Raw genomic sequence first — 57,671 nt, 5'->3', positions numbered from 1 at the left:
CGTACTTCGTGGCCTGCCGCGCACCCCTGCGATACCCGAGACGATGCCGCGCAGGGTGTTCCCGGGCGGCCCGGGTCCGGGGGCGGGCCGCCCGACCCGCCGCTGGACTACTCGCGTGCCGTCACCGGCAGCCTGTTCGTCGTCCCGTCCGCGGACTTCCCGGACGCCCCGCCCGGCGGCTGACCCTCCGCCACCGGGAACCCCGCGCTGCGCAGCACCCGCCGACCGGCGTCCACGGCGAACACCTCGCAGTGCTCCCGGGCCGCCGCCCACGCGACGCCCTCCACGCCGAGCGCGAACGCCGCCGTCGCGACCGTGTCCGCCTCCGTCAGGGTCGGGGCCACCACGGTCACGCCGAGCAGCCCCGTCGCCGGGCGGCCGGTCCGGCCGTCGAGGATGTGGTCGCCGCGCTCGTAACGGGCCGAGGTCGCGACGGCCCGGTCCGTGAGGTTCAGGACCGCGCAGAGCCGGTCGGCCCGCTCGGGGTGGCGTACGCCGACGCGCCAGGGCCCGCCGGAGGCGATCACGTCGCCTCCCGCGTTGAGGCAGAACCGCCTCGCCCCGGCCGCCGTCAGCAACTCCGCCGCCTTCTGCACCGACCAGCCCTTCACCACGGCGCAGGGGTCGAGGCCGCGACCGGGCAGGCGCGCGTCGAAGGCGCCCCCGGTCGCGATCCGGTACTCCTCGCACAGGTCCAGGACCTCGCGCAGCCCCGGGCTCGGCTCGCGCACCTCGCCCCGGTCCAGCCGGGACACCTCGCTGTCCGGGCGGAACGGGCTGAAGCGGGCGTCGACCTCGCGCAGCCAGGCGAACAGGGCGTCCACCGGTGCCCCGGGGAAGTCCTCGTCGTCGATCCGGACCGACACCGGGAACCCCATGACGTGCTCGACGCGCCGCATCCCCGTCAGCCCTTCGCGTCGAGCGCGGCCTGGAGGGACTCCCGGTAGCCGTCACTGGTGACCGTGGCGCCGGACACCGTGTCGATGTCGGCGCTCTGCGCCCGGAGCGTCTCCTCGATCAGCTTCGGCACGGCGGCCGTGGTCTGCGGGTGGTCCGGCTGCCGGAGCATCCGCACCGAGGCGATCTCGTCGCCGTCGAAGGTGACCTCGACGCGCACCGGGCCCTTCTCGGTGTCGACGAGGGACCCCGACACGACGGTGGTCGTCGTGCCGCCCGACGAGGAGGCCGAGGGCGTGGACGCCGGTGCCGCCGCCTGCGCGGGGGCCGGCGACGACCCGGTGTCGTGCGAGGGCGCGTAGCGCCAGACCGGGATCAGACCGGCGACGCTCAGGACGAGGACGGGTATGGCTCGCTTCACGGGTCTCTCCTCGTCATCCGGCCAGGCTGAAGCGTTCGAAGTGGGTCTGCGGCTTCGGCACGCCCAGCTCCCGCAGGCTGCCCAGCACCGCGTTCATCATGGGCGGCGGACCGCACAGGTAGACGTCCCGCCCGGCGATGTCCGGCACCAGCCGGGCCAGCTCCCGGGGCGCCAGCCGGTCCGGCACCGGCGGGCCGGTGACCAGGTGCAGTTCGGCGCCCCGGGCGAGCGCGAGATCGCGCAGCTCGTCGTAGAGCACCGCGTCCTGGTCGGTGGCCACCCGGTAGATCACGACCGCGTGGCCGTGCAGCTCCTCCAGCAGGGCCCGGATCGGCGTGACACCGACGCCGCCGGCGATGAGCACGGCGTCGGGGCGGGTGCGGTGCAAGGTGGTGAAGGCGCCGTAGGGGCCCTCGGCGAAGACGCGCGTGCCGACCTTCAAGTGCCGCAGGGCGGCGCTGCCGTCGCCGGCCCGCTTGACGGTCAGACGCAGGGTGCGGCCGTCGGGAGCGGCGGACAGGGAGAACGGGTTCGCCTGCCACCAGCGGTCCTTCGTCAGGAACCGCCACAGGAAGAACTGTCCGGCCCGGGCGGGCAGCCGGTCCAGGTCACGGCCCGTGATGTAGACCGAGACGACCTCGTCGTTCTCCGGGACGACGGCCGTCACCCGGAGCCGGTGGCGCAGGTTGCGCCACAGGGGCAGCACCAGCCGGCCGGTGAACACCGAGGCCAGGGCCACGCCCCACAGGGCGTACCAGTACGCCGTCGCCATCGGGGACGAGGCGAACGTCGTCCCCGCCGCGACCTGGTGCGTGAACGCCAGGACCACCGCCACGTAGGTGTACAGGTGGATGAAGTGCCAGGTCTCGTACGCCAGCCGGCGCCGGGCCCAGCGGGCCGAGACCGCCCCGACCAGGAGGATGATCGCCAGCGCGACGATCGCCCGCAGCACCCCCTCGACCGTCTCGGCGAGGTCCACCAGCTGGTTCACCGGGTCCAGGGAGGACGACTCGGCGTATCCGAGGACGATGAACACCGCGTGCGACAGCAGCAGCCACAGCACCGAGAAGCCCGTCCAGCGGTGCCAGGACGTCAGCCGGTCCATGCCGATCCGCCGGTCGAACCAGGGCAGCCGCGCCACCAGCAGCAGCTGGAAGGCCATCAGCAGCGCCGCGTACAGCCCGGTCAGCCGGCCCAGCACGATCAGCGCGTTCGAGGCGAAACCGGCCTGCGCGAAGAACACGGCCACCACGACCGCGTTCGCCAGCAGCACCGCGTACAGGCCGGCGCGGCCCACCACTCTGGGGCGCACACCGGGGCGGGTCGCCGCCACGGGGGGTTGTCGGAGGGTCGTCACGGTCGGCAGCTCCTTGATCGGCTCCTGGGACACCGAGCTTGGCGCGGGGGAGCTGTCGGGAAGCTGTCGCTCGACTTTCAGGTTTTTATCGATCCCGCGGCAGGAGGGCACGCGGCTATGGCGGCGCCCGGCCCGTGCAGCACTATGAGCCCGTGGAGAAAGTACGACTTCTCGTCGTCGACGACGACCCGCCCATCGCCGATCTCGTCGCGACCGTCGCCCGCTACGAGGGCTGGGACGCGGTCACGGCGTACACCGGCGAGGACGCACTGCGGCGGGCCGCCGAGTTCCACCCGGACATCGTGGTGCTCGACCTGATGCTGCCCGGCGTGGACGGCTTCGGCGTCCTGGACCGGCTGCGCGCCTCCGGCACGATGGTGCCGGTGGTGTTCCTCACCGCCCGCGACGGCGTCGCCGACCGGGTCGCGGGCCTGACCCGGGGCGGCGACGACTACCTGGTCAAGCCGTTCGCCGTGGAGGAGCTGATGGCCCGGCTGCGGACCGTGCTGCGGCGCAGCGCCGGACCCGCCTTCCAGCGGTCCGTGCTCCAGGTCGGCGACCTCACCATGGACGAGGACACCCGGGAGGTCCGGCGCGGCGAGCGGCTGCTGTCGCTGACCCCCACCGAGTACGAGGTGCTGCGCTACCTCATGCGCAAGTCGCCCACCGTGCTGACCAAGGCGCAGATCCTCGACCACGTGTGGGAGTACGGCTTCGGCGGGCGCTCCAACGTCGTCGAGCTGGTCGTCAGCCGGCTGCGCCGCAAGCTCGACGAGACCGACGAGGGCGGCTCGCCGCTCATCCACACCGTGCGCGGGTTCGGGTACGTGCTGCGACAGGCCGCCGAGTGATCGCCCGGCTGCGCCGGGCCTACCGGGGAATGCGCCTGGGCACCCGGATGGCCCTCGGCCTCGGCGCCCTGTCCCTGGTCGTCTTCGCCGTCGTCGGCACGGCCCTGACCACGTACATGCGCGACTACCTGTCGGCCCAGCTCGACACCCAGCTCGCCCAGGCCCAGATCGCCCAGTCCAAGAGCATCGCGGACTACGGCACCCTCTCGGGCAAGAAGTACTACAGCTGGTTCTACGCCGTGTACGACGTGTCGGACGGCAAGACCGAGCTCCGCAGACCCGAGGACCCGGCCGACCTGCCCAAGGACGTCGACGACTTCACCTCCCTGGCCCGGGCGCAGACCGCCGCGCACACCGAACTCCTGCGCACCGAGCACCTCAGGGGCGCGGGCTCCTACCGGCTGCGCGCCTGTCAGGTCGAGCCCGGGGTGGTCCTGGTCAGCGCCGCTCCCCTGGAGGACATCGAGGACACCGTCGGGCAGCTGATCACGATCCAGGTCGTCACCTTCGCCCTCGCGCTCCTCGCGCTGGTCGTCTTCGGCCGCCGGATGCTGCGCCGCGGACTGAAGCCGCTCAGCGACATGGCGTCCACCGCGCACGGCATCGCCTCGCACGACCTGACCGAGTCGGCGGCCCGGCTGCCGCTGCGCGCCGACGGCCGCGACGGCGGGCCCGAGGTGGACGAACTGCGCACCGCTTTCAACACGATGCTGGAGCACATCGACGACTCCCTCGCCGTGCGCGCGGAGGCCGAGCAGCGGCTGCGCCGCTTCGTCGCCGACGCCTCGCACGAACTGCGCACCCCGCTGATGTCGGTGCGCGGCTACGCCGACCTCTTCCAGTACGCCGCCGCCAACGCACCCGCCGAACGCGACCGGCACCTGGCCCGGCTGCGCGCCGAGGCCGCCCGCATGGGCATCCTCCTGGACGACCTGCTGCTGCTCGCCCGGCTGGACGCGGCGGAGGTGGAGGCGCCGCTGCGGATGGAGGACGCCGATCTGGTGGAGCTGGTGGGCCAGGCCGCGGACGCCTTCCGTGCGGGCCGCCCGGACCATCCGCTGACCGTCCTCGCGGGCCCGGGGGCGTTGAAGCTGCCGATGGACCCGCTGCGCATCCGGCAGGTCGTCGACAACCTCCTGACCAACGCGGCGGTGCACACCCCGGCCGGGACGAAGGTGTCGGTGGAGGTCGCCCTGCTGCCCGGCGCCGCCGAGGTGCGGGTCGCCGACACCGGGCCGGGCATCCCGCCCGACGACCGAGCCCGGGTCTTCGACCGCTTCTACCGCGTCGACAAGGCCCGCAGCCGCGACCGCGGCGGCAGCGGCCTGGGCCTCGCGGTCGCCCAGTCCCTGGTCCGCGCCCACGGCGGCCGCATCGAGCTGAACAGCGCACCGGGAGCGACGGTGTTCACCGTGCGCCTGCCCGTGCCCGCAGTACACCCCGCGGAACGGTGAGAGGCGCCCTCTAGACTCGTCCGGAAACAGCCCGTACGACCATGGCCAACGCTTCCGCCAACCCGAAGGGCTCCGGCGCCTTGATACGGATCGAATCAGTCACCAAGCGCTATCCGGACGGCACGGTGGCTGTCGACCGGCTCTCCCTGGAGATACCCGACCGCTCGATCACCGTCCTCGTGGGACCCTCGGGCTGCGGCAAGACCACCACCCTGCGGATGATCAACCGGATGGTCGAACCGAGCGAGGGAACCATCCTCCTCGACGGCGAGGACATCCAGCGCCGGCCCGTCACCACCCTGCGCCGCTCGATGGGTTACGTCATCCAGAACGCCGGCCTCTTCCAGCACCGCACGATCCTCGACAACATCGCCACGGTGCCGCGCCTGCTCGGCTGGGGCAAGCAGAAGGCCCGGGCCCGGGCGGCCGAGCTGATGGAACGCGTGGGCCTCGACGCCGCGCTCGCCAAGCGGTACCCGTACCAGCTGTCCGGCGGCCAGCAGCAGCGCGTCGGCGTGGCCCGGGCGCTCGCCGCCGACCCGCCCGTGCTGCTCATGGACGAACCGTTCTCCGCGGTCGACCCGGTCGTACGCAAGGGGCTTCAGGACGAACTGCTGCGCATCCAGGGCGAGTTGGGCAAGACCATCGTCTTCGTCACCCATGACATCGACGAGGCGATCAAACTCGGCACGATGGTCGCCGTGATGCGCGAGGGCGGTCACCTCGCCCAGTACGCACCCCCGGCTGAGCTGCTGTCCGACCCGGCCGACGCCTTCGTCGAGGACTTCCTCGGCGCCGACCGCGGCATCCGGCGGCTGTCGTTCTTCCCCTCCGCCGAACTCCCCCTGACCACCGGCCCGGTGATCCCTGCCGACGCCACCGCCGAGCAGCTGGCCGCCGCCGGCGAGCCCTGGCTGCTGGTCACCGACACCGACGGCCGGCCCCTCGGCTGGGGCGAGCGGAGCGACCTGACGGCCGGTGACATCAGGACCGACCGGCTCGTCCCGCACGGACGGCCCTTCGTCCCCGGCACCGACTCCCTGCGGGCCGCCCTCGACAGCGCCGTGCTCTCCCCGGCCGGCCACGCCGTCGCCGTGGACGACACCGGCCGGGTGACCGGCGTGGTCTCCCAGGCGACCATCGGCGAGGCGATCCGCAGCGCCCACGCCGGCGGCCACGCCGACGAGGCCAAGGTCGCGTCGTGAACGGCTTCTTCGACATCCCGAGCGACCTCCAGCACAGCTACCAGGGCCTGATCGGACTGCACCTGCGCGAGGCCCTGCTGCCCGTGCTGGCCGGCCTGCTGCTCGCGCTGCCGCTCGCCCAGCTCTGTGTCCGCTTCCGCTGGCTCTACCCGCCGGTGCTCGGTGCCACCACCATCCTCTACGCCGTCCCGTCGCTGGCCTTCTTCGTGGTCCTCATCGACTACACCGGCCAGACCGAGCTGACCGTGATGATCCCGCTGGCCGTGTACAGCCTCGTCGTGCTCGTGCCGGCCATCGTCGACGGCGTGCGGTCCGTGCCGCAGGAGACCCTCGCCGCGGCCACCGCCATGGGCTTCGGTCCCGTACGCCGCTACCTCCAGGTGCAGTTGCCGATCGCCGTGCCCGCCATCATCGCCGGGCTGAGGGTCGCCACCGTCTCCAGCATCTCCCTGGTCAGCGTCGGCACCCTCATCGGCAACCAGGGCGCCCTCGGCAACCTGCTCGCCGACGCCCAGAAGTACGACCGGCCCGAACTGGCCGTGAACTCCGTCATCACGACGGCCGTCCTGGCCATCCTGTGCGACGCCCTGCTGGTGCTGCTCCGCGTCGTGCTGACCCCGTGGATGCCGAACGGCACCCGCAGGCGCCCGAAGACCGGCGTGCGGCAGCGACGCCCCGCCCCCCAGGACGTGACCCGGTGAACGTACTGAACTTCGTCAACGCCTTCTTCAGCGACAGCGCCCACTGGCACGGCTACGACGGCATCCCGCAGCGCCTGCTCGAACACCTCCAGTACTCCGCCCTGGCACTGGCCCTCGCCGCCGCGATCGGACTGCCCGTCGGCCTTGTCACCGGACACACCGGGCGAGGCGGCAACGCCCTCGCGTTCATCGCCACCGCGGCCCGCGCGCTGCCCAGTTTCGGCCTGCTCGTACTGATCGTCATCGTGATGGGCTTCGGGCTGCTGCCCGTGATGATCCCGCTGGTCATCCTCGCCGTGCCGCCGATCCTGGTGACCACCTACGAGGCCGTCCGCACCGTCGACCCGTCCCCGGTGGACGCCGCCCGCGGCATGGGCATGCACGAGTCGCGGATCCTCTTCCATGTCGAACTGCCGGTCGCGCTGCCACTGATCCTGAGCGGACTGCGCTCGGCGGCCATCCAGATCGTCTCGACGGCCACCATCGCCGCCTACGTCAGCCTGGGCGGCCTCGGCCGGTACATCGTCGACGGGCTCTACCAGCGCAACTACGAGAAGGTGGTGGGGGGCGCCACCCTCGTGGCCGTCCTGGCACTCCTCACGCTGGCGCTGTTCTGGGCGGTGGGCCGCCTGGCCGTGTCACCGGGGGTGCGCCGGCGCTGACGACCTGACGAGGTCTGTAAGAAACCGTGACCAGGCGTCTCTTGACTGATCGTAAAGCGGCTGGATTGGATCGGTGAATGACTTCTACCGCGAAGAGCAGCTGGTCCAGGACGAGGCACACCGGCGCGGCGGCCGCCGCGCTCACCGCCGCTGCGGCACTGCTCGCGGGCTGTTCGTCCGGCGACACCTCCGACGACCCCCTGGCGGGCGAGAAGGCGAAGGCCGGCACCGTCGTCGTCGGTTCCAACAACTTCGCCGAGAGCACCCTCCTCGCCGACATCTACGGCGAGGCGCTCAAGGCCAAGGGCATCAAGGTCACCTACAAGCACAACATCGGCAGCCGTGAGACGACGTACGGCCTGATGAAGAACGGCTCCGTCACCGTGCTGCCGGAGTACAACGGCTCGCTGCTCGCCTACCTCGACCCCAAGGCCGAGCAGAAGTCCGCCGAGGCGGTGAACGAGGCCGTCAAGGCCAAGCTCGACAAGAAGCTGACGCTGCTGAAGTCATCGCCCGCCGAGGACAAGGACTCGGTGACCGTCAACGCCGAGACCGCCAAGAAGTACAAGCTCACCTCCTCGTCCACCCTCGCGGACCTCAAGGAGGCAGCCCCGGACCTGGTGATCGGCGGTTCGCCCGAGTTCCAGACCCGGCACCAGGGCCTGGAGGGCCTGAAGTCCGTGTACGGCCTGGAGTTCAAGTCCTTCAAGGCGCTCGACGCGGGCGGCCCGCTGACCCAGGCGGCGCTCACCCGGAACACCGTCCAGGCCGCCGACATCTTCACCACGGACCCCACCATCGTGAAGGAGAAGTTCGTCGTCCTGAAGGACCCGGAGAACCTCTTCGGGTTCGCCAACGTCACCCCGCTGGTCCACAAGGACGGCCTCTCCCAGAAGGGCGTCGAGGCACTCGACGCGGTCTCCGCGAAGCTGGACACCAAGACCCTCCTGGAGCTGGACGCCCAGGTGCAGCTGGAGAAGAAGGACCCGCTGGACGTGGCGACGGCCTGGCTGAAGTCGGCGGGCCTGAGCTGACGCACTGACCTCTCACCGGCCCGGGCACGCGACCGCCCGGGCCGGCGCTACGCCTGCACCGCCGACGAGATCAGCTGATCGATCAGGGCGATCAGCACGTCCCGGCACGACTCCCGGTCCCGGGCGTCGCACAACAGCACCCGCACGTGCTCCGGCACCGCGAGCGCCTCCCTGATGTCCTCGGGCGGGTACGGGTGTTCGCCGTGGAAGCCGTTGACGCCGACGACGAACGGAATGCCCCGGCGCTCGAAGAAGTCGATCGCGGCGAAGCTGCACTCGGGTCTGCGCACGTCGACCAGGACCACCGCCCCGAGCGCGCCGAGCGCCAGGTCGTTCCACATGAACCAGAACCGCTGCTGCCCCGGCGTGCCGAACAGGTACAGCACCAGGTCCCGGCTGATGGTGATCCGGCCGAAGTCCAGGGCCACGGTGGTGGCCCGCTTCTCCTCGATGCCGTCCAGGTCGTCGACGCCCAGACCGGCCATGGTCAGGGGTTCCTCGGTGCGCAGCGGGACGATCTCGCTGACCGACCCGACCATGGTGGTCTTGCCGACGCCGAAGCCCCCGGCGATGAGGATCTTGACCGTGTCGGGTGCCGAAGACGCGTCAGGGGCAAGGTCAGAGCCGGCCAAGGCCGTCCCTCACTTTCTGCAGCAGGTCCAGGTCCGGAGTGGTACGGGAGACGGGGCGCGGCGGCCGGACGGTGATCCGGCCCGCCTCCAGCAGGTCGCACAGCAGGATGACGACGACGCTCACCGGCAGGTCGAGCCGGGCGGCCAGCTCCGCCACGGCGACCGGCTCGGCGCACAGCCGGAGGATCCGGGTGTGCTCGGGCTGGCACCGGACCGCCGTGGCGGGCGGCGGATCGACCGCCGTGACCGTCGAGATGAGCGTGAAGTCGGCGCGGCTGGGGCGGGTCCGGCCGCCGGTCAGAGCGAACAGCCGGACGAGCCGGCCCGCCGGATCACCTACGGTCACCTCACACGCCGGGGTCGACGACGGGCCCGGCCGTGCCCCGCGGTGCCGCGCTGAGGTGCTCGCCGATCTTCTTCACCAGCATGTTCATCTGGTACGCCACCACCCCGACGTCCGCGCCCGGCCCGGTCAGCACGACCAGATGGGCGCCGGGGCCGGCGGAGGTGAGGATCAGGTAGCTGTTGGCCATCTCGATGAGGGCCTGGCGCACCGGACCCCCCCGGAAGTCCATGCTGACGCCCTTGCTGAGACTCATCAGCCCGGAGGCGGTCGCAGCGAGCCGCTCGGCGTCGTCGCGCAGGAACCCGGTGGACTTGCTGACCACCAGGCCGTCCTCGGAGAGCACCACGGCCTGGTTCACGTCGGCGACCCGCTCCACGAGTCCGGTCAGCAGCTGGTCGAGCTGGGTGTGCGTGGCGGGGATGGGGCGTGTCATTGCGGTGTCCTTCGTCAGCGGTCGGCGGGCGGAGTCGAGGGGACGGGACCGGCGGCGGCCTGCCGGGGTACTGCGGCCACCTCCTCGTCGTGGGGCGGCTCGGCGTCGTCGTCACGGGCCCGGAGCGTGCCGCGCTGGAAACCGGCCAGGGAAGAGGCGGCGGCCTCGGCGGTGAAGTCGTCGAGGGAGCCGTCGTCGGCGGCGGGCGCGGACTCCTCGCGCAACTCCTCCACCAGGCTGGTCTGGGGCACCCTGCGGGGGAGCGGCGCCAGACCGTCCCGCCGGGGGACGACCTCGCGAGGCGCGGAGGGGGTGGCGGACGAAACTGCGGAGGCGGTGCGGGCCGAGACGAGGGGCCGGGGCTCCGCGGCGGACCCGGCGGTGCGTTCCGTCCCCCCGGGGGCCTCTCGCCGCTCGGTGTCCGTCGAACCCGGTCCGTCCACCGCCGCCTTCTCGTCCTTCGGGGCGTCGGTGTCCCGCACACCGCCGCCGGGAGTCTCCCGCACCACGATCTCGTGCGGCACCAGCACGATCGCCGTGGTCCCGCCGTACGGCGACGAGCGCAGGGTCACGGCGATGCCGTGCCGGTGGGCCAACTGCGCGATCACGAACATGCCGAGGCGCAGGTCGTCGGCGAGCGCCACCACGTCGAACTGGGGCGGCACAGCGAGCTGTTCGTTGAAGGACGTGTAGTCCTCCTCCGACATGCCGAGTCCCCGGTCCTCGACCTCGACGGCCAGGCCCTTGGCCACCATCCCGGCGCGCACCGTGACAGGGCTCGGGGCGGGGGAGTACGCGGTCGCGTTGTCGATGAGCTCGGCCAGCAGATGGATGACGTCGGCCACCGCGGGCGGGGCGACGTACACCTCCTCCTCGGTGAGCACCTCCACCCGCTGGTACTCCGCGACCTCCCCGACCGCGCTGCGCAGGATGTCCATCAGCGCGACCGGCTCGGCCCAGCTGCGGCCGGGCCGTTCACCGCTGACGATGACGAGGTTCTCCTCGTAGCGGCGCAACTGGCTGGCCGTGGAGTCCAGTTCGTACAGGCCCTTGAGGATGTCCGGGTCGGTGTGCTCGCGCTCCAGCGTGTCGAGCTTGCTCAGCTGGAGGTTGACCAGGTTCTGGCTCTGCCGCGCGATGCCCAGGATGATCTTCTGGAAGCCGCGCCGGGTGTCGGCGAGTTCGACCGCGGTGTGCACGGCCGTGCGCTGAGCGGTGTTGAACGCCCGGGCCACCTGGCCGAGTTCGTCGTGGCCGTAGTCCAGCTCCGTCGTCGCCGACTCCGGGTCGACCGTCTCGCCCCGCTCCAGCCGGGCCACCACGTCGGGCAGCCGCTCCTGTGCGAGGCTGACGGCGGCCCGGCGCAGGCCGCGCAGCCGCCGGGACAGCGAGCGGGTGATCCGCCACGACATGCCGACGCACAGCAGCAGCGCGAGCAGCCCGCCGGCGCTCAGCAGCGCCGCCTTGAGCAGCAGGGCGTCCGCCTTGTCGGCGCTGCGCTGGAGCAGCCCCGCCGTCTGCTCCTGGATGAGGCCCGCGTACTGCTCGGACAGCGTGTCCATGGCGCCCGACCACCGCTTCTGTGCGTCCGGCAGGGCGATCCGGTCGGAGGCGGCACCGGCGTTGCGCGACGCCAGCACCTGGTCCTCGACGGACTGAAGCGTCTGCCAGTCCCGGCTCGCCAGGATCCGCTCGGTCTGGGCCTTGGCGCTGCCCGTCAGCTGCGGCACGACCTGGTCCTTGACCAGCCAGCGCCGGGTGTTCACCAGCTCCGTGAACTGCGTCCAGGTCTTGTCGTCCAGATGCCCGGTGGGCCATGCCAGGGTCAGCTGCGCGTCCTCCCGGGAGACCAGCTCCGCCGCGTGCTCCAGTCCGACCAGCGGGCCGGCCTGCGAGGTGAGGTCGCCGTCGTCGACCTGGGACAGCTCCTGGAAGGCGTGGATCTGGTCGTCGATGATCGAGGAGTACTGGTCCAGCGCCTGCTGTGCGGTGATGTCGGTCGGCTCGTCCACCTGGTCCCGGTAGTACTCCAGGCTACCCACCGAGCCCAGCACCGAGTACAGCCGGTCGGATATGCGGGAGGGTGCCTTCTCGATCGCGTCCGCCTGCCCGACCAGCTTGGCGACCGCCTTGTCGGTCTCCGCGCGCTGGGCGTCGAGGGCGGCCCGGGAGCCCTTCGGCGAGGCCAGCCAGGCGGCCGACAGGCTGCGTTCCCGCTGGAGCGCGAGCGTCGCGTCGGTGCCCATGGCGCCGGTCGACCGGCTGAGCTCCGTCTGGTCGCGCAGCCGGAGGCCCTCCGAGAACATCTGGATCGTCGTCACGCCCCACATGGCGGCGAGGGTGACGCTGGGCACGAGGGCCAGGAGCACCAGGGAGAGGCGTATGGAACCGAGGCGGCGCCGGGCACCTGTCCGTCGAGACATCGTCGTCCTAGGGCGATCAGCGGGGGGTGAGGAAGGGGGAGGCGGAGCGGTCGGGGGGTGTGGGGGACGGGCGCGGGGGTGGTGCCGTCCCGGGCACGGCACATGGGATGCGCAGGATGTTATCCGTACAAGTGGGTGTGCGCGCCGGGCCTGACCGAATCTTTGGCGACACCATCACAGGATGTGTCCGGTCACCGGGTCCCGGCGGCCGCGAACCGCGCCACGGCGGACACGTTCGACCTGGTCACGAACGCGGGGCCGGTGAGCACCGGGGCCGTCCCGCCGCCACTGACGTTGCCGTTGGTCCGGTACAGCCACAGGGCGTCCACCGCGAGGTAGCCCTGGAGGTACGGCTGCTGGTCCACGGCGAACTGCACCTCGCCGTCCCGGACCGCCTCGACGAGGTCCTTGTCGAGGTCGAAGGTGGCGACCTTCGCCCGGCTGCCGGACTGCCGCACCGCCTTGACGGCACTCAGCCCGTACTGGGCGCCCAGGGTGACGACCTCGTCGATGCTCGAGTCCTGCCGCAACCGGGACGCGATCGTGGCGGTCACCGCGTTCATGTCGCTGCCGTCCACGTACAGGTTGTCGGTGTCGCCCTGGAAGGTCTTGCGCACACCGGCGCAGCGGGCCTCCAGCGCGACGTTGCCCCGCTCGTGCACCACGCACAGGGCGTGCCGGGCCTTGAAGGCGTCGAGCTTGTCGCCGACGGCCCGGCCCGCGACCGACTCGTCCTGGCCGAAGTACTCCAGGAGCCCGGTCGGCCGCCAGTCGTCGATGCCGGAGTTGAGCCCGACGACGGGTATGCCGGCTGCCTTGGCCTGGGCGACCGGGCCGCGCATCGCCGCCGGCTTGGCGAGGGTCACCGCGATGCCGTCGGCCTTGGCGCGTACGGCGTCCCGCACGAGGTCGGCCTGCGCGGCCGGGTCGGCGTCGCTGACGTACGTCAGGTCGATGCGGTCCTTGGCGGCCGCCGCCTCGGCGCCCCTGCGGACCAGGTCCCAGAAGGCGTCGCCCTTGCCGCCGTGCGTCACCAGGGTGACCTTCATCCGGCCGCCGGCTCCGTCCGCCGCGTCCGTCCCGTCGCCGGCCGTGCCGAGGACGGAGCAGCCGGACACCAGCAGACACAGGACGGACGCCAGGGCGGCGACCCGAGTGCGTCTCACGGAAGTGTGCGGCGGGGGAGGAGTGTTCATGAGGGGCGGACCTCGCTGTGCGGCCGAGCAAGAGCAGGGTGAGAGTGCGTGCGGGGCCGCTGGATGTGCACCGGCCTGATGACTCTCGCTGGCCCGGAGCCAACCGTGTGTGACCACCGGTCGTCAAGTGAGCGGCCACATGCCGTGAGGTGATGCTGCCGCATCGTGATGATCTGTCCGACCGGTCGAACAGCGGGATTCCGGTTACGGCTTGCGCGCCACCGCCCCGTACATCGCGATGTCCTCGTCGCGGATGCCCTCACCTGAGCTTTCCGTACCGTCCGTGCGGTTCGGACGCCACTTGTGGACCTGGACGACGCCGGGTTCCACCAGGTCGAGCCCCTCGAAGAACTCCGCCGCCTCAGCGTGGGTGCGCAGCCGCATCGGCATGCCCCGGGCCGCGTACTCCCGGGCGACCCGGCCGACTTCGTCCGGGGCGAAGTCGGCGGTGCCGACCGACATCGCCAGACAGCTGCCGGAGGGCAGCGGTTCGAGGAGCCGGCGGACGATGCCGACGGCGTCGTGCTCGTCGAGCATGAAGTGCACGATCGCGATCACCGTCAGCGCGACCGGCTCCGACAGGTCGAGCGTCTCCCGGAACCCGGGGGCTCCGAGGATGGCCGCCGGATCCCGCATGTCCGCCTCCACGTACGCCGTCCTGCCCTCCGGAGTGCCGGACAGCAGCCCCCGCGACAGGGCCAGGACGAGCGGGTCGTTGTCCACGTAGACGACCCGCGCCCCGGGCGCCGCGTCCTGGGCGATCTCGTGCAGGTTGGGGGAGGTCGGGATGCCGGTTCCGATGTCGAGGAACTGGCGTATCCCCGCCTCCCGGGCCAGGTGGCGCACCACCCGGTGCATGAAGTCGCGGTTGGCCCGCATGTGGACGGGCAGCGCGGGCCACTCGCGGCACATGGCGTCGCCCGCCTCCCGGTCGGCCGGGTAGTGGTCGTCGCCGCCGAGGATGTAGTCGTAGATCCGCGCGGAGTGCGCGCTCCCGGTGTCGACGCGGTGCTCCGTCATCCGGCCTCCCGATGCTCAACTGATCAATAAGAGGCGGCAGTTGGCCGCCGCACGCGATTCCACCACTCCTGGCCCCGCGAGGGAAGGAACCGCTTGCTCCGGTGGCCCCGGAGGCCCGCCTAGACTGGGGCGGCGCGCAGGGCGACGGAGGCGACGGAAGGGGCGGTGACGGTGGCGGCAGCCGGCGGTGGCTTCGAGGACCCCTCCGCGGACGTGCTCGCCCGGGCGGCCGCGGCCTTCGGTCTGCTCGCCTCGCCCGCCCGGCTGCACATCGTCTGGGCGCTGGCCCGTGGCGAGAGCGACGTGACCGGCCTCGCCGAGCGGGTCGGCGGCGCGCTCCCCGCGGTCAGCCAGCACCTCACCAAACTGAAGCTGGCCGGGCTCGTGCGCTCCCGCCGCGAGGGCCGCCGGCAGGTCTACTACGTCGACGACCCCGACATCGTCGAGGTCGTCGACGTCCTGGTGGACCGGCTCTCGGACCGCGCCGCACCGGCACGCCGCCGCCTCCATGGCCTCTGACACCGCCGCAGGCACCACCCTGGAGGTGCTGCGGCGGCTGGAGTCGGGCCCCCGGGGGCTGACGGAGACCCAGGCCGCGTCGCGGCTGGCCGCCTTCGGCGAGAACATCCTGCCGGACCGCCGTACCCCGTCCTGGCCCCGCCGCTGCGTACGCGCCGTGCGCGACCCCTTCACCGCCGTACTGCTCTGCCTCGGCCTGGTGTCCGCCGCCGTCGCCTCGTGGGGCACCGCCGTGGTGATCCTCGCCCTGGTGGCGGTCAGCTGCGCCCTGCGGGCCGGCGGGGAGCACCGGGCCGACCGGTCGCTGACGGCCCTGCGCGAACTGGTCGCCGGGACCGCCACGGTGCTGCGACGCCCCGGCCCCGACGAGCCGCCGCAGCCCCGGGAGGTGCCCGTCGGCGAGCTGGTCCCCGGCGACGTGCTCCGGCTCGGCCCCGGTGATCTGGTCCCGGCGGACGTACGCCTGCTCCGGGCCCGCGGGCTCACGGTGCACCAGGGGGCGCTGACCGGGGAGTCGGCGCCGGTGGCGAAGCGCGCGGCCGACGAGGCCGACCCCGACGAACCCCAGCTGTGCTTCCAGGGCAGCACGGTCGCCGCCGGCGGCGCCACCGCCGTCGTGGTCGCGACCGGGGCCGGGACACGGTTCGCCGCCGCCCACCGGACCCCGGCCGCGCCGCGGGAGGGCGGTGCCTTCGACCGGTCCGTCAACGGCATCTCCTGGGTGCTGATCCGGTTCATGCTGCTGACGCCGCCGCTCGTGCTGATGGCGAACGCCACCCTGCGCGACCGCGGCCTGGAGACCCTGCCGTTCGCCGTCGCGGTCGCCGTCGGGCTGACACCCGAGATGCTGCCGGTGATCGTCACGACCTGCCTGGCCCGCGGCGCCGCCCTTCTCGCCCGCACGCACGCCGTCATCGTCAAACGGCTGCCGGCCCTGCACGACCTGGGCGCGGTCGACGTGCTGTGCGTGGACAAGACCGGCACCCTCACCCAGGACCGCCCCGTCGTCGAACGGGCCCTGGACGCGGCCGGCCGGGACGACCCCGAGGTACTGCGCTGGGCCGCCGTCGGCGCCTGGTGGACCCTCCAGCTCGCCGAACTGCCCGCCCCCGACGCCCTCGACGAGGCCCTGCTGGAGGCGGCCGGGGCGGTGGGCGAGGAGTACGACGGGCTGGACGCGGTGCCGTTCGACCCCGAGCGGCGGTGGGCGGCGGCAGTGGTCCGAGGCGATGCCGGGCGGCACACCGTCGTCGTCACCGGCGCGGCGGAAGCCGTCCTGGAGCGCTGCGCCACGGCGCCCGGCGAGCGCGACCGGCTGCTCGCCCTCGCCGCCCGGGAGGCGGACGCCGGCCTCAGGGTCCTGGCCGTCGCCACGGCCGACCGCCCCGCCGGCGCCCGCCGGGCCCCTGCCCGTACGGCCGATCCCCGGGGCCTGGCCTTCCAGGGCCTGGTGACCTTCCGGGACGCCCTCGCCCCCACCGCCGCCGAGGCCCTGCGCGAACTGGCCGCCCGCGGCGTCACCGTGAAGGTCCTGACCGGCGATCACCCCGCCACGGCGGCCCGGGCCTGCCGGGACCTGGGCCTGGACCCCGGCGACGTACGGACCGCCGCGCAGCTGTCCGACGGCCCCGGCGGAGCGACAGTCGTGGCCCGCTGCACCCCGCAGGACAAGGCCCGCCTCGTCACCTCCCTGCGGGCCGCCGGGCACACCGTCGGCTTCCTCGGCGACGGTGTGAACGACGTGGCCGCGCTGCGCGCGGCCGACGTCGGCATCGCGCCCCGCTCCGCCGTCGGCGTGGCACGGGAGAGCGCCGACGTCGTGCTCGCCGACAAGGACCTCACGGCGATCGGCCACGCGATCACCGCCGGCCGGTACGCGAGCGGCAACATCGCCTCGTACCTGCGCGTCACGCTCTCCTCGAACCTCGGCAACGTCGTCGCCATGCTCGCCGCCGGGCTGCTCCTGCCCTTCCTGCCGATGCTCCCGGCCCAGGTGCTCACGCAGAACCTGTGCTTCGACGCGGCTCAGCTGGCCTTCGCCCACGACCGTCCCGGCGCGGCCGCCCTGCGCGGTCCGGCGGTGCTGAGACCGCGCTCGTTCCTCCGCTTCGCGGCCGGTTTCGGGATGCTCAACGCGCTGGCCGACCTCGCCACCTTCGCCGTCCTCGCCCTGGCGCTGCACGGCCCGGACGCCGCCGTGGACGACGAGGCGGTGTTCCACTCCGCCTGGTTCACCGAGAACCTGCTCACCCAGGCCGTGGTCATGGTGCTCCTGCGCACCGGCCGGCGCGGCGGACCGGGCCGTGCGCCCGGTCCGGTCGGCCTGGCGGCGGCCGGCCTCGCCGCCGTCGGCGTGCTGCTCCCGCCGAGCCCCCTCGGATCGGCCCTCGGCATGACGGCCCTGCCCGCCGCGTACTACCTGCTGCCGGGCCTTGTCCTCGGGCTGTACGCGCTGGCCCTGGCCGCGATCCGTGCCCGGCGCCGTCAGCCGTAGGTGAGGTTCGAGCAGGGATTGTCGTCCGCGGACCGGGCTCCGTCGGCCACCTCGGACGGCACGGCGGACGGGGCTGGGGCGGCGGACGCGCCCGCCGCCGGGCTGTCCGCGTACGTCTGCCCGAGGACGACACTGATCCCGCTGCCGGTCACGGACCGCAGCCCGGCCCCGGGGAAGGCCCGCGCGACGGTCCTGGCCCGGTCCTCCTGGCCCGGCCCGTACTCGACCAGCGTGGTGCTGTGGTCCTGGCCGGCCGCCGTCGCCGTGCCCGTGACGGTGAAGCCGTCGCCGGTGAGTTCGGCGGCGGCGCGGGCGGCCAGGCCCGGAACGGTGGTGCCGTTGTAGACGGCGACGTCGATGCCCGCACCGGAGACCGGCGTGGGGGAGGCGGCCGCACCGGAACCGGCTGGTCCGGTCTTCTTGCCGCCGGCGTTCTTGCCGTCGATCGTGCGGTCGGACCTGAGCGCGGCCCACAGCGCGTCCGCGTCCGGCTGGACGATCGCCACCCGGGACCCCTCGTAACGCCAGGGCAGGGTGACGAACTTGGTGTTGTGCAGGTCGATGTCCTTCAGGGTCATCGCGAAGGAGATCAGCTTGTCGGCGGAGCCGAGGCCGGGGTCGACGGTGAGCGATTTCGTTGCGGCGTCGGCCAGCGGCAACAGCCTCGTGGGGGTGAGGCCCTTGCTCTTGACCTCCTTCAGCAGGCTCGCCACGAAAGCCTGCTGGCGCTTGATCCGGCCGATGTCGGAGCCGTCCCCGATGCCGTGCCGGATCCGGACGTAGTCCAGTGCCTTCTGCCCCGATACGGTCTGCTCGCCCTGGTGGAAGAGCAGCTTGCCCGGGGCGGTGAGATGCGGATCGAGGTCGTTCTCGTAGACGTCCTGCGGCAGGCACACCCGGACCCCGCCCACCACGTCCGTCAGGTCCGCGAAGCCCTTGAAGTCGACGACGACGGTGTGGTCGACGCGCAGCCCGGTGAGCTGCTCGACGGTGTTCTGGGTGCAGGCCGGGTTGCCCTTCGGCGTCTGGCCGACCGAGTAGGCCGCGTTGAACATCGTGTCCGGCTGGGCCTTGGTCCACGTGCCGTCGGGCAGTTTGCAGGGCGGGATGGTGACCAGCGTGTCGCGGGGGATGGAGACGGCGATCGCGTGCCGGTGGTCGGCGTAGACGTGCAGCAGGAAGGCGGTGTCCGAGCGGCCGACGTCGTCCTTGTCGCCGCCGCCCAGCGCGCTGTTGCCGCCGGTGCGGGTGTCGGACCCGATGACCAGGACGTTCTCGCCCTTCGACGAGCCGGCGTCGGGGCGGTTGTCGGACAGGCCGCCGGAGTCGAACGTGCTGATGTCGCCGTCCAGCTTGAGGTACAGCCAGCCGGCGCCGCCCGCGGCGAGCACGAGGAGGGCCAGGGTGACCAGGAGGGCGGTGCGTATGCCCCGGCCGCGGCGGCCGCGCCGGCGCCTGCGATCGCGCGGGGCGCCCCGGTTGCCGTGGGCGGCGCCCCCGCTCCGGTGCCGCGGCGGGTCCGTCCTCCGATTGCTGGTGACCGTCATCGGCGTCTGCTTGCCTTTCGCCCGGGGGTTGTACAGTTGCGCAATGTAGCAACTGTTGACGAGAGGGAGGGCATGACGTGCTGCGCAACGGACTGGAGCCCTGGCATCTGCTGATCGTGGCGATCGTCGTGATCGTCCTGTTCGGCTCGAAGAAGCTGCCGGACACGGCGCGATCACTGGGCCGCTCGATGCGGATCCTCAAGAGCGAGGCCAAGGCGCTGAAGGAGGAGGGCGGTTCGGGCGCGGCATCCGGCGAGCAGAACCGGCCCTCCGCGCCCGTCGACGCCGGCTAGGACCGGCTTCTTCCGGATCGGCCGAGGGGGCTCCTCAGGGCTGCCGCGCCGGCGTCGGGGCCGGGGACTCGGCCGCCCGGGCCTCCTTCCGGCGCTGTCTGCGGCTGACGCGGGGTTCCTGGTCCGGGAGCCAGCCGAAGGCGAGGCAGCTGCCGGTCACGCCCAGGAGCAGGCCGACGAAGAAGCCGCCCAGGTTGGAGGTCATCCAGGTGCCCAGGGAGACCAGGACGCCGATGACGGAGTAGAACAGGCGCTGGGTGGGGTTGAAGAGGATCAGCACGCCGCACAGCAGCATCACCACCGGGAGCAGATAGCCGGCCAGGCCCTGCATGCCGACGTGCAGGATGACGTCCAGCGACGCCTTCAGGGTGAGCAGGACCTCCGCGCCGCCCAGGGCGAGCAGCAGCCCGCCCCAGAACGGACGGCCGGCCCGCCACTGCCTGAAGGCGGGCCGGAACCCCTGGAGCGGGCCGCGCGGCATCAGCAACCCGATCCGCTGAAGCCCAGCTTCAGGCCCGGCAGCTTGAACACACCTGCCGTCGTCGCGTAGTTGGTCTGCCGCAGGTTGGCGATGTGCACCGTGTCGGACTGCTGGCTGAACACGCCGATCGGCCCGCGGCCCTTCGGGCCCGCCTTGTTCAGGGTGCTGGCGTCGTTGCCGATCTCGATGTTGGTGAAGGCCGCGTCGCCGGACAGCTCGGTGGAGTCGGTCGTCAGATCGCTGGCGCGCACCTTCTGCGAGCCCTCGCCCGCCCTGATGACCAGGTTCGTGCCGCCCAGGTCGACGCTCTGGCAGAGCTTGGTGAGCGTCGCGTTCTTGATCACGGACGTGACGACCAGCACCTGGCCGCCGGTCTCGCCCGCGTTGGGGCTGCCCTCGGCCATCTCGTCCAGGCCGCCGAACTGTGCGAAGCCGGTGCCGTCCAGTTCGGTGGCGGTGACCGTGAAGGGCATGCCGGAGATGGCGAACTGCACACCCAGGGCCCCCTCGGCGGTGAGGACGGCGAGGCCCGCGGCGGCCAGGGTGGCGGGCACCGCCATCACCGCGGCCCGGCGGGCCCGGACCCGCCCGCGTCGCGCGGGGGCGTCACTGACGTCCGGGGCGGCGGCGCCGTCCGGTCTTTCGGGGGTGTGCTCGGCGGAGGAGGTCATGTCTGCTCCAGGTGCATGTCGGTGCGGATCGGACTTCGGTGGCACGTTGTCCTGGCGCGGACACCGACCGCGTACGTACGTCTCCCGCAACTCCCGGCGGTTGCAAGGGCTTTCCGTTACGCCGCAGTAGCCGTCGAGGAAGTTACCGGGGGTTACATGAAGGGTCAAGGGAAGTGTGAACAAAGAGTGGTGATTGTGCGGCACAGGTGAGTCGCCGGTCTTCCGAAAGACTCACTGCGCGCACAACTCCCCTGCAAAGCCTTGACGTTGACTCAGCGGCAGGTCTACAACTCTCCTCGTCCCACCGGATCCGTGGCGCCGGATCCGCCACGCGGCCCGTCCGTGTGTCCTGGACCCGCTCGCCCCGTCAGGGCATCTCGTCGCCCGGTGCGTCCGAACGGGCTTTCCCTCGCCCGAGCCCCTCCGCCACGGCACGGCCGCTTCCTCCGGAGCCGCGCCACCAGCCACCCCCCGCCCGGCCCGGCCGGAGGTCCCTTCCCGTGTGATCCTCCGGCCGGTGACCGGCCTGCCGTTGCCGGCCCGTCACGTACGGAGAAGGCGTGACGGGCAGGCAACGGCGGACGCCCGGCACACCCCCCACCGCTCACCCCCCGCTATCGAAAGAGGTACACCCCCATGCGTACGCGCACCCTCCTCACCCTCACCGCCGCCGTCGCCGCCCTGGGTCTCGCCGCCCCCGCCTCCGCGGCCGACACCCCTGTCCTGACCACCGCCGACGGAGCCGCGGTCGCGGTCGGCGACGTCCTCGACGCGTCCCTGGCGAGCGGCACCGCCGCCACCTTCTACTCCAGCGCGACCGGCACCAGCGGCATCTCCTGCACCAAGTCGGCGTTCTCCGCCGCCGTCACCGACAACCCCGCCGCCCCCGGCACCGCGACGGAGTCCCTGACCTCGCACAGCTTCGACACCAGCGGCTGCACCACCAACGTCGTCGGGGTGCTCGGCGTCAGCGGCATCACCGTCGACAACCTGCCCTACACCACCAGCGTGTCCTCCGGCGGCACCGTCTCCGTGACTCCGGCCGCGGGCTCCGCCGTTCAGTCCACGGTCAAGCTGCGCACCCTGCTCGGCACCATCACCTGCGTCTACCAGGCCCCCGGCCTGACCGGCACGGCGAGCAACGCCGACAACAGCATCTCCTTCACCAACCAGCAGTTCACCAAGGTGTCCGGCTCGTCGCTGTGCTTCGCCAACGCCTTCTTCACCGCCAAGTACGCCCCGGTGACCAAGGGCGGCGTCGCCGTCGTCGTCAACTAGTGCCGGTCGAACGCTGCCTGTTGGGGCACTAGTTCAGCGTCGCCGTAGCCGTACGGCGAGGGCGGCGCCGCCGGTGAGCAGCAGCACCGCAGCGGCGCCGCCCGCCAGCACGGGCGCGGACGGGCCGGAGGCCGGGCCGGACGTCGTGGCCAGCGGCGTGTGATCGCCCTGGGGCCGCGGGCCGGGGGAGTCCCCGGCGGGGCTCGCCACCGGCTCCTCCTTCGCCGGCTCCTTCTTCTGCCCGGCCTTCTCCTTCTCCTTCTCCGGCTCCCTCTCCTCCTGCTCCGCCTTCCGTTCCGCGCTCGCCTCCTCCTGCCGAGGCTCCTTCTCCTCCCGCTTCTCCGGGAACAGCACGTCCGAGCACGAGTAGTAGGTGTCCGGCGTGCTGCTGTTCTGCCAGACCGTGTACAGCACATGCCGCCCGGTCCGGTCGGAGGGCAGAGTGGCCTCCATGCGGTAGGCGCCGTCCCTCAGGGGCGGGTCCGTCACCTCGGCGAACGGCTTGAGGGGCAGGTCGGACCAGGACAGCGGCCCGGCCGGGTCGTAGCCGGGCTTCGTCAGATACATCCGGAACGTGCCGGTGTGCGGGATCGTCGAGACGTACCGCATCGTCAGCGTCGCGCCGGGCGCCATCCGGGTCGACGGCCAGTCGGCGCGGGCGAGGTCGAGCCCCCGGTAGGCGGGCAGGCCCCCGCTGCACAGCTTCCCGTCCGGGATCACCGCGCGGTCCCGGCCGTTCACGTTCGCCACCCGCAGGTTGTCCCACGCCGTGAAGGGCGCGCCGTTCGCTGCGACGGCCGCACGGCACGCCGCCGTGCCCGCCCGGTCACCGCCCTCCGGGGAACAGGCCACCACCCGGCTCACCGGGTCCGTCGGCGCCCCGTGCGCACGGGCGGGCCCCGCCGTCCCGAGCAGCAGCAGCGGGGTCACCAGAACCGCGGCGAGTGCGGTGCGGTGTGCGGTCGTACGAGGCATCCGTCTGCTTCTCCTCGGCCCGGGCGGCGACGTTCGGTAGTGCAGTACGGGAAATCGGCCCGACGCGTTCATCGCGCCACGACCTGCTGCAAAAGGGGCCATTGAGCACTCAACTGCCCGCCGTTCGCCCGCCATAGAGGGTGGCCGGGCAAGTGGATCGAGGGTTTCCCCCGTATCCCGCTGACCTTTCCTTTGCCTATCGTTCGACCACAGCTGACCCACAGGTAACCCCGAACGGTCCGCTCCCCACACGCCTGGCCGGCCATCGCGTCGCTCTTCGCTTTTCGAACCACCCCCCTCCGCTTCGAGGACGAAGCGACTCAACCGCCGCTCCGCCCAGCCCGGAGTCCGGCCACGAAAGGCAACGACCGTGCGTATCTCCCCAGAGCTCAGACGGAAGCTGATATCCGTCGCCGTCGTCTCCACCGCCCTGCTGACCGCTGCCCCCGCCTCGGTCGCCGTCGCCCAGGAGCCGGCTCCCCGCCCGGCCGCCGTTCCCGCCGCGCAGACCGAGGCCGCCCCGGGCGTCCGGGCCGAGCGCCTCATCGTCGGCTACAAGTCCGGCGCGAGCGAGGCCAAGTCCAACAAGGCGGCGGCCGCCGACGCCGCCTCCAAGGCCGACAAGACCGGCGAGGACGTGGACTTCCAGCGCCGCCTCGGCACCGGTGCCGCCCTCGTCGAGCTGGGCTCCGACCCCACCCGGGCGTCCGTCTCCGATGTCGTCGCCGCGTACCAGGCCGACCCGCAGGTCGCCTACGTCGTCCCGGACCGTCTGAACAAGCCGACGGCCGTCACCCCGAACGACACCGAGTACAGCAAGCAGTGGGACCTGTTCGAGTCCACCGCGGGCATGAACGTCCCCGCCGCCTGGGACACCACCACCGGCAGCGGCGTGACCGTCGCCGTCATCGACACCGGTTACGTCGCCCACTCGGACCTGGCCGCGAACATCGTCGGCGGCTACGACTTCATCTCCGACACCGCCGTCTCCGTCGACGGCAACGGCCGTGACAGCAACCCGGCCGACCCGGGCGACTGGTACAACGCGAACGAGTGCGGCCAGGGCATCCCGGCCTCCACCTCGTCCTGGCACGGCACCCACGTGGCCGGCACCATCGCCGCCGCCACCAACAACGGCAAGGGTGTCGCCGGTATCGCCTACGGCGCGAAGATCTCCCCGGTCCGCGTGCTGGGCAAGTGCGGCGGCTACGATTCCGACATCATCGACGCCATCACCTGGGCGTCCGGCGGCAGCGTCTCGGGCGTGCCCGCCAACACCAACGTCGCCAAGGTCATCAACATGAGCCTCGGCGGGGGCGGCGCCTGCTCCAGCGCGACCCAGAGCGCCATCAACGGCGCCGTGAACCGCGGCACCTCGGTCGTCGTCGCAGCGGGCAACGAGAACACCAACGCCTCGTCCTCGTCCCCGGCGAACTGCAACAACGTCATCACCGTCGCCGCGACCAACCGCGCCGGCAGCCGTGCCTCGTACTCCAACTACGGCTCGGTCGTGGACATCTCCGCCCCCGGCGGTGAGACCCGCACCTCCACCGCCAACGGCATCCTCTCCACGCTGAACTCCGGCACCAAGACGCCGTCGAGCGAGAACTACGACTTCTACCAGGGCACCAGCATGGCCACCCCGCACGTCGCGGGCCTCGCCGCGCTGATGAAGTCGGCCAACTCCGCCCTCACCCCGGCGCAGATCGAGTCGGCCATCAAGGCCAACGCCCGTGCCCTGCCGGGCACCTGCTCCGGCGGCTGCGGCGCGGGCCTCGCGGACGCCGCCAAGACGGTCCAGGCCGTCAAGGGCGGTACGTCCACCGGCACGACGTTCTCCAGCACCACCGCCGTCGCCATCCCGGACAACGGCGCCGCGATCGAGTCCCCGATCAGCGTCACCGGCCGCAGCGGCAACGCTCCCTCGGCCCTCCAGGTCGGCGTCGACATCACCCACACCTACCGCGGTGACCTCGTCATCGACCTGGTCGCGCCGGACGGTTCGGCGTACCGCCTGAAGGCCGCCGCGTCGGACTCCGCGGACAACGTGAACACCACCTACACGGTGAACGCCTCCGGCGAGGTGGCCAACGGCACCTGGAAGCTGCGCGTCCAGGACACCGCCGCCCAGGACACGGGCACCCTCAACAGCTGGAAGCTGACCTTCTGATCCTCCCTCGGCAACGCTGAACGAGGCAGGCCACGAACGGGCGGGCCGGCCGGTGCGGATGGGGCACCGGCCGGCCCGCCTTCACGTCCGGCCCCGGGTTCCCCACGATTAGATACCGAACGCGCTGTTTTCTTTCACCAGTTGCGCTTGTTTTGCCGGATGTGCACCCGCACTCCGGCACACTGGTGTGATGGGCGCCGTCTCAGGGTGAGTTATCGTGTACGGGGGGTAAAAACAAACGGCATGACCCGTTCATTTCCGTCCCGGGAGAGTTCAGCCGATGGCGAGGCAGTTGCGAGCCGAGCAGACCCGCTCGACGATCATCACGGCAGCCGCTGACCTGTTCGACCGTCGCGGCTACGAATCGACCAGTCTCAGCGACATCGTGGAGCACGCCCACGTCACCAAGGGTGCCCTGTACTTCCACTTCGCGGCGAAGGAGGATCTCGCCCACGCGATCCTCGAACTCCAGTCGCACACCGCCCGCCGGCTGGCGACGGAGACGGACAATCGCGGCCACACCTCCCTGGAGGCGCTGATGCGCCTCACGTTCGGCATCACCCGCATGTCCGTCGAGGACCCGGTGCTGCGGGCCGGACTGCGGCTCGCCACGGGAGGGCTCCGGCCGAAGCCGCCCCTGAGCCACCCCTTCACCGAGTGGCTGGACATCGTCACCGCCCGGCTCGTCGGCGCGGTCAAGGAGTCCGACGTCCACCCGGACGTCGATGTCGACGTCGTGGCCCACTCGTTGGTCTGCTTCTTCGTCGGCACCCGCGTCGTGGGCCGCTCCCGCGAGCCGGTCGCGCGCCAGCCCCGCCGGACGGCGGAGATGTGGAACATACTCATCCGCGGCCTGGTCCCGGTGACCCGCCGGGCCCGCTATCTGAGCCTGGCGGCCCGTCTGGAGCGGGAGATCGCACCGGTGTGACCGGGGCGCCCCGGCGGCCCGCCCCGTCCGGCGGGCACACGCATCACCGCGGCATGGGCCGCGCGTTACCGTGAGGCCCATGGCCGACACCCCCTCCGCACCCCTGCTCCTCGGCAATGAGCCAGGCTCCTTCCCCCACAGCGTGCTGGCCGAGCGGCACCCCGCCATCATCCGGCAGGTCCGCGAGGCCTTCCCGTACGAACCCGGGCAGCACCGCGCCCTCGACGAACTGCTCGTCAACTGCACCGAGGGCGAGATCGAGCCCCTCCCCGCCGACGCGCACGACCGGGACCACTGGGAGACCTGGGGGCTCGGCGAGTACACCGGCCGCTCCTGGTTCGACGTGCCGTGGCTCTGGTCCGAGAGCTGGTTCTACCGCCGACTGCTCCAGGCCGTCGGCTGGTTCGGTCCCGGCCCGTGGCAGGGCGTCGACCCCTTCCGCCCCTTCAAACTCGCCGAACTCGACTCCGCCGAGACCGACGAGGAACTCGCCGCACTCGACGACCTCGCCGGCCGTCCCGCCGCCGAACAGGCCCAGGCCCTGCTGCACGGCTCCCTGTGGGGCAACCGCGCCGACCTCGGTTTCCGCCTCTCCGCCGAGGGCGCGCGGGCCGCGGACGCCGCGCCCGGGCTGGTCGCCGACGACAGCGACCGGCTCTGGTCGCTGCTGGACAAGGCCGACCGGGGCACGCTGTACCTGGTGGCCGACAACGCGGGCCGTGAACTCGTTCCCGACCTCCTCCTCATCGCCCACCTCCTGGACAGCGGCCGCATCGGACAGGCGGTCCTGCACGTCAAGCCGTACCCCTACTACGTCTCCGACGCCACCACCGCCGACGTCGTCGACGCCCTGCGCCGGCTGACCGGGGCCGGGGGAGCGGCCGCCGGGTACGGGCGGAGCCTGTGGTCCGCCCTGGGCGACGGGCGTCTCACCCTGCGCGCCCACCCCTTCTCCAGCGCCCCGCTGCCGTACGCGGAGATGCCCGGCGACCTGCGCGCCGACTTCGCCGCGGCCACCCTCACGATCGTCAAGGGCGACCTCAACTACCGCCGTCTGGTGGGCGACCGGCTCTGGGACCCGACCACGCCGTTCACCGACGTGGCCACCTGCTTCCCCGGCCCGGTCGCCGCCCTGCGCACCCTGAAGTCCGACGTGATCACCGGCCTCGACGCGGACACCGAGGCCGCCCTGGTCGCGGCGGAGGACCAGCGCTGGCGCACCAGTGGCACGCACGCGCTGATCCAGGTGCGGGACGTTCCCTGATTCACACGATGGTGTGATCATGTGCGACGCGGTGGATGCCGTCGCGGGGCGCCGGGTAGGGCCCGGCCATGACGCAGCCGTTCGAACTCCCGCACTTCTATCTGCCGCATCCCGCGCGGCTGAACCCGCACGTCGACGAGGCCAGGGCGCATTCGACGCAGTGGGCACGCGAGATGGGCATGCTGGAGGGATCCGGCGTCTGGGAGCAGGACGACCTCGACGCGCACGACTACGGCCTGCTCTGCGCCTACACCCACCCCGACTGCGACGGCCCCGCCCTCTCCCTCATCACCGACTGGTACGTGTGGGTCTTCTTCTTCGACGACCACTTCCTGGAGATGTACAAACGCAGCCAGGACCGCACCGCCGGCAAGGCCCACCTGGACCGGCTGCCGCTGTTCATGCCGCTGGACCTGTTCGCTCCCGTGCCGGAACCGCGCAACCCCGTCGAGGCGGGCCTCGCCGACCTGTGGGCCCGCACGGTGCCGGCGATGTCCGAGGACTGGCGCCGCCGCTTCGCCGTGGCCACCGAGCACCTCCTCAACGAGTCGATGTGGGAGCTGTCCAACATCAACGAGGGGCGGATCGCCAACCCCGTCGAGTACATCGAGATGCGCCGCAAGGTCGGCGGTGCCCCCTGGTCTGCGGGGCTCGTGGAGTACGCGACCGCCGAAGTACCCGCCGCCGTGGCCGGGTCCAGGCCGCTGAGGGTGCTGATGGAGACGTTCTCCGACGCCGTGCACCTGCGCAACGACCTGTTCTCCTACCAGCGCGAGGTCGAGGACGAGGGCGAGAACAGCAACGGCGTGCTCGTCCTGGAGACCTTCTTCGGCTGCACCACCCAGGAGGCCGCCGACACCGTCAACGACGTCCTCACCTCCCGCCTCCACCAGTTCGAGCACACGGCGTTCACCGAAGTGCCCGCCCTGGCCCTGGAGAAGGGCCTGCGGCCGGACGAACTCGCGGCAGTGGCCGCTTACACGAAAGGGTTGCAGGACTGGCAGTCCGGTGGCCACGAGTGGCATCTGCGCTCCAGCCGCTACATGAACGAGAACGCGGTGCGCGGCGGCGGCCCGTGGCCGGGAGGCTCCGGCATCGGCACCTCCGCAGCCGACGTCCGCGCCCTGCTCGCCACGGCCGGTGCCGAGCGTCTGCGCTCGTACACGCACGTGCCGTACCAGAAGGTCGGGCCGGCGCGGATCCCCGACATCCGCATGCCGTTCCCGCTGGAGCTCAGCCCGCACCTGGACCACGCCCGCCGCAGCCTCGGCCACTGGGTGGAGCGCATGGGCATCCTCGCCGAGGGCGTCTGGGACGAGGACAAGCTCCGCGCCTACGACCTCGCGCTCTGCTCGGCCGGTCTCGACCCGGACGCCACGCGCGAGGCCCTCGACCTCAGCGCGCAGTGGCTCGCCTGGGGCACCTACGGCGACGACTACTACCCGCTGGTATACGGCCACCGCCGCGACCTCGCCGCCGCCCGCCTGACCACGACCCGCCTCTCCGCCTGCATGCCGCTCGACGGCGCGCAGCCGCCGCCCCCGGCCAACGCCATGGAGCGCGGCCTGGCCGACCTGTGGGCGCGCACCACCGCGGACATGACGCCCGAGGCGCGGCGCGCGTTCAAGGCCGCGGTCGACGTCATGACCGAGAGCTGGGTGTGGGAGCTGTCCAACCATCTCCAGAACCGCGTGCCCGACCCGGTCGACTACCTGGAGATGCGCCGGGCGACCTTCGGCTCCGAGCTGACCCTGAGCCTGTGCCGGATGGGACACGGCCCGGCCGTCCCGCCGGAGGTCTACCGCAGCGGACCGGTCCGCTCCCTGGAGAACGCCGCGATGGACTTCGCGTGCCTCCTCAACGACGTCTTCTCGTACCAGAAGGAGATCGAGTACGAGGGCGAGATCCACAACGCGATCCTCGTCGTGCAGTCGTTCTTCGGCTGCGACTACCCGACCGGGCTCGGCATCGTGCACGACCTGATGGACCAGCGCATGCGCCAGTTCGAGCACGTCGTCGAGCACGAACTGCCCGTCCTGTACGACGACTTCCGGCTCACGGGCGAAGCGCGCGCGGCGATGGGCAGGTACGTGGCGGACCTGCGGAACTGGCTGTCCGGCATCCTCCACTGGCATCGCGAGGTGGACCGCTACAAGGACGCTTGGCTGTCCCGCCGTGCCCACCGCTTCCTCCCCGACCGGCCGCCGGCCGTGCCCGTCCCCGCGCTGCGCTGACCGGCCCGCCTGCTCCACGGCGCGTACCGCACCCGGCGACCGGTGCGGTACGCGCCGTGCCCGCGTCCGGGCCGCCTCAGGACCGCCCCGGCCCCGGTCAGTCTCACTCGTTCGTGGCTCGTCGGCCGCCGATGTGCCGGGTAGAGCACCTGCCGTGATCGCTCCGGGATCCGCCGGAGGCGATCGGCACCATCCGGAGGCGAGCCATGGAACAGACCGCGCTGCGACCCAAGCCGATGCCGGGGCAGGAGCCCGACGGGGCCGCACCGGCGACGGGACCCGGCCCGTCGCGGCCCCGCCCGCACGCCGTCCGGCGCCGGGGGAGGCGGCTCCTCAACGTGCTGCTCGCCGGATGCACCGGCGTGGTCCTGGTGCTGTCCGGGATCGGGCTCGGGGCGATGGGCGCCGCGGTGCTCGGCAAGGGCGGGCGCTTCGACCCGCGGGGGTGGCACTCGGCCTCGCTTCCGGGCCCCTCACCCTCCGCCGCCCCCTCCGCGCCCGCCGCCGCGACCCTCGGGGTGCAGGTCATGGACGACCGGAAGCCGGGGGCCGTGGTCGTGGGGCTGCACGTCCCCGGGCCGGCCCAGGCCGCCGGGCTGGTGCGCGGCGATGTCCTCCTCGCCTTCGGCACGACCCGGATCGACACGGCCGCCGACCTGGTCCGGGCCGTGGCCCGCGCCCGTCCGGGCTCCGAGGTCAGACTGACCGTGCGCCACCGCGGCGGCGGCTACGAGCAGCTGGTCCTCGTGCCGGCCGTCGCGGCGTGAAGCCCGCCCGCACGGCACGACCCGGGGCCGTGGACGCCCCGCGGCCGGGCCCTGACCGAAAAACCGGCACCAGGCATCAGCGCTGGTGCCCGAGCAGCCTCCGTCGCGGGGCAGGTTGCCCGGGTGAATGCCCGCAGACGGCTCGCGCCGCCCCCTCCGGCCGGGCAGGATGCTGCCCGTAGCCCCTTCGTCCGTCCTGGGAGGCCCGGATGACCGGAAGTACGGCCGCCACCTTCACCGCCGACGACTACCGGGCCCGCATGGAGCGGGCCGCGCGGGCGGCCGCCGAGGCCGGTCTCGCCGGTCTGCTGGTGGCCCCGGGGCCCGACCTGGTGTGGCTCACCGGCTACACGCCCCCGGCGGTCACCGAGCGGCTCACCCTGCTGGTCCTCGCCGCCGGGCAGGAGCCCGTCCTCGTCGTCCCCGCCCTGGAGGCCCCGGACGCGCACCGGGCGGCCGGCGCGTCCGCCCTGGCCCTGCGCGACTGGACCGACGGCAAGGACCCCTACGCCGCCACCGCCGCCCTCCTCGACGCCTCCGGCCGGTTCGGCATCAGCGACAACGCCTGGGCCCTGCACCTGCTGGCCCTCCAGCAGGCCCTGCCCGGCAGCTCCTACGCCTCGCTCACCGAGGCCCTGCCGATGCTGCGCGCCGTCAAGGACGCGGCCGAGCTGGACCTCATGGCCGCCGCGGGTGCCGCCGCCGACGCGACCTTCGAGGAGATCCGGGGCGTCCCCTTCGCCGGGCGCCGGGAGTCCGAGGTGGCCGCGGACCTCGACCGGCTGCTCCGCGGCCACGGACACGAGCAGGTCGACTTCACCATCGTCGCCTCCGGCCCGAACGGCGCCAACCCGCACCACGAGGCGGGCGAGCGCGTGATCGCCCGGGGGGACACGGTCGTCCTCGACTTCGGCGGCCTGCGCGACGGCTACGGATCCGACACCTCCCGCACGGTTCACGTCGGCGAGCCCACCGACGAGGAACGCCGCGTCCACGACATCGTGCGCCAGGCCCAGGAGGCCGGCTTCCGCGCGGTGCGGCCCGGGGCCGCCTGCCAGGACGTGGACCGGGCCGCCCGCCGGGTGATCGCCGACGCCGGTTACGGCGAGTACTTCATCCACCGCACCGGACACGGCATCGGCGTCACCACCCACGAGCCGCCCTACATGATCGAGGGCGAGGAACGGCCCCTCGTGCCCGGCATGTGCTTCTCCGTGGAACCCGGCGTCTACCTGCCCGGCCGGTTCGGAGTCCGCATCGAGGACATCGTCACCGTCACCGAGGACGGAGGGCGGCGCCTGAACACCACCACCCGCGAGCTGGTCATAGTGGAGTGAGGCCCCGATGTCCCCAGCACGCCTCCCGAACGGCAACGGCGCGACCATGACCCAGGCACCCACACCCACCGCGGACACCGTCCGCCGGCTGGTCCTGTCCCTCCTCAAGGACACCAAGGACGCCAAGGACATCAAGGACGGCAAGGAAGCCAAGGACACCGGAGACGACCGGGGCGGCCCCGACGTCCGGCCCGCCACCGAGGGCGCCGACCCCGTCACCTGGTGGGTCGGCTCCCGTCACGTACTGCGCCTCGCGCCCGACCGTAAGGCCACCCTGCGCCAGCGGCGCGAACTGCGTCTGCGCGACCTCGTCCGTCCGCACCTTCCCGCGGCGGTGCCCGTGAGCGTCGCACAGGGCGAGTGGGCCCCCGGGCTCGGCTACACGCTCGACACCAAGGTGCCCGGCGGCTCCGGGGAGGAGCACGACGTCTCCGCCGTCGGCGAGGCCGACCTCGCCGGGCTCCTGACGGGTCTGCGCGAGGTGCCGGTCCGGCAGGCCGAGACGCTCGGTCTGCCGCGCGCCGCGCCCCGCTCCCTGGAGGCCCTGCGCCGCTCCGCCGTACGCGCCGCCGAACGCCTCGCCCAAGCCGACGAGTTCGACGCCGCGCGCCTGCACCAGCTCACCCCGCCCGCCGCGTCCCAGCTCGCCGCCCAGCCCGGCTCGGCCGTCCTCACCCACCACGCCCTCACGGGCAGCCATCTCGTGGTCAGCACCGACGGCCGGGTGCGCGGCGTCCTCGGCTGGGCCGGCGCGGTCGTGGGTGACCCGGCCGAGGACATCGCGGGCCTCGCGCTCTCCGTCGGATCGCCCGCCGCCGTCCGCGCCGCCACCCTCGCCGGCTACGGCGCCCGCCCCTGCCTGCGCGGGCTGTGGCTCGCCCGCTGCGACACCGTCGTCCGCCTCGCCGACGACCTCACCGGCAAGAACGCCACTCTCCTGCGGACCCGGCTGCGCCGCGCCTGGGAACCGATCCTGCTGGAACGGGTGACCGACCTGGGGGACGCGGACGACGCCCTGTAGCGGGCCGGGCGGCGCGGTCCCGCACGGTTGTCCGCCTGCCCATTGAAACGCACCGTCGCGGCCGTGTCCCTGCTGACCGCCGCCGCCCTCACGTGCCTGACCGGCTGCTCCGCCGCACCCAGGGCCGCGGCGTCACCGGCACGGCGGCCGACCCCGGCGGAGGGTCTGTCCGCACTCATGGTCACGGCGGCCGACCACGGCACCGGCTACTCCGTGCGGCCCTACGACCCGGCCGGGGGGGGGGAGTCGGTCTTCGCCCGGTCCCCGTCGGAGATCACCGGCAGCGTCCGCACGCCGCCGGCCCCACGCCCGGCGACGAAGCCCTCGCCCACCGCGGCCTCGCCACGCCCGGGCGCGGCACGCCCCGGCCGGGCCGGACCATCGTCGTACGCCGCGGGGACGTCATCGCCGCTCGCACGGCGGTGGGCGGCGCCCGCATCGCGACCTCCGGGCGCGGGACGCGAGACCGGGCCGACCCCGCTCGGCTCTCAGTCCTGGGCCAGTACCACGGCCGACTCCCCGGGCAGCCGCACCGCACCGTCCGCCCCGGGCGTCTCCACCGGCTCCCACGCCGCCAGCACGCGCGCGTGGGGCACGCCGAGCGGCAGGACGGCCGGCTCGGAGGCCAGGTTCACCGCGACGAGGACGTCCCCGCGCCGGAAGGCGAGCCAGCGGAGCTCCTCGTCGTAGGCGACCCTGGTGTCGGCCAGGTCGGGATCGGTCAGGTCCGGCTGCCCGTGACGCAGAGCGAGGAGCTGCCGGTACCAGGACAGCACCCGCGCGTGCGGCTCGCGCTCCGGCTCGGACCAGTCCAGGCAGGAACGGTCCCGCGTCGCCGGATCCTGCGGGTCGGGCACGTCCTCCTCCTTCCAGCCGTGCGCCGCGAACTCCCGCCGCCTGCCCCGCCGTACGGCGTCGGCCAGCTCCGGATCGGTGTGGTCGGTGAAGAACTGCCAGGGCGTGCCCGCCGCCCACTCCTCGCCCATGAACAGCATCGGCGTGAAGGGCGCCGTCAGGATCAGCGTGGCGGCGCAGGCGGCCAGCCCCGGGGAGACGAGGGCCGAAAGCCGGTCCCCCTGGGCCCGGTTGCCGACCTGGTCGTGGGTCTGGCCGTAGCCGAGCAGCCGGTGCCCGGCCACCCGCGTACGGTCCAGCGGACGCCCGTGGTGCCGCTCACGGAAGCTGGAGTACGACCCGTCGTGGAACCAGCCGCCGGTGAGGGTCTTGGCGAGTCCGCCGAGCGAGCCCCGCGCGAAGTCGGCGTAGTAGCCCTGCGACTCACCGGTCAGCGTGGTGTGCAGGGCGTGGTGGAAGTCGTCGTTCCACTGCGCGTGGAGCCCGAGGCCGCCCTCGGTGCGGGAGGTGATGAGACGCGGGTCGTTCAGGTCCGACTCGGCGACCAGGAACAGCGGCCGGCCCGTCTCCGCCGCGAGGGCGTCCACGGCCGTCGACAGCTCCTCCAGGAAGTGCAGCGCGCGGGTGTCCACCAGCGCGTGCACCGCGTCCAGGCGCAGCCCGTCGATCCGGTAGTCGCGCAGCCAGGCCAGCGCGCTGCCGATCAGGTAGGCGCGCACCTCGTCCGAGCCCGGTGCGTCCAGGTTGACCGCGGCGCCCCAGGGGGTGTGGTGGGTGTCCGTGAGGTACGGACCGAACACGGGCAGGTAGTTGCCGGACGGGCCGAAGTGGTTGTGCACCACGTCGAGCACCACGCCCAGGCCGAGTTCATGGGCCCGGTCGACGAAGCGTTTCAGCGCCTCGGGTCCGCCGTACGGCTCGTGCACCGCCCACAGCGAGACACCCTCGTAGCCCCAGCCGTGGGTGCCCGGGAAGGGGCACAGCGGCATCAGCTGCACATGTGTGACGCCCAGTTCGGCGAGGTGGCCGAGCCGCCCGGCGGCCGCGTCCAGGGTGCCCTCGGGCGTATAGGTGCCCACGTGCAGCTCGTACAGCACCGCGCCGGGCAGCGGCCGTCCCTGCCACGCCGCGCGCCACGCGTAGCGCTCGTGGTCGACGACCGCGCTCAGCCCGTCCGGGCCGTCCGGTTGCCGCCGCGAGCGCGGATCGGGCAGCACGCGCCCGTCGTCCAGCGCGAAGCCGTACCGGGACCCCTCGCGCGCCTCGGCCTCGCCCCGCCACCACCCCGCCCGTTCCGGATCGCGCTCCAACGCATGGGTGACGTCGTCGCACTGGAGCGTCACTCGGCCGGCCTGTGGTGCCCACACCTCGAACTGCACGGACGGTTCCCCTTCGTCTGCTCACCGTGATGTAGCCCGTCCATGGTGCGGCAAAAGAGATCAATCCGCTGGCGCATCCACCCATTTGCGGCGGGTCTCACCGGGTACGCGCGCAGGGCGGCCGATCGCCCGTTTCCTGGACAGCCCGGCCGCGCTGCCCGACAATCACCCAGTGACGTCGTCCTTCGAGTTCAACACGTTCCCCGCGCGGCTCTCCGACGCGGAGCGCGACCGGGTGCTGAAGGTGCTCCGCGACGGCGTCGCCGTGGGCCGTCTGTCCCACGACACGTTCGTCCGCCGCATGGAGCTGGCGCTCGCCGCCCGCCGCCCGGACGAACTCGCCGCGCTCACCGCCGACCTGCGCACGGAGGGCCGCCTCGCGCGCCTGGTGTTCGGCACCGTCGAGGCCGTCTCCGGATTCTCCGTACGGCTGCGCCGGGCCTGGCAGGCCGAGCGGCTGCCCAAGCTGCAACTGCCCCACCCGTCGCTCGGCCATCCGCTGCGCATAGGCCGCGACCCCGCCAGCGGACTGCGCCTCAATCACGAGACCGTCTCCCGCGTGCACGCAGAACTCCGTCACCAGGGCGGCATGTGGGTCCTGCGCGACCTCGGTTCCACCAACGGCACGACGGTGAACGGACGGCGCGTCGTCGGCGCGGCCGTCGTCCGCGAGGGCGACCAGGTGGGCTTCGGCCGGATGACGTTCCGGCTGTCGGCCGGCTGAGGGTTCCGGCTGCCCCGTCCGAACGCCCGCTGCCGTCCGGCTGCTGGTTCCGGCTGACCGGAAACGGAGCCACGCCTCAGCCCTGGCCTGGGCCTTACCGAAAGTCCGTCCCGCAGGTGTGGCTGAAATCCCCGTGCGGTCCACGGTGTTGACGTACCCCCCAAGTCGTGACTCACTGTGCGTACGCCATCTACACCTGGTGAACCGACGGCACCCACAGGGGAGGTGTGCCCTGCCGCCTCTCCTGCGCTACCCGACCGTCGACGAACTGAGCGCCCGGGCCGCCGCGCTCGTCGTCCGCCACCCCCGTGACGCCCGGCTGCGCCGGGTGGGCACCTCCCGCGCCGGTACCCCCATGTGGCTGCTCTCCGTCGGCCACGGCAGCCGTCAGGCCCTGGTCGTCGCCGGCCCGCACGCCAACGAACCCGTGGGCGGTGCCACCGTGCTGCGCCTGGCCGAGCGCACCCTGGCCGACCCGCGGCTCACCGAGGGCGCCGACGCCACCTGGAACCTGCTGCTGTGCCTCGACCCGGACGGGTCGCGCCGCAACGAGGGCTGGCTGCCCGGCCCCTACACGCTCGGCCGGTACGTCCGGAACTTCTTCCGGCCCGGCTTCCTGGAGCAGCCCGAGTGGCTGCCCGACGGCGCGGCCGGTGCCGCCCTGCCGGAGACCCGCGCCCTGCTCGGCCTCCAGGACGAACTGCGCCCCTTCCTCCAGTGCTCGCTGCACGGCGTGGACATCGGCGGCGGCTTCGTCGAGCTCACCCACGACCTGCCGGGCTTCGACCGGCGCCTGGCCCACATCGCCGCCCGGCTCGGCATCCCCCGCGAACTCGGCGCGTACGACGCCCTGTACTGGCCCGGCCTCGGGCCCGCCGTCTACCGGATCCCGCCACCGCGCCGGGCCGGTCTGGCCGCGGCCATCACGGAGGCCGCCGTCGAGTCCACCTGGTTCCACCCCTACCGGCACGGCACCGTCACCGCGGTGGTCGAGGCGCCCATGTGGGGCGTGACGGCCGTGGCGGACGGCTCCCCGCCCGCGGACCGGGACGCCGTGCTCCGGGCCGTCAGCCGCACCCTGCGCCACGACACGGACCTCCTGCGGCACCTGCTGACCCGGATCCGGCCGCACCTCGCCGCCGTTCCCGACGCGGCCCGCCTGCTCGCCCCCGTCGACGACTACCTCCTGGTGTGCCCCGGCCTCGCCGACGCCTGGGACCCCGACACCGGCGACAGCCCGGCCCACCCCCTGCCACCACTGAGCACCGCCCACCTGGTCGCCCTGCGCATCTCCGGGCGCCGGCTGGCGCTGCGCACGGCGGGGCTGCTGCACCAGCTGGTACGCGCCGCCGGCCACGACCCGGCCGGGGCGCTGCCCGAGCTGGACCGGCTGATCGACCAGTGGTGCGCCGACTACCGCGACGGCTGCCGGGCGCGCTGGATCCCGGTGGCCCGCCAGGCCGAGTACCAGGCCCGCGTGGTGCTCGCCGCGTTCGACCTGGCCGGGCGCCGCGCGCGAGCCCGCTCCGGCTCCGGCGAGCCGGTGCCGATGCAGCGGGACTGAGGCTCACCACGCCCTCGCGCGCGCGTGCAGAGCCGCCGCGACAACTGTGCGGGACTGGTGCTCCACCTGGTGCTCCAAGGGCACCCAGCGGGCGCGGAAGCGCTCCGCGAAGGCGTCGCTCCAGGTCGAGACGAGCTCCTCCAGCTGCTTGGCCGCCGCGTCGTCCGTCCCGCGCAGCACCCGCAGCAGCATGGCCGCCGCCCGCAGCGGCACGCGGCGCGCGAACGCGTCCACGCTGCCGACGTACGCCCGGCTGAGGTCGGCGGGCGGGGTGTGGATCAGGTCGGAGGCCAGACCCGGCACCAGCTCCAGCCCCCACCGGGCGGCCCGCAGCAGCGGCCCGTCCAGCTCCGCCAGCCGGGGCAGCGCACCGTCGAGCACCCGCGTCACCTCCAGCGCGTCGCGCTGGAGCCGGCCCGCCAGCCGCCCGATCGCCGCCGCCGGAGCCGGATGCGGAGCCGGGTCGTCCACCAGGTCGCTCGCCCACATCGGCACCTCGACCACCGCGGTCAGCCCGCCGTACCGGTGCGCGTGGTACCAGGTGCTGTGCCGCGCGTCGTCCGGCAGGCTCGGGTACGCAGGCCCGATCCCCGGCGCGGGCATGACGTGCACGCCCGGCCCGGACGCGGGCCAGCCCGCGGCGTCCGACGCTCCGGTCTCCACCGGGATGTGCAGCTCCGCCGCGGACTTCGCGAACGGCTCGGCCAGCCCCGGCACGTCCTTCGTCAGCTGCACCCAGCTGCCCCCCAGGTCCGTGCCGTGCAGGGTGACCTGCAGATAGGGACGCAGCTCGTCGATGACCCCCGTCAGGGCCCGGGTCTCGGGCGGCAGCCGGTCCGGCGGCAGCACGGACGGCGCCCACTCGGGCTGCTCCGGGCCCGCTGGCCGGAAGAAGCCGAGGTGGTAGTCGTACAGGCTGCGCGGCGCCGGCGTCACGTGCAGACTCGCCCCGTCGGGGTCGGCGCAGAGCAGGAAGTGCCAGGAGATGCCGTCGCGCAGCTCCCGCTGTTCCAGGACCCGCCGGGCGAGCGCCAGCAGGGTGCAGGAACCGGTCGGTTCGTTGGCGTGGGCACCGGCCACCACCAGTACGGCGCGGTGGGCCCGGCCCACGGACATCAGGTGCAGGGGCCTGCCCGCCCGCGAGACACCCACCTGCCGCAGGGTGCACACGCCGGGACGCTGAGCGGTCAACGCCCGGGCAGCGATGAGCTGTTCGGTCACCGTCGGGTAGCGCAGCTCCGGCAGGACACTCACCCCCGTCACATCCGCCCGAGTTCGCCATCGCAGTACCCCACGGCCGTGGTGCGGTGTCAAGGGCCCGGTGGGGGAGCCTCCAGGGGGCGCCCGGAGGCACCGGCGGCCGCCTATTGCTGGTGCAGGCCCCGCCCCGCCAGGGTGAGGAACGCCTCGCCGACCGCCTCGGACAAGGTCGGGTGCGGGTGGACGTGCCGGGCCACGTCGGACGGCTCGGCCTCCCAGCCGACGATCAGCTGGCTTTGGGCGATCATCTCCGACACGTGCGGGCCCACCAGGTGCACGCCGAGCACCCGCCCGCCGGACTCGGTGACGACCTTCACCATTCCGCCCTGCCCGTGCACCATGCCCTTCGCCACGGCGGTCAGCGGCATGGTGTTGGTCTCCACCTCGTACCCCCGCGCGCGTGCCTCGGCCTCGCTCAGACCGACGGCCGCCGTCTGCGGCGAGGAGTAGGTGACCCGGGGCACGGCCGCGTAGTCCACGGGGGCGGACGGCAGGCCCGCCAGCGTCTCGGCCACCAGCAGCCCTTCCGCGAAGGACGCGTGGGCCAGACCGAGCGACGGCGGCGGCAGCAGATCGCCCACCACGTGGACGTCGGGCACGGCCGTCTCCAGCCGGTCCCAGTCGGCCGGTGCGACGAACCCGTGCGCGTCTGTGGCGAGCCCCGCGGCGGCCAGGTCCAGGCCGTCGGTGACCGGGGCCCGCCCGACCGCCACCAGCAGCCGCTCGGCCGCCACCGTGACGGTCTCGCCCCGGGCGGTGCGCACGCGGGCCCGCACCTCGTCGGCGAGGACCTCGGCGTCCAGCAGACGGGCGCCGGCGCGGACGTCGATGCCACGCTTCTTCAGACCCCGGGTCAGATGCCGGCTCACCTCCGCGTCCTCCAGCGGCACGATCCTGTCGGCCGCCTCGACCAGGGTGACCTCGGCGCCCAGGGAGCGATGGAACGAGGCGTACTCCACGCCGATCGCGCCGCCCCCGAGCACCAGCACGGACGCCGGGAGCCCGGGGGCGAAGAGGGCGTCGTCGCTCGTCACCACACGCCGCCCGTCCGGTTCGAGCCCCAGGAGCGTGCGCGGCCGTGAGCCGGTGGCCAGCACAACCCCACGGCGCGCGGAGAGGTCATGCGCGCCGGGTTCGCCGTGCGCGCCCGTACGGCCGCCCGTGGCGCCCGGGACGGCGACCCGCACCGAGCGCGGCCCGGTCAGCCGTGCGCTCCCCGCGATCACCCGCACCCCCGCACCGTCGAGATGCGCCTGAACCCCCCGGTGGTTGCGGGCCACGATGTCGTCGCGGGTGGCCACCAGGGCCGGCCAGTCGACCGCGTCCAAGGTCGCCTTCACGCCCCAGCGTTCGCGGGCCTCGGCGATACCGTCGACGAGTTCGGCCGCGTGCAGCATCGCCTTGCTGGGGATGCAGCCGCGGTGCAGGCACGTCCCGCCGACCTTGTCCCGCTCGACGAGCACGACCTCCAGGCCGAGGGCCGCGGCGCGCAGGGCGGTGCTGTAGCCGCCCGTGCCGCCGCCGATGACGATGACGTCCGGTGAGTCCATGGCCCCAGCCTCCGCCCGGCCCTTGCCATGCGTCCAAGGCAATGTTCTTGTGGAGTCGATGCAGGGCGTTTATGGGGGAGGAGCCGTGAGCCTGCGCCAGATGGAGTACTTCCTGGCGGTCGTCGAGGAGGCGTCCTTCACACGCGCGGCGGAGTTCCTGCACGTCTCGCAGCCCGCGCTCTCCCACCAGATCAAGGCCCTGGAACGGTCCGTGGGCGGAGCCCTCCTGGAGCGCCTGCCGCGGGGCGTGCGCCTGACGCCGATGGGGCGCGCCTTCCGGCCGCACGCCGAGCTTGCCGTGCGCAGCGCGGCCCAGGCCCGCCGCGCGGCCCGCGCCGCGGCCGGTGCCGAGGGCGGTGAACTCCACATCGCCGCCGTCCACTCCGTCGCGGTCGGAGTCCTTCCGGACGTCTTCGCCCGCTGGCGCGCCGCTCATCCCCGGGTACTGCTGCACCTCCACGAATACGCCACCTCCGAGGCGCTGGAGGAGCAGATCCTGCGTGGCACCGTGGATCTCGCCGTCGGCCCGGCGCCGGCCGACCCACCGGGCCCGGTCGTACCGGTCGGCCAGGAGGAGATCGTCCTCGTGGTGCCCTTCGACGACCGCTTGGCGGGCCGGACGACCGTGACGCTGCCGGAACTCGCCGACCGCCCCTGGGTGCGCTGCGCGATGGAGCCCGTCATCGAAGGGCAGCGTTTCCTCGACTGGGCGTGCGGCCGCGCGGGCTTCACCCCGCGCACCGCCGTGTTCACCGAGCACACCTCCACGGCGGTGCGGATGGTCGCGGCCGGGGTCGGCGTCTGCGCCGTTCCCTCCCACCTCGTCCGCGACGCGGTCGGCGGGGGCTGCGTCGTCCTCACACCCGACCCCGCTTGGAGGCGCACCCTGACGGTCTTCTCGCGCCTTCCGCCGAGCGGTGTGGCGGAGAGGTTCGTCGACCTGCTGCGGACGTCCTGGCCGCGCCCGCGAGCCCCGTTGCCGGTCTACGAGGACTGCCCGGAGGAGGGCTCCGCGGTCGCCTGACCTCAGTCGCCCACCCTCTCCAGCAACGCCACCGGCAGTTCCTCGAACAGCTCCGCCACGGGCGCGTGCCCCGTGAACTCGCGCCCGGGCTCCAGCACGTCCGCCCAGCGGCCCGGCGGCAGCGGCAGGCGGGTGTCCTGCCAGCCGCCCGCCTCCGCGAGCCGCAGGGACAGGCGGGTCACCGCCGTCAACGCCGTGCCGGAGCGGACGAAGGCCAGACAGTGGGCCGCCGCCGGGCCCTCGGCCGGCAACGGCATGTACGTCGCCGTGTCGCCGAAGACGCCGGGCCGCCGGGCCCGCAGCCCCAGCGCCGCCCGGGTCACCGCCGCCTTCTCCCCGGACGTGCCGCCGGACTCGGCGGGCGGGAAGTCCACCGCACGCCGGTTGTCCGGGTCGACCAGCGCCCGGTACTCGGCCTCCGTGCCCTGGTAGACGTCCGGGACGCCCGGCATCGTCAGCTGCACCAGGGCCGTGCCCAGCACGTTGGCCCGGATGTACGGTGCCAGCGACTCCCGGAACGCGGCGACCCGCTCGCCCGGCGCCCCGCACGGCCCGGCCGCCACGAACCGTTCCACCGCCTCCTCGTACGGCGGCTCCTGCTCGGTCCAGCTCGTGTACAGGCCCGCCTCCCGCACATGCTTCAGCAGCGCCCCCTGCACCCGCTCCCGTACCCCGGAGGCGGGGCCGAGGCCGAACACCGTCTGCCAGGCCGCCCACGCCAGTTGGGCGTCCGGCACCCCCTCCCCGGTGCGGGTCACCTCCGTCAGGACGTCCGCCCAGCGCTCCGGGCACTCGGTGAGCACCTGCACCGCCGCCCGGACGTCGGCACTGCGCTTGGTGTCGTGCGTGGTGGCCACCGTCCCGGTGGCCGGCCAGTCGCGCTGCACGCGCGCGCAGTACGCGTGGAACTCCTCCGGCGACAGCGCGGGAGCGCCCGGATTGCCGCCCACCTCGGTCGCCGACAGCAGCGGCACGTACCGGTAGAACGCCGTGTCCTCCACCGACTTGGCCCGCAGCGCCGACGAGGTCTGCGCGAACCGCGTCCGGAACTCCAGCTGCGCGGGCCCGTCGCCGTACCGCCCCAGCACCAGGTCCCGTACGACGTCAACCGCACCGGCCTCCTCGGGCACGGTGAAGGCCTGCCGGGCCTCGGCCGCGGCCTCCTGGGTGACCACGGACGCGGCGTCCACGGACTCGTAGGGCCGGTAGACCTCCAGCCGGACCAGGAGCTCTTGGAGCGCGGTGCGCAGGGCCCAGGGCGCGCGGTCGCGCAGCGCCGGCTCCGGCGAGGTCGCGCACAGCCGGGCCGCCACCCGCGTCAGGCGTTCGGTCTCGGTCGCCAGCTCGTGCGTGAGGACCTTGTACGCCGCCCGCCGCACCGTCGCGTCCCACTGCCCGCCCCGGTCCGTCTGCGGAGCAGCGAAGCGCCGGTAGCGCCCGAGCAGGTCCCCGAACCCGGCCGGGTCCGTGAAGACCCCGTCCACCTGCCGCAGGGCGTCGTAGCCGGTGGTCCCGGCGACGGGCCAGGACGCGGGGAGGTGCTCGCCGTCGGCCAGGATCTTCTCCACGACCGTCCAGCGGCCCCCGGTCGCCTCGTGCAGCCGCCGGAGGTAGCCGTCGGGGTCGGCGAGCCCGTCGGGGTGGTCGATGCGCAGTCCGTCGATCACACCCTCGTGGAGCAGTTCGAGGATCTTGTCGTGGGTGGCCTCGAACACCTCCGGGTCCTCCACCCGTACCCCGATCAGCTCCGAGATGCTGAAGAACCGCCGGTAGTTGAGCTCGGTCCGGGCCAGCCGCCACCACACCGGGCGGTACCACTGGGCGTCCAGCAGATGCGGCAGCGGCAGGTCCTCGGTGCCCTCGCGCAGCGGGAGGACGTGGTCGTAGTAGCGCAGGACGTCACCGTCGACGCGCAGCTCGTCGAGCACCTCGCCCAGCGGTCCGCCGAGGACCGGCAGCAGCACCTGGCCGTCCTGCGCCTCCCAGTCGATGTCGAACCACCGCGCGTACGGCGACTTCGGGCCCTCGCGCAGCACCTCCCACAGGGCACGGTTGTGGCGCGGGGCCATGGCCATGTGGTTCGGGACGATGTCCACCACCAGCCCGAGCCCGTGCTCGCGCGCGGTGCGCGCCAGCGCCCGCAGCCCCTCCTCGCCGCCCAGCTCCTCGCGCACGCGCGCGTGGTCGACGACGTCGTAGCCGTGCGTCGATCCCGGCACGGCCTCCAGGACGGGTGACAGGTGCAGGTGCGAGACGCCGAGCGAGGCCAGGTACGGCACGACGGCCGCGGCTGCTCCGAAGGGGAACTCGGGCTGTAGTTGCAGCCGGTACGTGGCCGTGGGCACCACCGGGTCAAGTCGCTCAGGTGTCATGGAACGTACGTACCCGCCCCGCCGCCGTTCGTGTCATCCCCCGCGCCAGGTGCGCCGCGCGTCGCCCGGACGAGTGGCTTCCGGGCGACGCGCGCGCGCCGGGCGGTCAGACGGGCCGCTGGAGCACCGTCATGCTCCGGTCCGTCAGGGTCAGCCGGTCCCCGGCCTGCACCTTCGGTCCGGTGTCCGGGGGCACCCCGTCCGGGTGGGCCGTGTCGACCACGACCTCCCACTGGCGCCCGTGATTGACCGGAACCACGAACTCCAGCGGCTTCGGCGAGGCGTTGAACATCAGCAGGAACGAGTCGTCGGTGATGCGCTCCCCGCGTGCGCCCGGCTCGGAGATCGCGTTGCCGTTGAGGAACACCGTGAGCGCGGACGCCTGCGCCGAGTCCCAGTCCCGCTGGGTCATCTCCCGGCCGTCCGGGGTGAACCAGGCGATGTCGGACAGGTCGTCGTGGGTGCCCTCCACGGGCCGGCCGTGGAAGAAGCGGCGCCGGCGGAAGACGGGGTGGTTGCGGCGCAGCCAGACCATCGCGCGCGTGAAGCCCAGCAGCTGCCTGCTCGCACCCCCTCCGGTGTCCTCTTCCTCCTCGGGCCACTCCACCCAGGCCAGCTCGTTGTCCTGGCAGTAGGCGTTGTTGTTGCCGCGCTGGGTGCGGGCGAACTCGTCGCCGTGGCTGATCATGGGCACGCCCTGGGACAGCATCAGCGTCGCGATGAAGTTCCGCATCTGCCGGGCCCGCAGCCGCAGCACGTCCGGGTCGTCGGTCTCGCCCTCGGCCCCGCAGTTCCAGGACCGGTTGTGGCTCTCGCCGTCCCGGTTGTCCTCGCCGTTGGCCTCGTTGTGCTTGTCGTTGTAGGCCACCAGGTCGTGCAGCGGGAAGCCGTCGTGGCAGGTCACGAAGTTGATCGAGGCCAGCGGGCGGCGCCCGTCGTCCTGGTAGAGGTCGGACGAGCCGGTCAGCCGCGAGGCGAACTCCGCGAGCGTGCGCTGCTCGCCCCGCCACAGGTCGCGCACGGTGTCGCGGTACTTGCCGTTCCACTCCGTCCACAGCGGCGGGAAGTTGCCGACCTGGTAGCCGCCCTCGCCCACGTCCCACGGCTCGGCGATCAGCTTGACCTGCGAGACCACCGGGTCCTGCTGCACCAGGTCGAAGAACGACGACAGCCGGTCCACCTCGTGGAACTGCCGGGCCAGCGTCGCCGCCAGGTCGAAGCGGAACCCGTCGACGTGCATGTCCGTGACCCAGTACCGCAGCGAGTCCATGATCAGCTGGAGCACGTGCGGGGAACGCATGAGCAGGGAGTTTCCCGTCCCTGTCGTGTCCATGTAGTAGCGGGGGTCGTCCGTCAGCCGGTAGTAGCGCGAGTTGTCCAGACCCTTGAAGGACAGGGTCGGGCCCAGGTGATTGCCCTCGGCGGTGTGGTTGTAGACCACGTCGAGGATCACCTCGATGCCGGCCTCGTGCAGCGCCTTGACCGCCGACTTGAACTCCAGCACCTGCTGGCCCCGGTCGCCCCAGGACGCGTAGGCGTTGTGCGGGGCGAAGAAGCCGATCGTGTTGTAGCCCCAGTAGTTGTTCAGGCCCATGTCGACCAGTCGGTGATCGTTCACGAACTGGTGTACGGGCATCAGCTCCAGGGCGGTCACCCCGAGCTCGGTGAGGTGCTCGATGATCGCCGGGTGCGCCAGGGCCGCGTAGGTGCCGCGCAGCTCCTCCGGGAGGCCGGGGTGGCGCATGGTGAGGCCCTTGACGTGGGCCTCGTAGATCACCGTGTGGTGGTACTCGGTGCGCGGGCGCCGGTCGTCGCCCCAGTCGAAGTAGGGGTTGACCACGACGGACGTCATCGTGTGCGGCGCCGAGTCGAGATCGTTGCGCCGCTCGGGATCGTCGAAGTGGTAGCCGTAGACCTCCTCGCCCCAGGTGATCGAACCGCTGATCGCACGCGCGTACGGGTCGAGCAGCAGTTTCGCCGAGTTGCAGCGCAGCCCCCGCTCCGGGGCGTACGGGCCGTGCACCCGGAACCCGTACCGCTGCCCCGGCATGATGCCGGGCACGTACGCGTGCCGCACGAAGGCGTCGCTCTCCCGGAGCTCGATCGCCGTCTCCGAGCCGTCGTCGTGCAGCAGACACAGCTCTACTCGGTCCGCGGCCTCCGAGAAGACCGCGAAATTGGTTCCGGCGCCGTCGTACGTGGCACCGAGTGGATACGCCTCGCCAGGCCAGACCTGCATGGATACGACTCTTTCAGGTGTGCGGCGCCGGTGGGGACGCCTTGGTCCCGAGTCTCCCCGAAAGTGAGGGAACCTCCTATGACTTATCTCCCTCTTACCGAGTGACCAGTGCATACGCGGTATGCCGAACTTATGGGGCCAACACATACTCCCGGGGCTGTTGGGGGAGTAGGGGGAAGACGTGCGCAACATAGTGCACCGCCACCTGGGCAAGATGGTGGCCGGTACGGCCATCGCGGTGGCCGGGACCGCCGCGATGGTGGCGGTGACCCTGCCGGGCACGGCGGGGGCGGACGACAACGGAACCCGGGCGGGGCGGTCCGCCCCGCAGGCTGCGGGGGCCCGCGAGGCCGGCGAGGCGGCGGCGGGCGGCCGGGCCGTGGCGCCGGGGGTCGTCGAGGCGGCGCCCGCCGAAGGGCAGCGGGGCGAGGGCCGCGATCCGCTGACCGACGACGAGCTGGAGCGGGCCGAGAAGACCGCCCTCAGCCGGCAGCTGTTCCGGAGCAGCGAGAGCGTGGACGGGGAGCGCGGTCCGCAGCCCCTCGGCGTCGACCTGGCCGAGCCCGAGGCCGACGAGGCGGGCCGGCCGGACGCGCCCCGCCGCGCCGACGTGACGTTCTACGACTACCGGGACGACACCCTCGTCACCCGGACCGTCGACCTCGGCACCGGCAAGGTGGTGGCGACCGGCACCCAGCACGGCGTCCAGCCGCCCCTGAGCCGCGCCGAGAAGGCCGAGGCGGCCGCTCTCCTCATCGCCGACCCGCTCGGCTCGGGCCTGAAGGCCGACTACGAGGACGCCACCGGCAAGGCGCTCACCTCCCCGGGCCAGCTCCAGCTCAGCGGAGCCGTCTACCGGGCCGCGCCGGGCGCCCAGCCCGCCGTGCTCGACGAGTGCGGAGAGCACCGCTGCGTGCGGCTGTTCCCGAAGATCAAGAACGGCCCGTGGGTCGACGCCCGGCAGCTGGTGATCGACCTGAGCGCCCGCAAGGTCGCCCGGCTCGACCGCTGACCCACCCTCTTCGCTCACCCGTCCACCCCGCTCCTCCTCGTCAGGGAGTCATCTCGTCATGCGCGTGAACAGCAACACCAAGGCCCGTACCCGGGTGGCCGCGGGCCTGACCGTGGCCGCGCTGGCCGCCGGCGCCACGGCCGGCGCGGGACCGGCCACCGCCCAGCCGAAGGCCGCCCCCGCCGCCCCGGCCGCCGCCGAGTGCAGCGCCGCCTACCGCATCGAGCAGAAGCTCTCCTCCGGAACCACCTGGCGGATGTGCTGGCGCTACGACGGCAAGGCCGGCCTCGTGCTGGAGAAGATCTCGTACCAGCCCAAGGGCGAGCCCAAACCGATCAGGGTCCTCAACAGTGCCCGGCTCGGCCAGATCCACGTCCCCTACGACGACGGCAACATCGAGTACGACGACCTCACCGGCTTCGACTTCGCCCAGGGCCTGATGAACCTGGCACCGGGCGAGTGCCCCGGCGGCACCATCAAGACCGTCAAGGTCCCGGACTCCTGGAACGAGGACCCGAACGTCAAGGGCCTGTGCACCACCACCCGTTCCCGCGGCCACGCCTACCGCATGCAGGGCGACACCGCGAACAAGGTCTTCCAGGCCCAGGGCAAGGACCTCCTCGTCTACACGGTCAACCAGGTCGGCTGGTACGAGTACATGACCGAGTGGCGCTTCCAGGACGACGGCGCCATCACCATGAACGTCGGCGCCACCGGCAGCCTGTCCTGGGACGACTACGACGCCGGCGACGGCCGCGGCTGGCCCATCGGCAAGGGCGCGAGCGCCAAGTCCACCAGCCACAGCCACAACGCCTTCTGGCGGCTCGACTTCGCCCTGGACGGCTCCACGAAGAACAAGGTCGAGCAGTACGACTCCACCGTGAGCGCGCCCACCCGCGGCCAGCGCGCCCCCACCACCAAGACCACCCGCACCAAGGTGACCAAGGAACTGGCCGGGGACAGCAAGGCCTACCGCTGGTGGCGCATGGTCAGCGCGACCGGCAAGAACAAGGACGGACACGCGCGCTCCTACGAGATCGTCCCCGGACCCACGACCAAGTACCCGGGCCGCAGCTACACCAAGCACGACCTGTACGTCACGCAGTACAACAAGTGCGAACTGTTCGCCAGCCACAACCCCGGCAACTGCGGCCCCGGAGCCGGGAAGTCGGTCGACAAGTGGGTGAACGGACAGACCCTGACCCACCCGGTGGTCTGGATGAACATCGGCTTCCACCACATAGCCCGGGACGAGGACCAGCAGCCCATGCCCGTCCACTGGCAGGGCTTCTCCATCGCCCCGCGCGACGTCACCGCGATGAATCCGCTCACTCCGGCCGAGCTCGGCTGGCAGAACGGGCACTGGCAGCCCCGTCGTTGAGATCGACCCTGCCCATCCGGCTGCACCGCCGACCGCTCCCGGAGTACCCTTCCTTGATCGTTGACAAGGGGAGTGCTCGGGGGAGCGGAAGGCGGTGCGCGGGTGGGCTCGGGAGGGCTGGAGCTGCCCCCTGGTGACGAGGGTCACGAGGGGAACTCCACAGACGTCCCGACCGGTGCCGTGTCCCTGGCACGGCCGATGGACGCGACGGGCTCGATCGGCCCGGAACTGGACTGGGACGCCGACGCCTGGCGCGAGGTGCGCACCCGCGCCCAGCGGGCCGGCCGGGCCTACATCTGGCTCAACCTCGTCGAGCAGCGGCTGCGCGCGGTCGTCGCCGCCGTGCTGCGGCCCGTCTACGAACCCGTCCACGGCGAGGACTGGGTGGTGGCCGCGGCCGGGCCGGCCGGCCAGGAGTGGGTGCAGCGCGCGGTGGCCGTCCGCGAGGTCAGCCGCCGCAAGGGCTATCTGCTCGACCCGGCCGACGACAATGTGCTCTCCTTCCTCACCCTGCCCCAGCTGCGCGAACTGATGGTGCAGCACTGGCCCTGCTTCGAGCCGTACTTCGACGACCGCCGGGACGTCGAGCTCGCCCTGGACGAGCTGGAGGTCACCCGTAACGTCGTCTCCCGCAACCGGGCCCTGTCCGAGGCCGTGCTGAACCAGGCCGAGCGCGCCTCGGCCCGGCTGCTGGAGATGCTCGGCGCGGGCGGTGACGTGCCGTCGGCGCGCCGGCTGCCCATAGACGCGGTCGAGGACCTGGTCGGCGACCGGTACGCCGACGTGGTCGCCGTCCACCCGGACCGGGTGCGGCTGATGCGGCAGTTCCCGGCCGAGGACATCTTCGGCGGTGCCCGCCGCCTCGACGCCATCGGCATCGGCCTCAACCTGCTCGTGCAGAACTTCTCCGGGCGGCGTCTGGTGCGGCTGGCCGAGTCGGGCTGCCGGGTCAGGCTGCTGTTCCTCAACCCGGCCTCCAGCGCGGTCAAGCGCCGCGAGCGGGAGCTCGGCATCAAGCGTGGCGAGCTCAGCCGGGCCGTCGAGATGAACATCCTGCACATGCGCCGGGTGCGCGCCCGGCTGCGCGACCCGGGGGCCTTCGAGATCCAGGTCTTCGACGAGACGCCCCGCTTCACCGCGTATCTCGTGGACGGCGACGGCGCGGACGGGATCGCAGTGGTGCAGAGCTATCTGCGCCGCACCCGGGGCATGGAGGCGCCCGTGTTCGTGCTGCGCAACAGCGGCAAGGTGGTCAAGCCGGGCGAGGTGGACGAAGCAGGCCTCTTCCCCACCTACCGTGAGGAGTTCGAGGTGATGTGGGCGGATTCGCGGCCCGTGTCCTGAACTGTGCCGTGCGGCACGGTGGTTCCCGGGCTCGCCGCCGCGGGCAACCGGAACGCGATCCTCTGATTGTCAGTGGTGCGTGGGAAGGTGGGGACCACTGGGGGAACGCACCACAAGAAGGGGGACCGCCCATGGGCTGGCACCGGGAGCTGCTCGTCGGCTTCGACCTGGAGACGACGGGCACCGATCCGCGTGAGGCGCGCATCGTCACGGGAGCCGTGATCGAGGTCAGGGGCGGGGAACCGATCGGGCGCCGGGAATGGCTGGCCGACCCGGGAGTGCCGATCCCCGAGGACGCGGTGGCCGTGCACGGCATCAGCAACGAGCGCGCGGCGGCCGAGGGCAGACCCGCCGACCAGGTGGCGGACGCCCTGGCCGACGTCCTCACCTCCTACTGGAAGACGGGTGTGCCGGTCGTCGCCTACAACGCGGCCTTCGACCTCACCCTGCTCTCCGCGGAGCTGCGACGGCACGGCCTGCCGTCCCTGCGCGAGCGCCTGGGCGGTGCGGATCCGGCCCCGGTCATCGACCCGTACACCATCGACCGCTGGGTCGACCGCTACCGCCGCGGCAAACGCAACCTCGAAGCGGTCTGCGCCGAGTACGGCGTCGTCCTCGACGCCGCCCACGACGCCATGGCCGACGCCCTGGCGGCGGCCCGCCTGGCCGGCGCGATAGCCGACCGCCACCCCAAGATCGCGATGCTCGGCCCGGCGGCCCTGCACCGCCGCCAGATCGAGTGGTACGCGCAGTGGGCGGCGGACTTCCAGGCGTTCCTGCGCGGCAAGGGCGACCCGACCGCCTCCGTCGACGGGACGTGGCCGCTGCGGGAGTTGGCGGACGAGCCGGTCTGAGGCGATTGCCCGGCGGCGGACGAGCCGGTCTGAGGGGCGTGCCCGCCGGCGGAGGCGCCTGACCGTCGATCGGGTGAGCGGACGACTGGGCGGTCAGACGTTCACGCGGGCGGTCAGAACGGATACCACCGCACCGTCTCATCGCCGTCCCGCAGGGACCGCACCCGCCGCTCGAACTCGGCCAGCGCCTTCGGGTTGCCCGGCGCGTGCTGGGCGACCCAGGCGCAACTGGCCGTCTCCCGGGCCCCGCGCAGCACACCACAGCCCTCCCACTCGCGCACGTCCCAGCCGTAGGTCCGGGTGAACGACGCGTAGGCCTCGTCCCCGAGCCCGTACCGGTCGTGGGACAGCGCCATCACCACCAGATCGTGCTCGCGCAGATCCGCGGACACCGTCTCCAGGTCCACCAGCACGGGCCCGTCGGGCCCGACATGCACATTGCGCGGCAGCGCGTCCCCGTGGATCGGCCCCGGCGGCAGATGCGGCGTGAGCGCGGCGGCCCGGGCGGCGAACCCGTCCCGCCGCTTGCGCAGAAACGCCGCGTCCGCGGGATCGACCGCGTCGCCCGCCAGCCGCAGCCACCGCTCCACACCGCCCAGCAGGTCACGGGCCGGAAGGTCGAAGGGAGGAAGGGGCGTTGCGTGCACGACCCGTAGCAGTTCGGCCAAATCCCGCGGCTCGGCGGGCCGTACGGCATCCGGCAGCCGGTGCCACACCGTCACCGGATGCCCGTCGGCGAGCAGCGCCTCCGGCTCGGCGGCCCGCACCGCCGGCACGCCCGCCTCGGCGAGCCACACCGCGATCTCCAGTTCATGGCGCGCCCGGTCCAGGAGCTCGGCACCGCGGCCGACCTTGACCACCAGGTCACCGGCGGCGAACACCGCGTTCTCGCCCAGGGCGAGCAACCGCGCCTCCCCGGCCGCACCGGGCGGCAGCACCCCTGCCGCCGCCAGTACGTCCCGCGCCCGCGCCTCGTCCATCGTCCGCCTCCGTCGTCCACGCCTCGACCGTCGGGTTCCGGCCATCCACCGGTCAGTGTCGCATCGGCACAGGTCGGACGGCGTACGCGGTGCCTTGACGAGGCACACGGCCTTCACGAGCATGACCAGGCCGGCCGAGCGTGCAAAGGGGCTGATTCCGTGACATCGGTGACCGAGGCGTCGCCCCCTCCGCCACCGGTGCGGCGGGCCGGCCGCGGACCCGGCCGGGAGCGTCCCCGGAACGCCGTCGACCACGGCGCCTGGTTCCTGGTGCTGCCCGCTCTGATCCCGATCCTCGTCCTCAGCGTCGGGCCGCTGCTGTACGGCATCCTGCTCGCCTTCACCGACGCCCAGTCGGGCCGCACCGCACCCACCCGGTGGATCGGCGCCCTCAACTTCCGGGACCTGCTGCACGACACGCTGTTCTGGGAGTCGTTCCGGATCGGGCTGCTGTGGGCGGTCGGCGTCACCGTGCCGCAGTTCCTGCTCGCGCTGGGTCTCGCCCTGCTGCTCAACCAGGACCTGCGGCTGCGGTGGGCGGCCCGGGCCCTCGCGATCATCCCGTGGGCCATGCCCGAGGTCGTCGTCGGCATCATGTGGCGGCTCGTCTACAACCCCGATGCGGGCATCCTCAACGAGACCCTGCGCGACATCGGCCTGGGCGGCGGCCGGGACTGGCTCAGCGGGCTGGCCACCGCACTGCCCGCCGTGATCGTCGTCGGCGTCTGGGCGGGCATGCCCCAGACGACGGTCGCCCTGCTCGCCGGGCTCCAGAACACCCCACGCGAACTGCACGAGGCGGCGGCGGTCGACGGCGCGGGCGCCTGGCGCCGCTTCCGCACGGTCACCTGGCCCGCCCTGAGGCCCATCGCGCTCGCCATCACCGCGCTCAACCTCATCTGGAACTTCAACTCCTTCGCCCTGGTCTACGTCCTGACCAACGGCGGACCGGGCGGCCGGACCAGACTGCCCATGCTGTTCGCCTACGAAGAGGCCTTCCGTTACGGGCAGTTCGGCTACGCGGCGGCCATGGGCTGCGTGATGGTGGCCGGGATCTCGATCGCCCTGGCCGTGTTCCTCGCCGGCCGCCTCAGGGGAGGTGACGACACGTGAGGACCAGCCGCCCGGCGCGCCTCGGCCAGTACACCGCGCTGCTCGCCTACCTCGTCTTCCTCGCCTTCCCGTTCCTCTGGCTGCTCTCCACGGCGTTCAAGCCGCCGCGCGAGCTGGGCAGCCTGCACCGGACGTGGATTCCGGAGGACCCCACCCTCGGCAACTTCCGGCAGGCCTTCGACGAACAGCCACTGCTCCAGGCCGCGCTCAACTCCCTGCTCGCCGCGCTCGCAGCGGCCGTCGTCGCCGTGCTGATCGCGACGCCGATGGCCTACGTCGTCGCCCGGCGCCGCACCCGGCTCGCCAAGGCGGTGACCGGCTGGGTGGTGGTCAGCCAGGCATTCCCGTTCGTGCTGCTGATCATCCCGCTGTTCCTCGTGCTGAAGAACCTCCGTTTGATCAACTCCGTGCCCGGGCTGGTGCTGGTGTACGTGGTGTGGGCGCTGCCCTTCGCGCTGTGGATGCTCGCCGGGTACGTACGGGCCGTGCCGCCCGAACTGGAGGAGGCCGCGGCGGTCGACGGGGCGGGCCGGGTGCGGACCCTGGTGTCGGTGACCGCGCCGCTGCTCGCGCCGGGCATCGTGGCGACCGCGCTGTTCGCGTTCATCACCGCGTGGAACGAGTTCTTCTTCGCACTCGTGCTCCTCAAGACACCGGAGAAACAGACCCTTCCCGTGGTGCTCACCCACTTCATCGGCGCGGAGGGCGTCGCCGACCTCGGCCCGCTCGCGGCGGCCGCGTTCCTCGCCACCCTGCCCTCCCTGGTCGTCTTCGCCCTCATCCAGCGGCGGATCACGGGTGGCATGCTCACCGGGGCGGTGAAGAGCTGATGTGCGCACGCCTGCCGGCCACGGTCCTGGCCCTGCTGCTGCTCCTTGCCGGCTGTTCCTCGGGCGGCACCCGCGACGACGGCCGGATCACCCTGCGCTTCCAGTCCCTGGCCTGGCAGGAGGAGTCCGTCGAGGCGAACAAGCAGTTGGTGGAGGAGTGGAACGCCACCCACCCGGACGTCCGGGTCGAGTACGTCCAGGGCACCTGGGACAGCGTCCACGACCAACTCCTCACCGCCTTCGAGGGCGGCGAGGCCCCCGACATCATCCACGACGCCTCCGACGACCTCGCGGACTTCGCCTACGGCGGCTACCTCGCCGACCTCCAGGGCCTGCTGCCCGCGCGGCTGAGGTCCGACATCCCGCGGCGCAGCTGGGAGACCACGACCTTCGGGGACGGCGTCTACGGCGTGCCGTTCCTCCAGGAACCGCGTGTGCTGATCGCCAACGCCACCTGGCTCAGGAAGTCCGGAGTGCGGATCCCGACACCGGAGAAGCCGTGGAGCTGGGCCGAGTTCCGCCGGATCACCGAACGCCTCAGCGGCCGGGGGAAGTACGGTGTCGCCTGGCCGCTGAAGGAACCCGTCTCCGCCACGCTCAACCTCTCCCTGTCGGAGGGCGGCCGGCTCTTCCACCGTGGGCCGGACGGCAAGGTGACGGTCCGGTTCGAGGACGCCGACCGGACGGTGCCGCGCACCATCCACGACCAGGCCAACACCGACCTCAGCGCCTCGCCCACCACCCTGGGCAGCGGCGGCTCCGACACCCTGCCCGGCTTCTTCGGCGGCCGGTACGCGATGGTCCCGCTCGGCTTCTCCTACCGGCAGCAGATCGTCCAGCAGGCCCCGAAGGGCTTCGACTGGCAGGTGCTGCCCGCCCCGGCGGGCGCCGCCGGACTCACCCAGGGCGTCAGCCCCCAGACCCTCTCCATCGCCGAGGACTGCCCGCACAAGAAGGAGGCCGCACAGTTCCTCGACTTCCTGCTGCGGCCGGAGAACATGGTCCGCCTCGCCCTCGGCGACTGGATGCTGCCCACCGGCACGCAGGCGCTGGAGGACCCCGCCCTGCGCACCGCGCGGCACGGCTGGGCCACCGGCACCGCCCTCGCCGCCCACCTGCGCCCGGCCCCCGCGCAGACGGTCCGGGGCTACCCCGAGTGGAAGGACAAGGTGGCGACCCCAGCCCTTCAGGAGTACTACAGCGGAGCCATCGGCCTCGGCGAACTGCGCGAACGGCTGGAGGAGGACGGCAACCTGGTGCTCGCCCGCTATCAGCGCTGACCCGCCGGAAAACCCGTTGCCCGCCCGCACGGCGCCGCCTAGCGTGCTGCTCGTGGGTATCAACGCGATCTACATCTCCGGTCACGCCCGGGGCTGCGCGCACGCCGTCAGGACGCGCCGCCGCCCTGGAGCCCTGACCGGCCCGGGGAGACACGCCCGCTGAGCCACTGAGCCCGGCGCTGCGCGTTCCGCCCCCTCGTTCCCACCTGTCTTCCGGTCAGGGCCCCCGTCCGCCCTCCTCCACCTTCCGGAAGACAAGGACCCGCAGGCCATGGCCCGCCCCACCGCGCTTTCCCGCGCCCTCTCGCAGAACTTCCTCGCCGACCGTGCCGCCGCGGAGCGCTTCGCCCGGCTCGCCGTCCCACGGCCCGGCTCCGTCCCGCTGCTGCTCGAAGTCGGCGCGGGCAAGGGCGCGTTGACCGCCCCGCTGGCCGCGCGCTGCCAGGAGCTGCGCGCGTACGAGATCGACCCGCGGCTCGTGCCCGTGCTGTGGGCCCGGTTCTCCGGCACCCCGCAGGTGCGGGTCGTCGAAGGTGACTTCCTGGCCGCGCGTCCGCCCCGTACGGCCTTCTCGGTCGCCGGGAACGTGCCGTTCTCCCGGACCGCGGACGTCGTCGACTGGTGCCTGCGCGCCCCCGCCCTCACCGACGCCACCCTGCTCACCCAGCTCGAATACGCCCGCAAACGCACCGGGGACTACGGCAGCTGGACGCTGCTGACGGTCCGGAGCTGGCCCCGCTTCGAATGGCGGCTGCTCGGCCGGATCGGCCGGCGCAGTTTCCGGCCGGTGCCGCGCGTGGACGCCGGCGTGCTCCGCGTGGAGCGGCGCGGGACCCCCCTGCTGGACGACGGCGCCCGCCACAGCTGGCGGTCCCTCGTCGAGCTGGGCTTTTCCGGGGTGGGCGGCTCACTGCACGCCTCGTTGCGCAGGGCCCATCCGATCAGGCGCGTGGACGCCGCGTTCCGGGCGGCACGGCTGGACCCGGACGTGCTGGTGGGCGAGGTGGCCCCCGCACGGTGGCTGTGCCTGCACGAGGTCCTGACCTCGTAGACACACAGAGGTTGCACGAGACGTCTCGTCTCGCGTACGGTCGGGCGCATGACCAGTCGCGCGCACATCGCCATGTTCTCCATCGCCGCCCACGGCCACGTGAACCCGAGCCTGGAGGTGATCCGCGAGCTGGTGGCGCGCGGCCACCGGGTGACCTACGCCATCCCGCCCGTCTTCGCGGACAAGGTGGCGGGCACCGGCGCCGAAGTGAAGCCCTGGACGTCCACGCTGCCCTCGCCCGACGACGACCCGGCGGCGTGGGGGGACACACTGCTGGACAACGTGGAGCCGTTCCTCGACGACGCGATCCAGGCCCTCCCGCAGCTGATCGCGGCCTACGAGGGCGACGAGCCGGACCTCGTCCTGCACGACATCGCCTCCTACCCGGCCCGGGTCCTCGCCCACCGCTGGGGCGTTCCCGCGGTCTCCCTCTCGCCGGCCATGGTCGCCTGGGAGGGGTACGAGGAGGAGGTCGCCCGGCCCCTGTGGGAGGAGCCGAAGAAGACCGAGCGGGGGCGCGCCTACTACGCCCGCTTCCATGCCTGGCTGGAGGAGAACGGGATCACCCTGCACCCCGACGACTTCGCGGGCCGGCCCGGCCGTTCGATCGTCCTGCTCCCCAAGGCGCTCCAGCCGAACGCGGACCGCGTCGACGAGCGGGTGTACTCCTTCGTCGGCGCCTGCCAGGGCGACCGCACCGCCGAGGGTGACTGGCGACGGCCGGCCGGCGCGGAGAAGGTCGCGCTCGTCTCCCTCGGCTCGGCCTTCACCAAACGGCCCGGCTTCTACCGGGAGTGCGTCCAGGCGTTCGGCGACCTGCCCGGCTGGCACCTGGTGCTCTCGGTCGGCAAGCACGTCGACCCGGCCGGCTTCGCGGACGTCCCGGCCAACGTCGAGGTACGCACCTGGGTACCGCAGCTGGCGATCCTCAGGCAGGCGGACCTGTTCGTCACGCACGCGGGCGCCGGCGGCAGCCAGGAGGGTCTCGCCACCGCCACGCCGATGATCGCCGTACCGCAGGCCGTGGACCAGTTCGGCAACGCGGAGATGCTCCAAGGCCTCGGTGTGGCCCGGTACCTGCCCACGGAGGAGGCGACCGGGGAGGCCCTGCGCGCCGCGGCCCTCGCCCTGACCGGCGACCCCGAGGTGGCACGCCGCCTGAAGGAACTCCAGGCGCGGACCGCCGAGGAGGGCGGCACCGGGCGCGCCGCCGACCTCATCGAGGCCGAACTGGCCGCCCGCAGGCGCTGAAGCCGCCCCGTCGCGTCAGGCCGTCGTCACACCGCGACGGCCTGACGGGTGAGGGTCAGACGGGCGTTGTCGAGCGTGGCGTCCATGCGCGCCGACTGACCCTTGGTGAACATGAACATCGCGGCGTCGTCGGTGTAGTCCATGTAGTTCATGAACATGTCGCCGTCGGGCCCGTTGCCGCACGTCACATGGGGGAAGGTCGGCGAACCGGCGTTCGCACCGGCCTGGTTGGGAGTGTCGGCGACGAAGTCGCTGCCGCTGCACCCCTCGTCGTCGTCGCCCCAGATGTGCCGCAGGTTCAGCCAGTGCCCGATCTCGTGCACGGCCGTGCGGCCGCCGTCGAAGGGCGGCGTGGCGGTGCCGGTGGTGCCGAGGGCGGTGTGCGTGACGACCACGCCGTCCGTGGAGGCGGCGCCGCCCGGGAACTGGGCGTATCCCAGCAGCCCGCGACGCAGCTGACAGACCCAGAGGTTCAGGTAGATGTCCGCCGGCCAGGCGTCCTGACCGCCGCTCAGGCTGAACTTGACCAGGTCGTCGGTGTCCCAGCCCGTGTTCGTGGTCCGGGTCCGCGTGATGCCGTCCGTGGGGCGGCCCAGCGGGTCGGTCCGGGCGAGGTGGAACTGGAGCCGCGCGTCGGCCACCAGGTCCTTCCAGACCGCCGGCACCTTGCTCACGTCGGGGTTCGTCGCTCGGAAGTCCCGGTTCAGCACGTCGATCTGACTGTGGATCTGCGCCTCGCTCACGTTCTGCTCGGGGGTGTTGTGCACGACGTGCACCACGACGGGGATGTCGATGAGGCCCTGGCGGGCGGTGACCTGGTCCATCGACTCGTAGGCGAAGGCGGTGTTCTCGATCAGGGCCCGGTTCTCGGCGTACTCCGGGTTCAGGGTGAGGAGTCTGCGGTGCACCTCCATTGCGCCGCACCAGCGGCTGTAGTCGGGCGAGGTGGCGCGAAGGAATGCCTGCGCATCGGACATGGCTTGCCCCTCGGAGGAGC

At 72.8% G+C, this 57,671-nt stretch carries 48 protein-coding genes and 1 pseudogene; 29 read left to right on the top strand and 20 right to left on the bottom strand.

The window, feature by feature from the left end:
- Positions 1-107: 107 nt before the first annotated feature.
- From AB0E85_RS15835 to AB0E85_RS15825, 3 genes are read right to left on the bottom strand one after another with little or no spacing between them, the layout of a single operon-like run.
- Positions 108-899: an FAD:protein FMN transferase gene (locus AB0E85_RS15835; protein ID WP_361926785.1), complete on the bottom strand. Its 792-nt coding sequence runs from the start codon at positions 897-899 to the stop codon at positions 108-110.
- Positions 900-904: 5 nt separating this feature from the next.
- Complete coding sequence (locus AB0E85_RS15830) at positions 905-1,318, bottom strand: FMN-binding protein (RefSeq protein WP_361926783.1); 414 nt, start codon at positions 1,316-1,318, stop codon at positions 905-907.
- Between the two features lie 13 nt (positions 1,319-1,331).
- Complete coding sequence (locus tag AB0E85_RS15825; protein WP_361926781.1) at positions 1,332-2,675, bottom strand: ferredoxin reductase family protein; 1,344 nt, start codon at positions 2,673-2,675, stop codon at positions 1,332-1,334.
- 152 nt (positions 2,676-2,827) lie between these two features.
- Between AB0E85_RS15825 and AB0E85_RS15820 the strand changes: the two genes are divergently transcribed.
- The 6 genes from AB0E85_RS15820 to AB0E85_RS15795 all read left to right on the top strand — a co-directional run bounded on the left by AB0E85_RS15820 (position 2,828) and on the right by AB0E85_RS15795 (position 8,582).
- Entirely contained in the window at positions 2,828-3,526 is a 699-nt protein-coding gene (locus AB0E85_RS15820) for a response regulator transcription factor (RefSeq protein ID WP_359633748.1), read from the top strand.
- Complete coding sequence (locus AB0E85_RS15815; RefSeq protein ID WP_361926778.1) at positions 3,523-4,980, top strand: HAMP domain-containing sensor histidine kinase; 1,458 nt, start codon at positions 3,523-3,525, stop codon at positions 4,978-4,980. The genes AB0E85_RS15820 and AB0E85_RS15815 overlap by 4 nt, the downstream gene beginning before the upstream one ends.
- 80 nt (positions 4,981-5,060) lie before the next feature.
- Complete coding sequence (locus tag AB0E85_RS15810) at positions 5,061-6,185, top strand: ABC transporter ATP-binding protein (protein ID WP_361926827.1); 1,125 nt, start codon at positions 5,061-5,063, stop codon at positions 6,183-6,185.
- Entirely contained in the window at positions 6,182-6,886 is a 705-nt protein-coding gene (locus AB0E85_RS15805; protein WP_184556182.1) for an ABC transporter permease subunit, read from the top strand. The genes AB0E85_RS15810 and AB0E85_RS15805 overlap by 4 nt, the downstream gene beginning before the upstream one ends.
- Entirely contained in the window at positions 6,883-7,548 is a 666-nt protein-coding gene (locus AB0E85_RS15800; protein ID WP_361926774.1) for an ABC transporter permease, read from the top strand. Before AB0E85_RS15805 ends, AB0E85_RS15800 begins: the two co-directional genes overlap by 4 nt.
- Before the next feature lie 77 nt (positions 7,549-7,625).
- Positions 7,626-8,582, top strand: a complete 957-nt coding sequence (locus AB0E85_RS15795; RefSeq protein WP_361926772.1) for an ABC transporter substrate-binding protein — start codon at positions 7,626-7,628, stop codon at positions 8,580-8,582.
- A gap of 47 nt (positions 8,583-8,629) precedes the next feature.
- Here AB0E85_RS15795 and AB0E85_RS15790 read toward each other — a convergent pair whose 3' ends face one another.
- From AB0E85_RS15790 to AB0E85_RS15765, 6 genes are all read right to left on the bottom strand, one after another.
- On the bottom strand, positions 8,630-9,214 hold the full coding sequence (locus AB0E85_RS15790; RefSeq protein WP_361926770.1) for an ATP/GTP-binding protein: 585 nt from the start codon (positions 9,212-9,214) through the stop codon (positions 8,630-8,632).
- On the bottom strand, positions 9,201-9,560 hold the full coding sequence (locus AB0E85_RS15785) for a DUF742 domain-containing protein (RefSeq protein WP_361926767.1): 360 nt from the start codon (positions 9,558-9,560) through the stop codon (positions 9,201-9,203). Before AB0E85_RS15785 ends, AB0E85_RS15790 begins: the two co-directional genes overlap by 14 nt.
- A gap of 1 nt (position 9,561) precedes the next feature.
- Positions 9,562-9,993 carry a roadblock/LC7 domain-containing protein gene (locus AB0E85_RS15780; protein ID WP_030838918.1) on the bottom strand — a complete coding sequence of 144 codons (432 nt, stop codon included), beginning with the start codon at positions 9,991-9,993 and terminating at the stop codon, positions 9,562-9,564.
- Between the two features lie 14 nt (positions 9,994-10,007).
- Entirely contained in the window at positions 10,008-12,416 is a 2,409-nt protein-coding gene (locus tag AB0E85_RS15775) for a nitrate- and nitrite sensing domain-containing protein (protein ID WP_361926764.1), read from the bottom strand.
- Positions 12,417-12,607: 191 nt separating this feature from the next.
- A complete protein-coding gene (locus tag AB0E85_RS15770; RefSeq protein ID WP_361926762.1) occupies positions 12,608-13,612 on the bottom strand; it encodes a substrate-binding domain-containing protein in 1,005 nt (334 codons plus the stop codon).
- Between the two features lie 204 nt (positions 13,613-13,816).
- Positions 13,817-14,632 carry an SAM-dependent methyltransferase gene (locus tag AB0E85_RS15765; protein WP_361926760.1) on the bottom strand — a complete coding sequence of 272 codons (816 nt, stop codon included), beginning with the start codon at positions 14,630-14,632 and terminating at the stop codon, positions 13,817-13,819.
- Between the two features lie 171 nt (positions 14,633-14,803).
- Here AB0E85_RS15765 and AB0E85_RS15760 point away from each other — a divergent pair, with 171 nt between their 5' ends.
- Positions 14,804-15,151 carry a metalloregulator ArsR/SmtB family transcription factor gene (locus AB0E85_RS15760; protein WP_361926824.1) on the top strand — a complete coding sequence of 116 codons (348 nt, stop codon included), beginning with the start codon at positions 14,804-14,806 and terminating at the stop codon, positions 15,149-15,151.
- A complete protein-coding gene (mgtA, locus tag AB0E85_RS15755; RefSeq protein ID WP_361926758.1) occupies positions 15,141-17,645 on the top strand; it encodes a magnesium-translocating P-type ATPase in 2,505 nt (834 codons plus the stop codon). Before AB0E85_RS15760 ends, mgtA begins: the two co-directional genes overlap by 11 nt.
- On the opposite strand, the gene AB0E85_RS15750 is transcribed toward mgtA, so the two are convergent.
- Positions 17,636-19,192, bottom strand: a complete 1,557-nt coding sequence (locus AB0E85_RS15750; protein ID WP_361926756.1) for an LCP family protein — start codon at positions 19,190-19,192, stop codon at positions 17,636-17,638. The two genes, mgtA and AB0E85_RS15750, sit on opposite strands and share 10 nt — an antisense overlap.
- Positions 19,193-19,269: 77 nt before the next feature.
- On the opposite strand from AB0E85_RS15750, the gene tatA reads away from it, so the two are divergent.
- On the top strand, positions 19,270-19,485 hold the full coding sequence (tatA, locus tag AB0E85_RS15745; RefSeq protein ID WP_361926753.1) for a Sec-independent protein translocase subunit TatA: 216 nt from the start codon (positions 19,270-19,272) through the stop codon (positions 19,483-19,485).
- Between the two features lie 34 nt (positions 19,486-19,519).
- On the opposite strand, the gene AB0E85_RS15740 is transcribed toward tatA, so the two are convergent.
- Both AB0E85_RS15740 and AB0E85_RS15735 read right to left on the bottom strand, forming a co-directional pair.
- Entirely contained in the window at positions 19,520-19,966 is a 447-nt protein-coding gene (locus AB0E85_RS15740) for a DUF6114 domain-containing protein (protein ID WP_361926750.1), read from the bottom strand.
- Positions 19,966-20,637: a DUF6230 family protein gene (locus AB0E85_RS15735; RefSeq protein ID WP_107453514.1), complete on the bottom strand. Its 672-nt coding sequence runs from the start codon at positions 20,635-20,637 to the stop codon at positions 19,966-19,968. The genes AB0E85_RS15740 and AB0E85_RS15735 overlap by 1 nt, the downstream gene beginning before the upstream one ends.
- A 636-nt stretch (positions 20,638-21,273) precedes the next feature.
- Between AB0E85_RS15735 and AB0E85_RS15730 the strand changes: the two genes are divergently transcribed.
- Positions 21,274-21,915: a Tat pathway signal sequence domain protein gene (locus tag AB0E85_RS15730; protein ID WP_361926747.1), complete on the top strand. Its 642-nt coding sequence runs from the start codon at positions 21,274-21,276 to the stop codon at positions 21,913-21,915.
- Positions 21,916-21,948: 33 nt separating this feature from the next.
- On the opposite strand, the gene AB0E85_RS15725 is transcribed toward AB0E85_RS15730, so the two are convergent.
- Positions 21,949-22,890, bottom strand: a complete 942-nt coding sequence (locus AB0E85_RS15725) for a lytic polysaccharide monooxygenase (protein WP_361926744.1) — start codon at positions 22,888-22,890, stop codon at positions 21,949-21,951.
- 370 nt (positions 22,891-23,260) lie between these two features.
- On the opposite strand from AB0E85_RS15725, the gene AB0E85_RS15720 reads away from it, so the two are divergent.
- The 7 genes from AB0E85_RS15720 (at position 23,261) to AB0E85_RS15690 (ending at position 32,611) form a co-directional block, all read left to right on the top strand.
- Complete coding sequence (locus AB0E85_RS15720; RefSeq protein WP_361926741.1) at positions 23,261-25,060, top strand: S8 family serine peptidase; 1,800 nt, start codon at positions 23,261-23,263, stop codon at positions 25,058-25,060.
- A 280-nt stretch (positions 25,061-25,340) separates the two neighbouring features.
- Positions 25,341-25,988, top strand: coding sequence for a ScbR family autoregulator-binding transcription factor (locus AB0E85_RS15715; RefSeq protein ID WP_361926738.1), 648 nt, complete (start codon positions 25,341-25,343; stop codon positions 25,986-25,988).
- A 79-nt stretch (positions 25,989-26,067) separates the two neighbouring features.
- Positions 26,068-27,252, top strand: a complete 1,185-nt coding sequence (locus tag AB0E85_RS15710; RefSeq protein ID WP_361926736.1) for a damage-control phosphatase ARMT1 family protein — start codon at positions 26,068-26,070, stop codon at positions 27,250-27,252.
- A 68-nt stretch (positions 27,253-27,320) separates the two neighbouring features.
- The gene (gene cyc2 / locus AB0E85_RS15705) at positions 27,321-29,486 is read left to right on the top strand and encodes a germacradienol/geosmin synthase Cyc2 (RefSeq protein ID WP_361926733.1); all 2,166 of its coding nucleotides are present in this window, start codon (positions 27,321-27,323) and stop codon (positions 29,484-29,486) included.
- A 206-nt stretch (positions 29,487-29,692) separates the two neighbouring features.
- Complete coding sequence (locus tag AB0E85_RS15700; RefSeq protein WP_361926731.1) at positions 29,693-30,253, top strand: PDZ domain-containing protein; 561 nt, start codon at positions 29,693-29,695, stop codon at positions 30,251-30,253.
- A 209-nt stretch (positions 30,254-30,462) separates the two neighbouring features.
- Entirely contained in the window at positions 30,463-31,590 is a 1,128-nt protein-coding gene (locus AB0E85_RS15695) for an aminopeptidase P family protein (protein WP_361926728.1), read from the top strand.
- 46 nt (positions 31,591-31,636) lie between these two features.
- Positions 31,637-32,611, top strand: a complete 975-nt coding sequence (locus tag AB0E85_RS15690; protein ID WP_361926822.1) for an aminoglycoside phosphotransferase family protein — start codon at positions 31,637-31,639, stop codon at positions 32,609-32,611.
- A 488-nt stretch (positions 32,612-33,099) separates the two neighbouring features.
- Here AB0E85_RS15690 and treZ read toward each other — a convergent pair whose 3' ends face one another.
- Positions 33,100-34,845: a malto-oligosyltrehalose trehalohydrolase gene (gene treZ / locus AB0E85_RS15685; RefSeq protein ID WP_361926725.1), complete on the bottom strand. Its 1,746-nt coding sequence runs from the start codon at positions 34,843-34,845 to the stop codon at positions 33,100-33,102.
- A gap of 172 nt (positions 34,846-35,017) precedes the next feature.
- Here treZ and AB0E85_RS15680 point away from each other — a divergent pair, with 172 nt between their 5' ends.
- Both AB0E85_RS15680 and AB0E85_RS15675 read left to right on the top strand, forming a co-directional pair.
- Positions 35,018-35,569, top strand: a complete 552-nt coding sequence (locus AB0E85_RS15680) for a DUF1707 and FHA domain-containing protein (RefSeq protein WP_361926723.1) — start codon at positions 35,018-35,020, stop codon at positions 35,567-35,569.
- A 199-nt stretch (positions 35,570-35,768) separates the two neighbouring features.
- Complete coding sequence (locus AB0E85_RS15675) at positions 35,769-37,133, top strand: M14 family zinc carboxypeptidase (RefSeq protein WP_361926720.1); 1,365 nt, start codon at positions 35,769-35,771, stop codon at positions 37,131-37,133.
- A 3-nt stretch (positions 37,134-37,136) separates the two neighbouring features.
- On the opposite strand, the gene AB0E85_RS15670 is transcribed toward AB0E85_RS15675, so the two are convergent.
- Both AB0E85_RS15670 and lpdA read right to left on the bottom strand, forming a co-directional pair.
- Positions 37,137-38,387: a M14 family zinc carboxypeptidase gene (locus AB0E85_RS15670; protein ID WP_361926717.1), complete on the bottom strand. Its 1,251-nt coding sequence runs from the start codon at positions 38,385-38,387 to the stop codon at positions 37,137-37,139.
- A gap of 110 nt (positions 38,388-38,497) precedes the next feature.
- Positions 38,498-39,943: a dihydrolipoyl dehydrogenase gene (lpdA, locus tag AB0E85_RS15665; RefSeq protein WP_361926714.1), complete on the bottom strand. Its 1,446-nt coding sequence runs from the start codon at positions 39,941-39,943 to the stop codon at positions 38,498-38,500.
- Positions 39,944-40,028: 85 nt separating this feature from the next.
- Here lpdA and AB0E85_RS15660 point away from each other — a divergent pair, with 85 nt between their 5' ends.
- On the top strand, positions 40,029-40,967 hold the full coding sequence (locus tag AB0E85_RS15660; RefSeq protein ID WP_361926711.1) for a LysR family transcriptional regulator: 939 nt from the start codon (positions 40,029-40,031) through the stop codon (positions 40,965-40,967).
- Between the two features lie 2 nt (positions 40,968-40,969).
- On the opposite strand, the gene treY is transcribed toward AB0E85_RS15660, so the two are convergent.
- Complete coding sequence (treY, locus tag AB0E85_RS15655) at positions 40,970-43,339, bottom strand: malto-oligosyltrehalose synthase (protein WP_361926708.1); 2,370 nt, start codon at positions 43,337-43,339, stop codon at positions 40,970-40,972.
- A gap of 106 nt (positions 43,340-43,445) precedes the next feature.
- Positions 43,446-45,578, bottom strand: a complete 2,133-nt coding sequence (gene glgX, locus AB0E85_RS15650) for a glycogen debranching protein GlgX (RefSeq protein WP_361926705.1) — start codon at positions 45,576-45,578, stop codon at positions 43,446-43,448.
- 181 nt (positions 45,579-45,759) lie between these two features.
- Between glgX and AB0E85_RS15645 the strand changes: the two genes are divergently transcribed.
- The 4 genes from AB0E85_RS15645 to AB0E85_RS15630 all read left to right on the top strand — a co-directional run bounded on the left by AB0E85_RS15645 (position 45,760) and on the right by AB0E85_RS15630 (position 50,169).
- A complete protein-coding gene (locus tag AB0E85_RS15645; protein WP_361926703.1) occupies positions 45,760-46,590 on the top strand; it encodes a Tat pathway signal sequence domain protein in 831 nt (276 codons plus the stop codon).
- A gap of 58 nt (positions 46,591-46,648) precedes the next feature.
- Positions 46,649-47,971 carry a copper amine oxidase gene (locus tag AB0E85_RS15640; RefSeq protein WP_361926701.1) on the top strand — a complete coding sequence of 441 codons (1,323 nt, stop codon included), beginning with the start codon at positions 46,649-46,651 and terminating at the stop codon, positions 47,969-47,971.
- A 102-nt stretch (positions 47,972-48,073) separates the two neighbouring features.
- Positions 48,074-49,315 (top strand): SAV2148 family HEPN domain-containing protein, encoded by a 1,242-nt coding sequence (locus AB0E85_RS15635; protein WP_361926698.1) that lies wholly within the window; start codon positions 48,074-48,076, stop codon positions 49,313-49,315.
- 131 nt (positions 49,316-49,446) lie between these two features.
- Positions 49,447-50,169, top strand: coding sequence for a 3'-5' exonuclease (locus AB0E85_RS15630; protein ID WP_361926695.1), 723 nt, complete (start codon positions 49,447-49,449; stop codon positions 50,167-50,169).
- A gap of 113 nt (positions 50,170-50,282) precedes the next feature.
- Here AB0E85_RS15630 and AB0E85_RS15625 read toward each other — a convergent pair whose 3' ends face one another.
- Positions 50,283-51,149, bottom strand: a complete 867-nt coding sequence (locus tag AB0E85_RS15625; protein WP_361926692.1) for an aminoglycoside phosphotransferase family protein — start codon at positions 51,147-51,149, stop codon at positions 50,283-50,285.
- A 198-nt stretch (positions 51,150-51,347) separates the two neighbouring features.
- Between AB0E85_RS15625 and AB0E85_RS15620 the strand changes: the two genes are divergently transcribed.
- The 5 genes and pseudogenes from AB0E85_RS15620 to mgt all read left to right on the top strand — a co-directional run bounded on the left by AB0E85_RS15620 (position 51,348) and on the right by mgt (position 56,674).
- Positions 51,348-52,262 (top strand): sugar ABC transporter permease, encoded by a 915-nt coding sequence (locus tag AB0E85_RS15620; RefSeq protein WP_361926819.1) that lies wholly within the window; start codon positions 51,348-51,350, stop codon positions 52,260-52,262.
- Complete coding sequence (locus AB0E85_RS15615) at positions 52,259-53,092, top strand: carbohydrate ABC transporter permease (protein WP_361926689.1); 834 nt, start codon at positions 52,259-52,261, stop codon at positions 53,090-53,092. The genes AB0E85_RS15620 and AB0E85_RS15615 overlap by 4 nt, the downstream gene beginning before the upstream one ends.
- Positions 53,092-54,372 (top strand): sugar ABC transporter substrate-binding protein, encoded by a 1,281-nt coding sequence (locus AB0E85_RS15610; protein ID WP_361926686.1) that lies wholly within the window; start codon positions 53,092-53,094, stop codon positions 54,370-54,372. Before AB0E85_RS15615 ends, AB0E85_RS15610 begins: the two co-directional genes overlap by 1 nt.
- A 271-nt stretch (positions 54,373-54,643) precedes the next feature.
- Positions 54,644-55,423, top strand: a complete 780-nt coding sequence (erm, locus tag AB0E85_RS15605) for an ErmE/ErmH/ErmO/ErmR family 23S rRNA (adenine(2058)-N(6))-methyltransferase (RefSeq protein ID WP_361926683.1) — start codon at positions 54,644-54,646, stop codon at positions 55,421-55,423.
- Positions 55,396-56,674: pseudogene (gene mgt / locus AB0E85_RS15600) on the top strand (macrolide-inactivating glycosyltransferase). Before erm ends, mgt begins: the two are co-directional and overlap by 28 nt.
- A gap of 26 nt (positions 56,675-56,700) precedes the next feature.
- Here the strand turns inward: mgt and AB0E85_RS15595 are convergent.
- The gene (locus AB0E85_RS15595) at positions 56,701-57,651 is read right to left on the bottom strand and encodes a zinc metalloprotease (RefSeq protein ID WP_361926680.1); all 951 of its coding nucleotides are present in this window, start codon (positions 57,649-57,651) and stop codon (positions 56,701-56,703) included.
- Between the last annotated feature and the right edge of the window lie 20 nt (positions 57,652-57,671).

Source organism: Streptomyces sp. NPDC029044 (assembly GCF_040637495.1).
GTDB lineage: Bacteria > Actinomycetota > Actinomycetes > Streptomycetales > Streptomycetaceae > Streptomyces.
Note: the sequence above shows the minus strand (reverse complement) of the source record. Positions and strands in the feature narration are given on the sequence as shown.

Coding starts and splice junctions, on each gene's coding strand:
- AB0E85_RS15835 (WP_361926785.1), bottom strand. CDS start 899: ATGCGGCGCGTCGAGCACGTCATGGGGTTCCCGGTGTCGGTCCGGATC.
- AB0E85_RS15795 (WP_361926772.1), top strand. CDS start 7,626: ATGACTTCTACCGCGAAGAGCAGCTGGTCCAGGACGAGGCACACCGGC.
- AB0E85_RS15780 (WP_030838918.1), bottom strand. CDS start 9,993: ATGACACGCCCCATCCCCGCCACGCACACCCAGCTCGACCAGCTGCTG.
- AB0E85_RS15775 (WP_361926764.1), bottom strand. CDS start 12,416: ATGTCTCGACGGACAGGTGCCCGGCGCCGCCTCGGTTCCATACGCCTC.
- AB0E85_RS15770 (WP_361926762.1), bottom strand. CDS start 13,612: ATGAACACTCCTCCCCCGCCGCACACTTCCGTGAGACGCACTCGGGTC.
- AB0E85_RS15765 (WP_361926760.1), bottom strand. CDS start 14,632: ATGACGGAGCACCGCGTCGACACCGGGAGCGCGCACTCCGCGCGGATC.
- mgtA (WP_361926758.1), top strand. CDS start 15,141: ATGGCCTCTGACACCGCCGCAGGCACCACCCTGGAGGTGCTGCGGCGG.
- AB0E85_RS15750 (WP_361926756.1), bottom strand. CDS start 19,192: ATGACGGTCACCAGCAATCGGAGGACGGACCCGCCGCGGCACCGGAGC.
- AB0E85_RS15740 (WP_361926750.1), bottom strand. CDS start 19,966: ATGCCGCGCGGCCCGCTCCAGGGGTTCCGGCCCGCCTTCAGGCAGTGG.
- AB0E85_RS15735 (WP_107453514.1), bottom strand. CDS start 20,637: ATGACCTCCTCCGCCGAGCACACCCCCGAAAGACCGGACGGCGCCGCC.
- AB0E85_RS15730 (WP_361926747.1), top strand. CDS start 21,274: ATGCGTACGCGCACCCTCCTCACCCTCACCGCCGCCGTCGCCGCCCTG.
- AB0E85_RS15725 (WP_361926744.1), bottom strand. CDS start 22,890: ATGCCTCGTACGACCGCACACCGCACCGCACTCGCCGCGGTTCTGGTG.
- AB0E85_RS15715 (WP_361926738.1), top strand. CDS start 25,341: ATGGCGAGGCAGTTGCGAGCCGAGCAGACCCGCTCGACGATCATCACG.
- AB0E85_RS15710 (WP_361926736.1), top strand. CDS start 26,068: ATGGCCGACACCCCCTCCGCACCCCTGCTCCTCGGCAATGAGCCAGGC.
- cyc2 (WP_361926733.1), top strand. CDS start 27,321: ATGACGCAGCCGTTCGAACTCCCGCACTTCTATCTGCCGCATCCCGCG.
- AB0E85_RS15700 (WP_361926731.1), top strand. CDS start 29,693: ATGGAACAGACCGCGCTGCGACCCAAGCCGATGCCGGGGCAGGAGCCC.
- AB0E85_RS15695 (WP_361926728.1), top strand. CDS start 30,463: ATGACCGGAAGTACGGCCGCCACCTTCACCGCCGACGACTACCGGGCC.
- AB0E85_RS15690 (WP_361926822.1), top strand. CDS start 31,637: ATGACCCAGGCACCCACACCCACCGCGGACACCGTCCGCCGGCTGGTC.
- lpdA (WP_361926714.1), bottom strand. CDS start 39,943: ATGGACTCACCGGACGTCATCGTCATCGGCGGCGGCACGGGCGGCTAC.
- treY (WP_361926708.1), bottom strand. CDS start 43,339: ATGACACCTGAGCGACTTGACCCGGTGGTGCCCACGGCCACGTACCGG.
- glgX (WP_361926705.1), bottom strand. CDS start 45,578: ATGCAGGTCTGGCCTGGCGAGGCGTATCCACTCGGTGCCACGTACGAC.
- AB0E85_RS15640 (WP_361926701.1), top strand. CDS start 46,649: ATGCGCGTGAACAGCAACACCAAGGCCCGTACCCGGGTGGCCGCGGGC.
- AB0E85_RS15630 (WP_361926695.1), top strand. CDS start 49,447: ATGGGCTGGCACCGGGAGCTGCTCGTCGGCTTCGACCTGGAGACGACG.
- AB0E85_RS15625 (WP_361926692.1), bottom strand. CDS start 51,149: ATGGACGAGGCGCGGGCGCGGGACGTACTGGCGGCGGCAGGGGTGCTG.
- AB0E85_RS15610 (WP_361926686.1), top strand. CDS start 53,092: ATGTGCGCACGCCTGCCGGCCACGGTCCTGGCCCTGCTGCTGCTCCTT.
- erm (WP_361926683.1), top strand. CDS start 54,644: ATGGCCCGCCCCACCGCGCTTTCCCGCGCCCTCTCGCAGAACTTCCTC.
- AB0E85_RS15595 (WP_361926680.1), bottom strand. CDS start 57,651: ATGTCCGATGCGCAGGCATTCCTTCGCGCCACCTCGCCCGACTACAGC.